Origin of the sequence: Photobacterium alginatilyticum (genome assembly GCF_009910675.1) — a bacterium.
Taxonomy (GTDB): Bacteria; Pseudomonadota; Gammaproteobacteria; order Enterobacterales; family Vibrionaceae; genus Photobacterium; species Photobacterium alginatilyticum.
On the sequence record NZ_RSEJ01000002.1, the window covers coordinates 1 to 57,671 of the forward strand.

A 57,671-nucleotide genomic window follows, 5' to 3' on the forward strand; every position below is an offset into this window, starting at 1 on the left:
CATATCATCTGAATACTTGTACGCTGGAGGGGATCAATAACAAGATAAAACTCATCAAGCGTATGGGATACGGATATCGAGATACGGAATACTTCTTCCTAAAGATAAAAGCAGCTTTCCCCGGAAAGCCGCGATGAACCTTTTTTTTACCTTTTCTCTGTTGCAATCAAAAATGAAAATTAAACCGTATTTTCACAATTAACCTAATTGACATCAAAGTTTCCTATAGTTATTGATAATTATGTGCTCAGATCACGCTTGAAAGTTGAACTAAATCACAGATTTCTGTAGGATCCGCGTCTTTCGTACGCTCTTTATATAACCGAACCGGAACAAAACTAAAGAAAATGTTTGAATTCCCACAATTTTCGCGTCAATCCGTCAAAAATGACGTACTTTCAGGGCTCACCGTTGCCCTGGCCCTAGTACCTGAAGCCGTAGCCTTTGCCTTTGTAGCAGGTGTCGACCCAATGGTTGGCCTATATGCTGCCTTCATCGTTGGCTTGGTCACAGCTGTATTGGGTGGTCGCCCGGGTATGATTTCTGGTGCGACAGGTGCGATGGCTGTTGTAATGGTAAGCCTGGTTGCTGAGCACGGTATCCAATACCTTTTCGCTGCTGTCATGCTAGCTGGTGTACTGCAGATCCTTGCTGGTGTATTCAAACTGGGTAAGTTTATCCGAATGGTTCCCCATCCGGTTATGATCGGTTTTGTAAACGGTTTGGCGATTGTTATCTTCCTGGCTCAGCTGGGCCAGTTTAAGGTTCCTGATGCCGCAGGCGTAATGCAGTGGATGCAAGGCTCACAGCTCTTCATCATGCTTGGCCTCGTAGCCCTGACCATGTTTATTATCCACTTCCTGCCTAAAGTCACGACTGCCGTGCCTTCTTCGCTGGTTGCCATCATTACCGTAACCGCGTTGGTACATGGCCTGGATCTTGACTCACGTACTGTTGTCGATTTTGTTCGCAGCATGAGTGGTGATGCGAATGCTACCCTTGCTGGTAGCCTGCCGACGTTTGCCGTGCCTGATGTTGGCTTCAACATGGAAACGCTGCAGATCATTTTGCCGTATTCACTGATACTGGCAGCTGTTGGCCTGATTGAGTCACTCCTGACACTGACGGTTATTGATGAAATGACAGGCACTCGTGGCCAGGGTAACCGCGAGTGTGTGGGCCAGGGCGTTGCGAACATCACCTGTTCTGTATTCGGTGCAATGGGTGGCTGTGCCATGATCGGTCAGTCGATGATCAACATTAACTCTGGTGGCCGTGGTCGTCTGTCCGGTATCACCGGTGCTGTTGGTCTGCTGCTGTTCATCCTGTTCGGTTCCGCGCTAATTGAAATGATCCCGCTGGCTGCGCTAGTTGGTGTCATGTTCATGGTCGTCATCGGTACCTTCGAATGGGCGAGCTTTAAAATGGCGCGTAAAGTACCAAAACACGACTTCTTCGCTATCATCCTAGTAACCTGTGTTACCGTTGCTGCGGATCTGGCGCTCGCCGTTATCGTTGGTGTCATTTACTCGGCACTTGTTTTTGCCTGGGATCATGCCAAGCACATCTACGCATCGAGCCACATCAACGAAAAAGGCTCCAAAGTGTATGCGGTTAACGGCCCGCTATTCTTCGGTTCAGCCTCCCACTTCCTTGAGCTGTTCGATGCCAAAAACGACCCTAGCGACGTTATTATCGATTTTGCCGGCTCTCGTGTATCGGATCACTCAGCCATCGAAGCGATCGATACGGTTGCCGAACGCTACGCAAGCTTGGGCAAAACACTGCATATTCGCCACTTGAGCCCAGAATGTCGTTCTCTGCTCAAGAAAGCTGGCAACCTGGTTGAGGTCAACATGCTGGAAGATCCAACCTACAAGGTTGCAACCGATACCCTTGGGTAATCAACCTTCTCAGAATAAAACGCCCGCAACTGCGGGCGTTTTTATACTGGTTAGGTATTAACCACCAGACTCGGCAACAGGCTAAATCTTTTCAAGCAGATTCTCTGTCGCCTCTTCGATTAAATCCAGTACATGCTCGAAGCCATTCAGGCCGCCATAATAGGGATCAGGAATTTCACTGGTATCAGCCGATGAATAGCTAAGAAATAACGTCAATTTATTCTGGTATTCCGACGGACAAATCGCCTGCAAATCTCTCAAGTTAGCCTTATCTGCAGCCAGAATAAGGTTAAATTGCTCAAAATCACTGGCTTTCACCTGGCGGGCACGAATTCCCGTAAAGCTATAGCCCCTCGCCTCGGCGGCAGCCTGCGCACGCGGATCAGGCTTCTCTCCCTGGTGATAGCCTATTGTTCCTGCCGAGTCGACTTCCAACTCAACCCCTTTTTCTGCCGCTTTAGCACGAAGAACCGCCTCCGCAGACGGAGAACGACAAATATTTCCCATGCAGACCACAAGTACCTTGTAGGTATTATTAGACATATCAATTTCCAATGATAATATCCTCCCTGGCAATAACAGAATGATTGCTTAGCTACTAATTGCATTCACTTAACATTTAAACACTATACATTTCATCTTATCCAAGAGGGAACATCATCGTGGTAAAAAAAGTCGCTGTTTTATATGGTGGTTCTTCAAGTGAGCGTAACGTCTCACTCATGTCCGGCCAGGCCGTATCCCAAGCCTTAAAGCGAAAAGGCTATGACGTGGTCGATATCGACGTCGATCAAAGCTTCGATATCACATCACTACCTAGTATGGAGATAGAAAAAGCCTTTTTGGCTTTACACGGCGGAGACGGCGAAGACGGTACGTTGCAGGCTGCCCTGCAGCTCCTCAACATTCCTTATACCGGAAGTGATCACCGTGCATCAGCTGTGGGCATCGACAAGGCCATGACGAAAAAGGTATGGCAAGCCTCCGGTATCACAACACCCCGCTTCTTCGGGCTGCAACAATCAAGCTACCGGCCAGACTCTCTGACTGACTATCTGCAGGATTATACCTTCCCACTCGTTGTCAAACCTGCCACTCAAGGATGCAGTATTGGCATCAACAAAGCCCATAACATCGAAGAGCTACACAGGTTTATCGACGAAGCCTTTATGTATGAGAGCAATATACTGATTGAACAATACATTTCCGGGCGTGAGTTCACGGTAGGGATCCTTGACCAACAAGTCCTTCCTAGCGTCGAAATCACCCATTCGCACTCCTTTTTCAGCCATGAAGCAAAATTCAAGGCCTCGGACACCCAATACCACTGCCCGGCAGAGGTAACACCCGAGCAAGAAGAGCAAATGCGTAGCCTTGCTTTATCAGCGTTTAAGGCAATCAACGCCTCAGGTTGGGGACGTGTTGACATCATTGCTGATGAAAATGGCTGCTTCTATGCGATTGAGGTAAATACTGCACCGGGGATGACAACACGAAGTGTATTTCCTCTGGCAACCGAACAAGTCGGTATCGACTTCGACGACACCGTTGAAGCCATTCTTCGCTGCGCTTAGTGTCTGACATGAGCAGGGCTACCCCTGCTCAGTTTCATTTTTTGTGGCCTGATAAGCAGTAAGCCGTATGAAATGTACAATATCCTGGGTGAAGCTATCAACCGTATCGCGGATCTGGTCATATTCCAGCTCGACACTGTCATTTTCAAGCACACCCTTGGCTAAAATCACCCCAACACGCTCTGCCAGGATCTCCTCGCTCTGGCTATCCACCAACTGAGATTCCACCAGAATCCTGACATTGCGGTCCCGAGTCCCCAGCAAGGCTTTCGCACCGCCGATCAAAGCACCATACGGAAGTACCTCGGTGGTCTGGAGATCTTCCATATCAGTACTTGCACGACTTATCATGATTTTCAATGTTGCGGCATGAGCCTCGGGCTCTTCGACCAGAGACACACCTCCAGCAAGCTCTTGTTTAAGCACCCTGGTCAGCCGAGCTGATACTCTTTCAAGTACCGGTTCCGGGATCTGATGAACAGCCTTGGCATTTTGATGCACGCCAACGGCAGCTATATGTAACTTGCTGTACTGAGAAATTTCCAGTGCGGGCGATACCCATTGAAGCCCTGTTGCATCCTGGGTATAAGTTACCTCGACAAGTTTATCGCTATTTTGGATCAGCCTCATTTCCCTTTCTCCCTCCATCGGTAATCGACTAGAACAACCGGAAAGAGCCAAAATTACAATAAACATCATCAAAGCCGTTTTATTCATCGCTGCTTCTACATCACTTGCCAATATACAGAACACAATACCATTTAATATTGATAATTCATATTCGGCCTTAGCTCTTTTTTGCTACAACTCGAAACTTTTCTCGCTTTGCCATTGCCTTAGGTTCCGACCTGACGCAAAATTTCAGCCTACTCATTGCAGCACTGCCGGCGACGCAACGACCCGCGTTACAGCCTATTGCCAGAAACAGGGAGAATGGCATTTATGTTCACCATCACTTCACCCAATACCGAAGCCTTGGCGCAAATTCAGCACAAAATTGATGACAAGACCAAGCCACAGGGAGCGCTTGGTCAGCTAGAATCCGTGGCGGCCCAACTCGCCCTGATTCAGCAGGCTGATACGATTACGGTTTCCCAGCCTCACCTATTAGTTTTTGCCGGTGATCACGGTGTTGCCCAGCACGGGCTGAGCATTGCACCAAGTGAAGTGACAACACAGATGGTAATGAACTTTCTTTCCGGCGGCGCTGCCATCAACTGCTTTTGCCGTACCAGCGATATGGCACTGAAAGTCATTGATGCCGGCACAAAGCTGGAGGCTGACGATCACCCCCAGTTATTAAAACAGCGCCTTGGAAACGGTACTGCCGATTTCAGCCTGCAAGCGGCTATGTCCAGGGAAACCGCCCAACAAGGTTTAGAGCTAGGCGCTGGCTTAGTCACCGAGATACACGAGCAAGGCTGTAACCTGGTTGGCTTCGGTGAGATGGGCATTGGTAACACCAGCAGTGCCGCAGCCATCATGGCGGCACTGTTAAAGATACCTGCCGATGAGTGTGTTGGTCGCGGTACAGGTATCACCGACGAACAGCTTGAACGTAAGCAGGCGCTGATCACGCAAGCACTGGACTTGCACCAAGTCAGCGCGGATGATCCTCTCGCCATTCTTGCCTGCCTTGGTGGGTTTGAGATAGCCCAGATAACAGGCGGCATGCTGAAGGCCGCCGAGCTAAAAATAACTGTCCTTGTTGACGGCTTCATCTCGACAGCAGCAGCCATGCTTGCTACCACCATGCATCCAGAGGCAAACCACTACTTCATCTACTGTCACTGCTCCGAAGAGTCCGGCCACCAGCGAATGCTGCAACATCTCGATGCCAAACCACTACTGGATCTGGGCCTTCGCCTCGGCGAGGGAACCGGTGCAGCACTGGCTCTACCGATGATCCGTTCTGCCTGCGAGTTCTACAACAATATGGCCAGCTTCAGCGAAGCGGGAGTGACCGTGTGAGCACCCCGAGCGATAATTCATCCTATGTCGACAATCAGGCTGACGAACATGTTGAGAACACGGGCTTTCGAACAGCGGTAAGGCAGCAGTGGCAAATCTTTCTGATTGCATTGGCGTTTTTCACCCGGATCCCCATTCCGGCAGATACTCCCTACTCTACCAACCGGCTGAATCAGGCGAATCGCTATTTCGGCATCGTAGGGATTATTGTCGGTATCATCAGCGCGGCCACCTACCTAATGGCCGTTACCCTGTTTCCGCCAGCCCTCGCTGTTGCCCTGGCAATGATCTGCAGCTTGCTCGTCACAGGTGCCTTTCATGAAGACGGACTGGCTGATGTATTCGACGGCTTTGGCGGCGGCTGGGAGCCGGTTAAAAAGCTGGAAATAATGAAAGATTCACGGCTTGGTACCTATGGGGCCGCCGCTCTCGTTATGGCACTTGGGATGAAATGGGTCACACTCACCGCAATTGCTGATGTAGCTCCGTATCTGCCAGCATTGCTATTGGTTGTTATGCACTCCCTTAGCCGAGTCTGCGCCGCCAGCCTGATTTTTTCCTACCCGTATGTCAGGGAAGATCAGAATAGCAAGGTAAAACCGCTGGCCAATCAGCAAAGCCAACAAGATTTGTGGGTTTTAATTGCGACAGGATTGATTATATTACTGTTACTGCCATTGAATACTGCGCTCGCTGTCGTGTTGGTTCTGACCTCCACCCGCTTTCTGTGCGGCAAGTGGTTTGAACAGCAGCTAGGCGGTTACACCGGCGACTGCCTGGGTGCAGCGCAGCAGATCACAGAGCTTGCCGGGTACATGACGCTACTCGCTCTACTCTAGAATTAACAATAATAATCACCTAGACATATCGAATTAAGGGAGCCCTATGGTTGACCAAACCAATAAGGACGAAAGATACAAAGCACGCCAGCAGAAAGTCAAAGACGAAGTCGATGCACGTGTTGAGGCCGCCCAGGAAGAAAAAGGGCTTTTCCTGATCATCACCGGCAACGGTAAAGGGAAAACCACCTCGGGCTTTGGCACCATTGCCCGCGCAGTCGGACACGGACAAAAATGTGGCGTCGGTCAGTTTATCAAGGGGACCTGGGATTGCGGTGAGAGAAACTTGCTTGAATCGCACGGGGTAAACTTTGCCGTCATGGCGACCGGATTCACCTGGGAAACCCAAAACAAAGAAGCCGACACGGCTGCAGCACAAGAAACCTGGGCAGAATGTAAAAAAATGCTGGCTGACAGCAGTTATGATGTGGTGTTGCTGGATGAACTGACCTACATGGTTACCTACGGCTATATCGAACTGGATGAAGTGATAGCAGCGATTAGCAACCGCCCGGCAATGCAGTCTGTGGTCGTTACCGGCAGAGGCGCTCACCGCAGCCTGGTTGAACTGGCCGATACCGTATCCGAAGTGCGTAACGTCAAGCATGCCTTCGAAAGCGGCATCAAAGCCCGTAAAGGGATTGACTGGTAACTAACCCTATCGCTAACTAATAGCCGGTGCTGGTGATACTTATCGCCTGCACCGGCTTTTGTTTTACGACTAATGAGATGCGAATGTTTTCACAACTTTCTGCAGCTCAATCACTTCCGGATCCGGAATGTTCTCTTCCGGGTAGGCATTGCGAACCTTATCGGTCAGCGCCTTGGCAAAGACCTGATACAGCACCCGAGTTGAGACCGTTAACGGATACTTGGCATCTTTCGGCAACTCGAACACTTCATTACGGGTTTCACCCGATTTAATCCGGGTATCTTTCCCGATCTTCACATAACGCCAGAAGCGAAGACCAACCGGCTTGCCATCTTTATCGACACCGACCTTGACGAACTTACGGGCATCTTTAGGAATAATCCCCTCTTTCATCACCCCGCTGGTGTAGACCTCACGGCCATTGGCATCAATCGCAATCACTTCCACCCACACCTGACGACGGGCACCACCCGGCATATCATGACCTGAGTTCACATTGGTGATCTTGGCTGTCAGCAAGTTACCCTTCTTTTCAACGTCCAGACTCAATGCTGTTTTCAATATGTCGATACTCATCTTCTTGTGCTCGGCATTTCGCATACCGGTAAAGAAGTAGTTGCCGCCCACCAAGTGATGCGAGCGCAGGTTCGACTTCATCGGACCATCATTGGTCGACTGCCCACCCACTTTGTTATCAAAGTCAGTGACATCCTGAGTCATATGGCAATCTATACAGGTTTTATGCAACTTCGGATCATCCGGAGCATTAAACGGCGAGGCCAGCCACTCACCAAAGTTATCATTGATATTCGCCCCCTGCCCTGTCGTGAACTCGTTATGACAGGTCGCACAGTAGAGCGAGCTTTGGTAGAGCTCTGGGTTGGAGTATGACGCCTTATGCTGCTCCGGCAAGGCATTGATCTGCTTTTCAGACAGCCACTTCAACATGCTGTTTTTGGCATCTTCAAACACATAACTATCACGGTCTTTGATATTGACTGTCATATCCGTGTTACCTCCGGCATTTTCAGCCTTGGTCACCCGGTGGCAGAATACACAGCCTGTTCCGCGTTCGCTGACTGACTTGCCGTGAGCAAACGCCTCTTTAAGCGACTCGCCGCCTTTTTCCCACATATCACCAAAGTCAGTCAGCGGTCCGTTGTCACCGTTGATCACCATCTGCGGCGCATGACAACCACGGCACAAGACACGGAACTCCTCACCTTCCGTTTTCGCGGCAAAATCCTCGTGAAAACGGTAGTACGGGTGGTCCATATTCATCCCATGGTTGGAATCGGCCCACTGATCATAAATCGTGGTGTGACAGTCAGAGCACTCGGCTGAGTTAATCCACTCGTCCGGATGGGTATAGCGCTTGTTGTCATCCAGTCGCAGCCAGGTAGACAAGTACGGCAGGTTTTCCGGTGCACGGACATATTCGTTCAGGGCCGACATCATCTTGGCCGCCTCCAGCGGCGGATTCTCGACACTCACTGGCGGCAGTGACTCTTCACGCGGGTCTCCGCCCATGCCACCTTGGGTTTTCTGGATGATATCAATATAGGCACCTATCGGATCACCGGCGATCATCTTCCGGACATCGACATGACCAGTCAGCGCGTTACTGAATCTGTCCTTCTTGCCGTCTTCCATTAGCTGGCGGTTGGTAAAATTAAAGCCGTCGAGATGGCAGGAGTTACAGCTCATCCAGAAATCCCCGGCCATCGGGAAATCAGGCGAATCTGCCATATTGGCACTATTGAACAAGGTCTTGCCCTGTCGCAACTGTTTGGGTAGCGGATCTGCTGATACCAGATCAGCAAAATGTGCCTGCTTTAGCTTCACCTTGGCGAATGGTCCTGCGGCACCGATATCGAACTTGGCAATATCCAGTGTCATTGCGTTCTGCACATACAGTTCGCGCCCGCTAACCAGCAGACCGCGAGGGTTGTCTCCCGGTACATTGCGATAAATCTGGGTGGCTTTCACGCCTCCCTGGAACTTCTTGCGACGGTGGCGTTTTTTATTCTTCTTGCCCTGACGCGACAGATCAAACACCATCAGATCTTCTGAACCTGCCAGGGTGAAAATAATCTTCTTTCCGTCATCGGTAAACACAGCATCGTACGGATTAGAAACAATACGAATTCGGTTACCACTTTCAATAATATTGATTTGCTTAAATAGCTGCTTACGCTCATCAACAATCTCATGCTCATTGCCCGGCTCCAGATCCAGCAGGGAGATAGTCGGGAATACCGTCGACTGGAACTGAAAATCGTGACCAAACGACCAAAGCACATGCGGCAGCCAGGCCTGTCGGCCATCAGGTGAAATGGCAATATTATCCAGCAGGCGAGGCTTGCCCTGCGGCGTCGTTTTAGCCGGATCGGCGGCAGTATCTGCCAGTTGCACAACATTGAGTAATATTGGCTGCTCAGCCTTCACATCATAGATAGAAACCTGGCCTGAGAGTGAATGCGTCACCAGCATCCGACCATCATCGGTCAATGCTAGTCCACGAGGTGTCGATGCCGTATCGATTGTCAGAGTGATATTGCCCTCGGTATCGATAGCCAGCAGCTTGTCACGCTCAAAACTGGTAACGAAAAAACGCTGATGGCGCGCGTCAAACACCACCCCAAAAGGGCGTGACGGCACAGACGTGACACGTTTGGTTTCAAGCGTCTTGGCATCAAGCAACACCACCTGATCATTCAGGTAGTCTGTCGCCAGCAATAGCTTGCCGTTATCAGTCAGGGCTATCCGGCGAATATCCCGACCAATGGTCGACTCGGCAAGAAGTTTGCCGTCTTCACGAGCCAGAATACTGACACTTCCCGCATCAAAGTTAGCACTGATAATCTGGCTCTTATTCAGATTAAATAACATCGAGCTACTTTTCTCGATTGCTCCTGCCGACTGGCTAAGCAACACTAACATCAGCAAAATTAGTTGCTTCACAGGCTTATATATACTTATTAACTTCATTCGCCTTTACACTCACTACTTCCAGCCAGTAACCAGGATCACTGACTAATTTGATATAAATAGAGACGCCTTTCCCCGATAAACCGTGGCCTCAATTCGGCAATCAGCTGTTGTCGGGGTAATCGAGTTCCCGATATCCGCCAGGCACTTTGCGGAGTACGCTTGGCGGCATTAACCAGTGCCAGCTTGCTGCTGGGGTAATACATGTCATAGATGGCATAACTACCGAGCTGCTCACGTAACAGATTCACACTGTAGTTGGAGCCGACAACCCTGACTTGAGGGTTGAGCTTGATCCAGCCCATTGCCTGCTGTATCGGTGCCTTTGACGGAACATCATAGACGCTTTGATACCCCGTAAGCAGGCAATAGGTAACCGCGCCAATACCGACAACTCCTGCCAACGACACATTACGGCCACTAACTGTTGATACTTTCTGTAGCCTGGATAGCTGTACCGGAAATACAACCAAAAACAAAAACAGCACCGGCGCCCAGTGGCGTAAGTTATCCGGGTTTTGTCCAACTGTGATCCATAGCCAATACAAGCCGGCGATTGCCGCTATCAGGGCCACCTGCTTTTGACAGTCAACCTTGACTGGTTTGGTGATAAACCCAGCCACGGCATGTAATAGCGAGCCAATCACAACTAGCACGCCAAGCCAGCCAAACCCTTTCATCAGCGCCAGAGTCCATTGCCATATGCTGGCGCTGTCCCCCTCTACGGTATTACCCCAGATTGCAAAATGTCCCCGGGTAAAACGAATTCCTTCCTCGAAATAAGCAATACCATCATGGAACCAGATAAATCCCAGGCTAAGAAGCCCTACCACCGTTATCACCATGCCCGCCTGCCCGTACGCACGTAATCTTGAGCCGACATAGCCGCCCCACAACGGAAACATCAGCATGCCGAGTGCCAACGGGAAATAGGATGGCCGAGTGGCAAGCATCAGCCCAATCCAGAGCCCGGTCATGACGTCTTTTTTCTGAAGCGCAGCAATCAGCGCCAACATAAACAGCATCATCGCTGCTGAGTCCGACAGTCCGCTAATCGCTATCGAGGCCAGCAACGGCTGCATATAAGCCAAAGCTGATCCCAGTAGTGCGGCAGGCATAGATCCCGACAACAGGTACACCAACCGGGCAATCAAAAGCGGGATCAGCAATGCCGATAACAGCGAAATCCAAACTGTTGCGATTACTGGTTCAACCCAGATAGCAGCCAATCGAGACAAGCCGATAAAGGCGGGATAGCCCGGAAAATGCGGGCTGAACTCCAGCACCGAAAAGCGCTCAACCCCTCGAGAGAAGTTAAGCGCATCATCACTGGTGAGCTCCAGAGGAAAACGGCCAATCCACGTCCACCACCCAATGCACACCAACGCAATAAGCGTTATAAAGGTGAACTTACCGGCCGCGATTGAGGCTACTACTCGGTTCACTCGGTCAACCAAGGTTTTGGTATTCAGGTAACCGCCCTTCAGGTGCTGCCACATTTATTGCTATTTCAACTGGCCGATTGCCCCGAGGAGCAATTTTCGCTGCTGCTTAAAGACAGCAGGATCGGCAGGTGCCTGACCGACACCAAAAACACCCGGGTTACCAATCGCCTGGAGGACACCCTGGATCGCTGTTGCCGCCTGCTGTCTATTGGCTTCATCTAGCTTTGGCATAATCAAATCGAGAAACAACTTGCTCTTTACCACCAGCACCTTGGCGACCTGGTAATCCCCCAGGTTCTTCTCAGCACCGTCCAGTCGGCGGATAATTTCCTCAATCACAGCACGATCCATCACAGCTTCAACCTTGGCGGCATCTTTTTCGGCCAGCGCCTGCGCCATCGGCGTTTGCAGATCAACCTGATGCTCATTCCGCAGATAGGTAAACTCTTCATGCAAACCGTCAACAGCCACTTTTGCGGCAGCAAAGTCATCAACTGCCAGCGCCTGCATAATCGCCTCGCGCCCATCAATAACGGGCTCCTTCCCTGCCGCGGCATAGGAATACGCATGGCTTGGCGTGTTAACAACCAGCCCCAGCAACAAAATGAGGCAAGTACGCAATACACATGTAAAGTTGGTCAGTTTCATCTTGTTCTCCCTACAGCAACTCGCGTTAAGCCACGCTCTGAACTTCAATCACGGTTTTCTCGTTACGAAAATCGAATATCTCGCGGCGACGGTCCTTGCCATCAATAATGGATTGCGCCGCCATCATTCCCATTTCCATCGCAGTATCGGTGAAGATGTATCTGAAGGTCCCCTGGCGGCCTGTCATGATCAGATTGTCGAACTGCGACAAGTGGGCAATCGCTTTTTCCCGCTTAGCCTGATAGGTCATATCCATCAGCGGATAAGCGTGCTCGGTATAAGAGGTAAAATACTCACCTGTTGCCAGCTTCGGATCGACACCGAGTGACTCAAGATCGAGGAAGACTCGCTGCTGGAGACTGTCGCCCTCCATCGTCCATACCTCATCACCTTTATTACACGGAATTTCGATCATCACTGATGAGCGTCCTTCCGGTGCCATATAGGAAGAACGACGTTTAGGCTCTTGCAGGCGTGTCCCTAAAATTTCAGGATCAGACAGGTACTGCCAGGTGTTATCAGAAATATTCTCTGTTTCCATTGGCATGTTCATAAAGCGCAATGACCTGAACTCCAAGCCACTGTCAAAACCGGTTAGCTGGCACATCAACGGCAACGGCAAGGTCGATATCACCTCGTCGCAGCTTAGCGCGTTAACCTCACCCTGATGCCGGTATTCAACCGCTTCAATACGGTTATTGGCATCAAAGGCTAACCCGCAGACATCGCTATTCAGAACAATTTTCACGCCCTTCTTTTCCAGCTCTTCTGCCAAACGGGTATACAGCTGACCAAAGCCCCATTTGGGATAGCGATACTGGCGAGCATAGGTACGCACCGAAGAGCGACGTCCCGGCAGAAGACGGCGGGCCACATCTTTAAGGTCCATCAGGCTGATCCGCTGTGACGCCCAGTCCCCCGATAGAAATGCCGGATCGATTCCCCACAACTTGCCGGTATAGCCTTCAAAGAAATGCTTGTACAAGGTTGTGCCGAAACGGCTTTCAATCCACTCGGCAAAACTCACTGTCGACTGATCCTGCGGCTTGGCTTTGAATAGCTGCTTGCCAAGATCAACCGCCCCGCCGATCAACAACGGCAGCGGCGCATTTTTGATCAAATCGAGCATAGCCAACGGATACTGGTAAATCCGGCCCCGATAGCGAATAACACTCTTGCGCTGAGCGTAAAGCAGCTCATCCCCCATCAGCTCATCAACGAACGCAAGCAGCTTTGGGTTTTTGGTAATAAAACGGTGGCCGCCAAAATCAAACCGGTATTCACCATGCTGCCCCTTGAAGGTTTGGGTTGCACACATCCCGCCGACATGATCGTCACGATCCAGAATGGTCACTTGATATCCGGCTTCAACCAGTTCCCAGGCAGCCATCAAGCCTGCCGGTCCAGCGCCAAGTACTGCGATATGTTTGTCAGATGTCATGTTCATGCCTGTTTGTATCCACGGTTCCAGAAAAAGACAAAGGTCAGCATATAGCCGCCCCAAACCACCAGCTGCAATAAACCCGGTGACGAGTTATAGCCAAACAGCGCACGCAGGAAGGTACCGAAGACTCCGCGGTCATCGAGAATATGCGAGATATCAAATAGCTGAGCATGGACAATAGGCAATACATGAGCCGCCTGCAGCATATTGACGGCAGATGACAGCAAGCCAGCAGCAATGATGATAATAAGCAAGCTTGTCCAGCGGAAGAACGAACGTAGCGGTACATTGCGGGTGCTTTTTAGCATCATCCAAACCAACACGATCGACAGAACCAGTCCCGATACCGCGCCGATCAGCGCATCCTGGGTACTGAACTCACCAAAGTTTGAGTACATCAGGGCAGAGAAAAATAAAATGGTTTCAAACCCTTCGCGCAGCACGGCAAGGGTCGAGAGAAACACTAAACCAAACAGGTTGCCGCTACTGACCATGTCTGTCAGCTCTCTCTGAACCTGGGCGACCTGATTCTTGGCCTGTTTTTGCATCCAGATTGCCATGTAGGTCAACACCACTGTGGCAAACATCAGGATCCCGGCCATCAGATAGTTGCGGTAAAGTTCGTTGCTAAACTGGTCAACGACCACCTGAAAAACCACCGCCACAGCAAGCGAAAGCAACAAACCGACAAATACGCCCAGATAGATATATTTGTTGTAGTGACGGGCATTGAGCTTGGCGAGATATGACAATGCAATCCCGACCAGCAAGAATGCCTCTAACCCTTCTCGCAGGGTAATTAAAAAACTGGCTAACATGGGTTCCCCAATGTAATTAAATTCAATGTAATACGGCCTTTGTGGCTCTTATCGGCGACGAAACTTGTTCAAATTCAATACGCTCCATCTCATGGCATGACGAAAAACCAAGGGGGCCAGCAACCATGACGAGTAGAAGTGGACATCCTGAATCAGCCGGCCCATTGTGTTTCCCGGATTACCATAGAAAAACAGATAGAAGCCGCTCAGGCAGCAGGCAACAAGCAGCCACTCAATCACCGTGCCGGTCTGGCGCAAAAATGGCTTGTTGCTAGAGGTGATCAAGCGTCGATGGGCAGCCCAAAAAGCACCGACAATAACGGAAAAGAGTGTGGCGCCAACGACCATATGTACCAGCAATGTCCAGCGTTCAAGCTGCCAGTCGACACCAACCGTATCCCACAGCAGCAGCCCGCTAAAAAACATGACATACAGTAATGACTCCGCCCATTTGTGGTGGTAAGCCAAACGCTGCCACCATTGGCTAACCCCACCGGTGACAGGCTTTTGATCTGAACTCAGGGATACTGACATAACAACAACCTATGAATGAACGAGCACTTTCATGCGAATATTGAATTTAATATCAATAAGTTAATAATGACGAAACGACAAAGGCAGCGACTTCACATCGCTGCCTGATAAGTATCAAGATACGTTACCTGTTACTTGACGCTGACCTTATTGGCCATGGTCATAGCGGTACCGAACTTGCCACCGGCAGCGATGATCTGGTGTACGCCATCTTCATCGGTATCGGTAGAGTTGCTACCCTTAATTTGATTTTCACCAGAGTCGCCCATCCACTCGGCAAGCTGCATACCGCCGTTAATTACACCGCGGAACCAGCTTACATAACGGTCAGTCAGCATCGTCAGCTCAAGAGCTGGTTCGTTCTCGCCTTCTTCGTTTTTCAGGTGAGAGATTGCCTCGCGAAGACCACCGGAAATCGCTGCAGCCGTATACGGCGTATGGATTGTCGCTTTGCCCGGAACCGTTGCCCATGTGCCGATGTTTTCATCAAACATGTTCTTCTCGACCGCAAGGTAAATAGAACGTGCTGCTTGCTTGTATTTCACATCGTCTGTTGCAAGATAGGCAGCGACCAGACCACGAATCGCAGCAAACTGCGCATCCAGTGATTTTTCTTTGGTTAGCTTGTTCACGGTATTCAGCGTCACACCATCAAATACCAGACCGTCTTTGCCTGTTAGCTGGTTGATAATGAAATCAGCCTGACCTTTGATCATTGCCAGCGCTTCTTTACCTGCCGCCGACTTCAGATCCACATCACTGGCTTCCGCCGACGCGTAACCGACCGGCAATGCATCTTTGGCACGCTGATAAATTGACAGGGCAACAATCGAGTAAGCTGCATCGTAAGTATCGACTTTGCTGCCTTGCTTACCGTCTTTGTATTCAGTAACGAAGGTACCCTGCTCTTTGTTGTAGTGCAGAGCAGCAATATTCTTGAACAATAGGTTAGAGATGTTGTTAGCCAGTGAGAAAGCATCATCCGCTATCACATCATTGCTTTCATTCGCATCAATATTCGCCGCAGGAGCTGCTGCAAATGGCGCACCATCAAAGACGGACAGGAATGCCGGATTCTGGGCACTGTTTGCTGTGCGCTGATCACTGAAGGCAAAGAATTCTGCCACTGGCCATAGCACCGACCAGGTGTCACGCAGTGTCGATGCGCTGTCTGTTACCTTCAGGCCGTCAATCGACTTAACACTGTTGTTACTGCCTTCGGTAACCGCCACTTTGTGTGCAAACCAGACAGGGCCTTTGGCCGGGTCGTAATCCGGGCCGAATTTAACACCCAGGTTCTTACCGTCAAAACCAAGCTGCTGCTGCATGATCTGCAGCTTATCAATCGACATTTCTGTCAGCATCATACCGTTGAAGCCATCGGCAGCAGAAACACCCAGGCTATGCTTGCCATCGTGATCCATCATCGCAGAATCAGCTTCAACTTCTTCATCAGTCTCGGTAACGTGCATACCACCAAGGAAGTCTTGCGACCACATGACTTCTTTCAGTAGGATGCCGCCTGTTGCTGCCGGGTTAAATGACTTGTCGAAAGTCGATTCATCCCATGCCAGTGTTTTGTAATCGCGGAAATACGCAGGCACGACAGTCTGAACTGTTTTGCTGGTGCCTTTGGCGGTGACAATCTCTACTTCATCACCGTTTACCGTTGTTGTATCAGGCTTTTGTACGAACTCAGGGTTACCTGATACATAAGGAATTGAAATCGGGTACATGTTCTGCGGAATTTCGCCAGCAGGAAAACCAACGGCTTCTGCCATCTCGATAACACGCTTACCCAGATCGGCCAGCTGGCCACCACGCGCACGGTTCACCGGACCATTGACAAGGTGCGGACCCATTGTTGACTGGTAGTTAAGCGCATACATCGCCTCTTCAGAGTACTCGTAGCTTTCAATACCAGCAGCAAAATCAAAAGGGGTTGGATCATTGGCCAGATTTGGATCCAGTACATCCAGATCCAAACCGAGTGATTCAGCTAGCGGTTCTCCCGACAGCTCAAACTCGGTATAGGCTAAAAAGCTACCTGCTGGTTGGTGTGTTTTATCTAAGACTTTCACTTGGGCTGATGCACTTGCTGCTGTTGTAAACACAGCTGCTGCAATAGCAATGCTAAGAACTGACTTCTTCACTACTTTTCCTTTTTATTCTATTTATCTGCAACAAATTGAACTTGCAAATCTATTCCGACAGGACATAAAACGAGAACGATTTGCATTCTATATGTTTCAGAATGTAAATCAAGGAAGTGAGAGTCATTATCATTTTTATTATTGATCAAAATCAACATTTGAAATGCATGTTATAAATCTGCGTGCATATTATTGATTCTCCGAGGTTATAGCTTTTGATGCCGAAAAAGTAAGAAGCTAAAGCTCCCAGCCTCTAACACAGTGTGCAATTAATCCGCATTCTTTCTCCGTATTCTCTTTGTACTGCAAAATACGCCTATATAATGGACGTATCGATAATAACCATAACTAGCTTGCTCATAAGAGAAATTAAATGCCTTCACATCTGCCCAAAGGCTTTAGCGGCCCGTTTTTAAAATTGTTTCACATCCTCGAAGCCATCTTGCTCGTAGCCATCACCCTGGCCACGGTTGTTGCCATGGTGACAGAGTTTGTTCATGTCTATGTGAATAAAGAAATCCTATTGACCGACATCTTGCTGATGTTCATTTATCTGGAAGTACTGGCCATGGTTCAGCAATTTGTGGCCAACGGTAAAATTCCGGTGCGCTATCCAATTTACATAGCGATAATGGCCATTGCGCGATACATCACGCTGGGAATGAAAGAACTGGATGGGATATTTGTCGTTTGGTTGGCACTGGCTGCCTTTATTCTGGCTGCAGCCACTCTGATGATCCGCATCGGCCATCATTACTGGCCGTATGAGCGCGTTACTGATCCGACGAAGACACAATCAGAGGACTAAGTATACAGAAATGCATACTAACAAAGGATAAAATAAAGGGAGCAGCGGCTCCCTTTACTCGTTCGTACACGATCATTGCCTCACGTTTTTCTGCAGCTTCTTTTTATAATAGTTAAGCGCCCGCTCTACTGCCCTTTCATGCATCTTTTCTCTTAGTTTTTCGAAGTCGACTTTTTTTTCCACACGCTCCCCCTACAATGCAACAGAGAACATTCAACCAACATCACTAAGCCTAGTATAAAATACTGAAGTATATGGCTTTTTCTTCATTATTAAGAAAAGAAACAAGAGCAGTATGTCAAAACAGAATACAAATTCAGTTTATAGCAACAAAAAAATGCCAGCGGGATCAACCCGACTGGCATTGTAATTAAATTTTTTACTGTTTCTATACAATCACTTGCGCAATGGTATAGCCAATAGTACATGCTGAGACGACACCAATTAGACCTGGTGCCATAAAGCTATGGTTAAAATACCACTTACCGATTTTCGTCGTACCAGTAACATCAAAGTTACAGGTAGCAATATCTGACGGGTAGTTCGGGATAAAGAAGTAACCATAGGTAGCTGGCATCAGACCAATCAGCAGTGCCGGGTTCAAGCCCATTGCCAAACCAACCGGCAACATCATACGTGCCGTCGCCGCCTGGCTATTCACCACAACCGACACAATGAACAATGCCAGGGCGAAGGTCCATGGGTAATCCTGCACCATTTCCGTAATGCCAGATTTAAACGAAGGCATCGCATACTGGAAATAGGTATCACTCATCCACGCAATACCGAAGATTGCAATCGCCGCAACCATACCGGACTTGAACACCACCCCTTCAGGAACTTTCTGCACGTTGGTACGGGTAACCAGCAAGATCAAACCACCAAATGCCAGCATCATCATCTGGATAATAACAGACATTTTGATTGGCTTGGCATCACCGATCGTACGGATCTCAGGTACCATCGCCACAACAACAATCGACGCCAGAGCAAGAATGAACAGTAGCACAGCATGTTTTGCCGTAGCTGGCAGCTTTTCATCAAGCGATGTCGAGGTTGTGTGCAAAATTTTATCGCGCCATAGCGGATCTCTCAGGCGACGTTGATATTCAAGATCTTCACTTAGCTCTGCACCGCGACGAAGACTATACAATGATAGCAAAATAGTACCAATCAAGGTCGACGGTACTGTCACCATCAAAATGCTTAAAAGATGAATATTATCCTGGATGCCGGAGATCTGCGCCAGGTAATACACAACCGCAGCGGAAATTGGACTAGCCGTGATCGCCAACTGAGACGCCACTGACGACGCAGCCATCGGGCGCTCCGGACGGATACCGTTTTTCAGCGCAACATCACCGATAATAGGCATAATCGAGTACACAGCATGGCCGGTACCCAGCATGAATGTCATGGTATATGTTACCAACGGCCCCAAAATCGTGACGCGCTTGGGATTGCTACGCAAGATTCGCTCGGCAACCTGAAGCATGTACTTCAGACCACCAGCCGCTTCCAGAATGGAGGCGCAGGTTACAACCGCAAGAATAATCAACATCACAGTGATAGGTGGCGATGTCGGCGGCATCCTGAAAATGAAAACTTCAACCAGCAGGCCCAAACCGGAAACAACACCTAAACCGATACCACCAAAGCGGCTACCGGCATACAACACGAGAAGAAGGAATAAGAATTCCAAATACAGCATACCCGTTATCTCCCTATATCGAAAAATGCGGGTCTCACTATGAGACCACCAATACTTTAGGGGTAGATTGCCAGCAGGATTAAGCTTTGCTTTTGATGAAAGTCAAATTAAAACAGCTATTAATCAATGGCTCACTAATGTGTGAAGATCAGCTATAAAATGGCATACCGTAAAGATAAATGTGCTACATGTTTTGCTGCATATATTCACCGAGTATTCAATTGTATGCAACATATAGTAGTACGGTAAATTTGTGCTATAACTATATGACTACGCAATATCTGTTTCGTAAGTACCAATAAGCCCGGCTTGAACCGGGCTTAAACGCATCAGCAAACTGTGCTTATATTCTTACCTACACGTCAGACTTTGCAGGTTTAGGGCATTCCTTGGCATGACACAAATTGGCATCTATATCCTGGTTACCCAGTAAGCGCAGCCACAGTGCCGGCAGATGCTTAGGCCTTACATTCGGGCTCTCCAGCTGAACAGGGAGAGCAGAAGACCACGCCCCGTTACTGCCCAGCGTCGCAAACACAAACTTGAACGGCAAATATTCCACCATCCCCAGTCGCAAATCCGTAGCTGTCAGGCTATTACCTTCCTGCTCATATTTTACAAACTGACGGGTAAAGTCTTCCAGCATAACCAGGTGCTGCGGTTTCTCGTCCAATTTCCAGTGACCGCGATCCTTGGCAATGAAATCGATGGTCTTATCTTCGTCCAGCAAGGAGGTTAACCCTTCCCAATAAGTATCGTCATCTAACACCACAACACGCCACAGTACGGTATTGATAGGCGTCGGTGCAATAAATACAGGCTTGTCCGCCATCGGCGTATTGGCTAACTGGTCTTGTACTCGCCCCTCGACAACATTAAGCGCGATAACCGACCAACACAGATACAAGCTGGATATCGCCAGCCCGATACCGCACAACCTTGCCATCTTCCTTCGCCACAACAGACTGCCGGCCACCATGACGAGCAACGGCGCTGTATAGAGGGGATCGATGATAAAGATGCTGGACACCGCGACACTGACCGGCAGGGGCCACAACAACTGAGTGCCGTACGAGGTAAAGGCGTCCAACAACGGATGAGTAATAAGACACGCCGCAATCAGTAGCCACAGCTGCGTAAAGCCAAACTGCGTAGGCCGCCACTTCTGCCAGCACCACGCCAGTAACAACGAGAACGGTAGCAGAACAAAAATTGAGTGGCTGAAACCCCGGTGCTTCACCATATCCGACACGGGATCACCATAGTTCATCAACACATCCAAATCAGGCAGGGTGCCAAGAGCAGCACCAGCCAAAAGTACTTTGGGCGAACATTTCTTTCCTGCCACCAACCCCGCTACAGCGGCACCTAATGCGGCTTGAGTCACTGAATCCAACTTTTTCTCCTTTTCAGCCAGGTTATTTATATGAATATATATCGTTTTTTATCTGGCCGTTATTCTCAGCTAATTCGGCACACCTTATCAAAAATAGGCCGCAAAGGACAAAGTGCATACAGCAAGTAAAGTAAACAAAAGTAAAACTATGGGTTTGGTCGCAGTTCAGCACCACTGAATTCGCTACTTTAAATCAGGCAACATCAATTCACTCTGACAAAGGGAAGATGTATATGCCAACAAAAGTTTCTGAATACATGACACGCAAAGTCATCACCATCCAGCCAGAGGCCGGCCTTCGCGAAGCCTTTTTTTTGATGCGCGACGAAGCGATCCGCCATTTACCGGTAACGAATGAAGCAGGCGAGCTGATAGGCATTGTCAGTGACCGCGAGCTGCGCCGTCCGGGCTGGGTTGATGAATCACCGGATATCGGTCACGAATACGACCTGACCGACGATCTGCATATCGGTGATGTCATGATCAGAGATATAGTGCACGTTCGTACCTATGACACCCTGACCAAAGCCGTCGGTACCCTGCTCGACTACCACGTGGGGGCTGCGCCTGTACTGGATAAAACAGGCGATTTAGTCGGTATGCTATCAGCCGTTGACCTACTCAAAGCCTTTCAGAATACCCTGGAAACGCAAAAGTCGAACAAGAAAAACAGAAGTCTGGCCTGACGCCTAGAAGCACACAGGCAATAGAAAATAAGGGTCACAAGAAAAAGGCTTGCCATGATGGCAAGCCTTTCAGTATGACACGAGATCCAATATACAGACTGATTAGTTAAACAGCCCTTTCAGTAGCTTATCAGCCACTTTTTTCACCTCGTCATCTTCGGCCTTGTCACCAAGTAACTTCTCAAGCCCGCGCTCGACTTCCTTCTGTGCTTTCTTTTCCAGCTCATTGTTCTGCTTCAGCAGACCGGCCAAATCCATCGAAAACTTAGGCTCGGTCCAGTTACCTTTGACATCAATCGGCACCGTCAGATCAGCCACTTCGTCCACCTGCTTGCCGCCCTGACCTTTACTGGTCGCGACAACCGAGGTGTTCACCTTGAAGTCGATCGCTTCGCTGACAAGATTGGTATGGCCTTTACCTGCAATACGCAGCAGCGGAGAATCCAAATCCAGGTTCGAAGTCGAAGCCTTGCCTGAACCCAACTTGATGGTTGCTACCATTGCCGAAAAGTCGGTCTTTCTTTCTTCTTTAACATACTCAGCTCGCTTACCTTTCAACTTCGCCTTGGCTTCACGGATCATCTCAGGCACATTCACTCCGTAAATCGCTCCGTCGGCAAAATGAATATCGACCGTACCGGCTATATTTTCACGGATACGCTTTTCGGCCAACCCGGTGCCCGCAAGGCTCATCGTAATATCACCCTTACCCGCCAATACATCGTTGTCGGCAACATCAATCATCAGTGGCTGAACCTGAACACCACGGATCTGGTTCGTCACCTTATACGTAGGTAGCTTGCCGTTGGCATTGAGGGTCGCCTGCATTGTAATACTGCCGTCATACAGATCAGCATTAAACTGCTTAAGCTTTAGTACACCTTTGGCAACTTTCATATCTACCAGCACGTTGGCCAACTTAGCATTCGCTGCTTTGAATTTGCCCAGCTTGACGGTACCGGCAACATCCAGCCCCTTCAATGCCGACAGATCCGGCTCTTGGTTCTTGTCTGCAGCCGGAGCCGTCTGCGGCGTGGAACCGGCTGTAGTCGTTCCCGTACCTTCGTCACCAGTTTTCTGCGTCGCTTCTTTCTTGTCTAGACCGAGGAAACTATCAAGGTCAATGTTGTCGCTGTTAATCGCAAAACGAATAACCGGAATGTCAGCCGCCTTGAACGAACCTTCACCATTGACACTGAGCTCATCAACGTCTGCCTTAAACTGCGACAGGGTTGCCATGCCCTTGCTGACGTCATATTTCGCATCAGCATTAAGTTTTACAGCCATCTCAGGGCGAGGCAATGCCGCCCCTTTCAAGCCGGACTCCAGAGCCAACGCCTGCAGCTGAACCAAATCAAAGGCCTCGCTTAACTTCAAGCGAGTCTCGCCCTTGGCATCAAATACCAGATCAGGCACTTCACCTTTTGCAGCAAATGTCACAGCCGACCAGTCACCGGCTTTGAATTTGTCCACAGCCAGACTCAATGACTGAATATCATTGACCGGATCTTTAGCCGTAGCGGTCAGCTGCAGATTCTTCAGCTCAGCATTATTCAGTGCCGGCACGATAAATAGCTCAGTAGCACCGTTGGCGGTAAAGGCCAGCTCGCCATTTTGTCCCGCCACATCAAAGTCGAGCTGAGTCCACTCTCCTGGCGCAAACCGGTTCAGGGTAAGGTTCAACGCACTGATTGAGGTAAAGGTACCGGCCTGCTCATCACGAATCTCAGCACTGGCATTGACCAGTTCGACACCTTCAAGGCTGATGGTCCATGGCTGAGTGGTATCCTGAGATGATGGCGCTGGCTCAGAGGCTGTTCCTGTCTCAGACGCTGTCGCAGGCTGGCTTGGCGTAGTCTCCGCCTGCTGCTCCTGGGTCGCTGGCTGCCCGAGCCCGTCAAGGTTGCTCACACCGTCTTTGCGAGTCTGGATAAAGACACGGCCGTCTTGCAGGCTGACATGCCCTATTTCAAGATGACGGGAAAAAAGCGGGACAACGGATACCGACAGCTCGGCACTGCCCAGCTGAACCAAATTTGGCTCGGCAAAGCCTTGCGGGTTGCGAAACTCGGTCTGGCCCAGGGTAAAACCGATGCTTGGAAAGAAGCGCCAACCGATATCACCGCTGATCACCAGATCACGCCCAGTCGCCTTCTTCACCTGCTCGGTGATCAATGGCTTAAACTGATTAGGGTCAACCAGTGCCAGTAACGCACCGATCCCCACAACGATAACAACTACAATTGCCAGTACGGCATACAAAAGCTTTTTCATCGTGTCCTCGTGTTATCCGTCCACTCTAAATAAGGTTACAAGCCTGTGGGTATTTCCAGAGCCCGTTCCTGATATATCCAAGCAGTCATTTGAAGTAACTTGGCTATACGACAGCAAATAGATGTATTAGTTTTTAATTATCTGTTATTAGAGCAAAAAAATAGGCAGCCGTTAAGGCTGCCTATCAAATATTGTCATTTCCAATCAAGGCAGGCGCTGCCTGCCTCATTGCCAATGCTACGATTTCAGCAATCGAGCAATATGTGCCTTAAGCACGTCGATGGCAATGCGGTTTTTACCACCGCGTGGAACGATAATATCAGCGTACTGTTTAGACGGCTCAATAAACTGCATGAACATAGGGCGTACCGTCTTTTGGTACTGCTCAAGTACCGACTCCATCGTACGATCACGTTCAGCAACATCACGCTGAAGACGACGTAGCAGACAGATATCAAGCGGTGTATCCATAAAGACACTCGCATGCATGATTTCGCGCAGACGCGGATCGGTCAGCAGCAAGATACCTTCCAGAATGATCACCTTCTTGGGTGTCATTGGTGTGGTTTCTTCCATGCGGGTGTGCTCGCTGTAGCTATACTGCGGAACTTCTACCGCATTACCTTCAACCAGCATCTGCAAGTGGTCACAAAGCAAGTCATGATCCAAGGCATTCGGGTGATCGTAATTAGTCTTGACCCGCTCTTCCATGGTCAGGTGACTTTGATCGTTATAGTAACAATCTTCCGTGATAACACCGATCTGATGATCGCCGACTTTTTCTTTTAGCTCTTTATAAACTGTGCTGGCAATCAGACTTTTACCGGACGCAGAAGCGCCTGCGATACCGATAATGACGCATTGGTGTGAGTTTTCAGACATATCAGAAAGCACCTGTAAGACAACGTAGCGAGGTGGAAATACTCATTTAAACAACTATCTGCTTTTACATCGAAAACCAGATAATTGTGCGAATAGGTATAATTAAACCGCCTGATTATATGGATTTGTACGGCCAGATGCCAGCAAAAATGCGACACCTGGCACGATTAACTACAAAGTTTACATAATTGTTGCAATAAAAGGATTACATTGTGCGTATTGTTATCTGCTCGGCGATCGGCTCTCCCTGCCAGAACAAACGGCTAGCCACCTGACCCGCCAGGTCGATATAGGCCGCAGCCTGCTCCGAATCAGGCGACGAGGCAACCGTCGGCTTGCCGCTGTCGATATCTTCCCGGATCTTGATATGCAGCGGCAGCTGCGCCAGCAACGGAACAGAATAGTCTTTCGCCATACGCTCGGCACCACCAGTACCGAAAATCGGTTCATGGTGGCCACAGTTACTGCAAATGTGGTAGCTCATGTTTTCGACAACACCGACCACTGGCACGTTGACCTTCTCAAACATGTTGATCCCTTTGATGGCATCGGCCAACGCCAAATCCTGCGGTGTCGTAATCACCACGGCGCCGGTAACCGGGATCTGCTGGGCCAGCGTAAGTTGAATATCGCCGGTGCCCGGTGGCATATCGACGACCAAATAATCCAGGTCCGGCCACCAGGTTTCGGTAATAATCTGGGTCAGCGCCTTGGAAGCCATAGGTCCGCGCCAAATCGTCGCGCTGTCAGCCGGCACCAGGTAGCCCACCGAGTTGGTGAACAATCCACACGACTCTATCGGCAACATCATCTTGCCGTCGGGTGATTGTGGCTTCTCATCCACGGTTCCCAGCATCATAGGCACCGACGGACCGTAGATATCGGCATCGAGCAAGCCCACTTTTGCACCTTGCTTCTCCAGCCCCAATGCCAGGTTAACCGCGGTTGTCGATTTACCCACCCCACCCTTGGCCGAGCTGACCACAATAATATTCTTTACCCCACGCAGCGGTGTTTTTTCGCCGGTTGCCAGAGGCGCAACCCGGGTCGTTACGGCAAACGTCATACTCTGGGCAACATGATGAAGCTGCTGCTGGGTAATAATCCAATGCTCTAGCAGCTCTATCACCGAGTTGGCGGCAAACGGCAGCGTGATCGACACTACGCCCTGAGCCGAAACCGACACAACATTTGGCGTGTCGGCCCACTCATGATGCAGCCATGGATGCTCGAACTGATTCAGCCAACGGCAGATATCAGCCACACTCTCAAATCGGATCATTGAATCACTACTCATCGTTTTTAGCGCTCCATTATGGTTGTTCCCATCCATCGTACCACCAAAGCCTATTTATCGCCGCTATTTAGCGTGATTATCACTGGATGACGCTAGGCAATACGCTGTCCATCAGGTACTATTTGAGGCTACATTTTTTTACCCATCATGAGCGAAATAAGTAATTATGGCTGCAAATCCAAGAAAAATTCTGGTGACCTGCGCCCTACCGTACGCTAACGGTTCTATCCACTTGGGACACATGCTTGAGCATGTGCAAGCGGATATCTGGGTGCGCTATCAGCGCCTTCGCGGCAACGAAGTTCATTTCATCTGTGCAGACGATGCACACGGCACTCCAATCATGCTTAAGGCCCAGCAGATGGGTATGGAACCTGAGCAGATGATTGCCGAAGTGAGCAAAGAGCACCAGGCCGACTTTGCTGGCTTCGATATTAGCTTTGACAACTACCACAGCACACATTCCGACGAGAACCGTGAGCTGGCGTCGTTCGTTTACACTCAGCTAAAAGAGAAAGGCTTTATTACCAGCCGTACTATCTCTCAGCTATTCGACCCTGAAAAAGAAATGTTCCTGCCAGATCGCTTCGTAAAAGGAACCTGCCCGAAATGTAAGGCGGAAGACCAATACGGCGATAACTGTGACAACTGTGGCGAGACTTACAGCCCAACAGACCTTATTGAACCAAAATCTGCTGTTTCCGGCGCGACACCGGTAATGAAGGATTCCGAGCACTTCTTCTTTGACCTGCCTCAGTTCGAAGGCATGCTGCAAGAGTGGACCAAATCAGGTGCACTGCAAGACGAAACCGCCAACAAAATGCAGGAATGGTTCGAGTCTGGCCTTCAGCAATGGGATATCTCGCGTGATGCGCCGTACTTCGGCTTCGAGATCCCGGGTGAAACAGGCAAGTACTTCTACGTATGGCTGGATGCACCAATCGGCTACATGGGCTCATTTAAGAACCTGTGTGACAAGCGTGACGACCTGAACTTCGATGAATTCTGGAACAAGGACAGCTCAACCGAGCTTTACCACTTCATCGGTAAAGACATTGTCTACTTCCACAGCCTGTTCTGGCCTGCGATGCTTGACGGTGCCGGTCTGCGCAAACCAAACAATGTCTTCGTTCATGGCTACGTTACTGTAAACGGCGCGAAGATGTCGAAGTCTAAGGGTACCTTTATTAAAGCGGGTACTTATCTGGAGCATCTGGATCCAGAATGCCTGCGTTACTACTACGCGGCCAAGCTGAACAACCGTATCGACGATCTGGATCTTAACCTCGAAGATTTCACCCAGCGCGTGAACAGCGATGTCGTGAACAAGATTGTCAACCTGGCATCACGTAATGCCGGTTTCATTGCCAAGCGCTTCGAAGGCAAGCTGTCAGACAGTTTTGCCGAGCCTGAGCTATATGCCGAGTTTGTTGCCGCCTCTGATCGCATCGCTGAGCTTTACGAGAACCGTGAATACAGCCGTGCAATCCGCGAAATCACGGCACTGGCAGACAAGGCCAACCAGTACGTTGACGAAAAAGCCCCTTGGGTCGTTGCCAAGCAGGAAGGCAAAGATCAGGAGCTGCAGGAAATCTGTTCTGTCGGCATTAACCTGTTCCGCGTACTGATGACCTACCTGAAGCCTGTTATGCCTCAGCTTGCTGAGCGCACAGAGGGCTTCCTGAACGAGACCCTGACCTGGGAAGGTATTGCCCAGCCGCTGACTGGCCACGAAGTGACTAAGTTCAAGGCGCTGTTCAACCGCATCGATGCCAAGAAAGTTGAAGCTATGGTTGAATCTTCAAAAGAAGATGCCGCAGCAGAAATGGCAGCTAAAGAGAAAGCAGAAGCGGCGAAGACAGAAACTGAGCTAAGTAAAGAACCAATCGCAGACGAAATCGAGTTCGATGACTTTGCTAAAGTGGATCTTCGCATTGCGAAAATCGTGTCTTGCGAATCTGTGCCTAAAGCCAACAAGCTACTTAAGCTTGAGCTAGACCTAGGTGGCGAGACTCGTCAAGTATTCGCAGGTATCAAGTCGGCCTACAGCCCTGAAGACCTAATTGGCAAGCACACTGTAATGGTGGCTAACCTCAAGCCGCGTAAGATGAAATTCGGCATGTCTGAAGGTATGGTACTGGCAGCGGGCCCTGGTGGTGAAGATCTTTGGATCCTTGAGCCACACGAAGGTGCGCAGCCTGGTATGCGTGTGATGTAATTTTTATGCACAATTAACGCAATAATAAAGGAGCTTCGGCTCCTTTTTTTATTCCGCGCGCAATGGTCGGGAACCACTGGCTAATTGTTTCCAACTCACTGATTATCTGTAGATATTCTAAATTTATTAACCTTATCATTACCTACCAAACTGCAGACAGCTTCATAGGATATTTTCTCGGCAAAAGCAGATGTTAACGACTATTTTTATCATGATGATAAATTTCGCTTTTATTCGGTATAAACGCCACTGAAATTCGCTATTACCGATGAAGCAGCACAAAAACTGTATATATATCAACCGATAGGTTAATATTTGGTTAAATTTAATGTTTTCGGAATACCATTCTGCATCAGAAAGTGTGATCTGAAACATACCTTTGAATTTTGCACAGCATTTTACTTCGCTTTAACACCTAAACTGCTGTTAACCTGCTCCGCGCTCTGGTGAATGATTTACAGAGTGAATAATTATAAGGAGTGTTCATTTCATGCCAACACAAAAAAAGAAAATGTCCCTGACTGGTCGAGTAATTCTCGGCATGCTGCTGGGCATCTTGACAGGATTCGCTATTCGCTCCCTTTTTGCTGAGACTTCATTTGTACACGAATATCTAGTGAATGGCCTGTTTGACGTTGGTGGTGCGATCTTCATTGCTAGCTTAAAAATGCTGGTTGTACCTTTAGTATTTGTTTCTTTGGTTTGTGGTACCAGTACGCTGAACGATATCAGCACGCTAGGTCGCCTCGGGGGCAAAACCTTGTTGTTCTATCTAACAACAACGGCGATTGCCATCACCCTTGCACTGACCATGGGTAACCTGTTCCAGCCGGGAGCCGGTGCCGATCTTTCTGCCGCAACAACATTTGCAGCCAAAGAAGCCCCTTCATTGGGTGATGTCATCATCGGAATGTTCCCGACGAACCCAATCAACTCTATGGCTCAAGGCAATACACTTCAAATTATCGTGTTTGCTATTCTGTTCGGTATTGCCATTAGTGCTGCCGGCAAGCCAGGTGAGCGTATTGCTGCTGTCTTTGCCGATCTTAACGAAGTCATCATGAAGCTGGTCGCGCTGCTAATGCATATTGCGCCTTACGGTGTCTTCTTCCTAATGGCGAAACTGTTCACAGGAATCGGCCTTGATGCCATCTACAACCTGTTTGGCTACTTCGTGGTCCTAACTTGTACCCTGTTGATTCACGGTCTGGTTGTATACAGCACAATGCTGAAGGTATTCACCGGTTTGAGCCCGAAGACATTCTTGAAAAAGATGGAAGATGCAATCATGTTTGCCTTCTCCACGGCTTCGTCAAACGCAACCATTCCGGTAACGATGGAAACAGCGACCAAACGTCTTGGTGCTTCTAACCGTATCGCTTCGTTTACCGTACCACTAGGTGCAACCATCAACATGGATGGCACTGCAATCATGCAGGGTGTTGCGACAGCGTTCATTGCTCAGGCTTTCAACATTGACCTGACAATGGGTGACTACATGGCAGTCATCGTTACAGCAACACTTGCCTCTATCGGTACAGCTGGTGTTCCGGGCGTCGGCCTGATCATGCTGGCAATGGTACTGAGCCAGGTAGGCCTGCCAGTTGAAGGTATCGCGATTATCATGGGTGTCGATCGACTACTTGATATGATCCGTACTGCCGTCAACATCACTGGTGACAGTGCGGTAACCTGTATTGTGGCCAAGTCTGAAGGTGAGCTGGATGTTAATCGATTCAATGACCCGGCAGCAGGCGAGAAAGATGAAGAAGTCCATCTTCACCCGCAAGCCAAAACAGCCAGCTTCGACTAACAGTCAACGCTGACTATAGCGGCAACATAGCAAATCCCATTAAAAGCCCCGCAAGGGGCTTTTTTGCACCATTAGGAAACATACTTGCCCCATCAACGCCCAAGGTTGTGATCTTGATAAACAATCAAACGGTAACTAGCTGATAAATATTAAAAAATAAACCATGCCGACAGATTATTCAACGGCACACTTATTGCGTTATTCCCTCTATGAAGCACCATTGATGCTGGAGGGAAAATGCTTATCATGTCATTGATTATTGGAGTTGTGTTTAGTCTCGGCTATTACACCTACCATGTAAGGCAGAGCAATTCACTGCTGCAAAACCGCTTTAACCAGGTGATCGGCCTACGCCAGCTTATTCATCTGTTACGCTTTCACCGTCGACAGACTCACCAGTTGCTGAGTAGCAGCGGGACTTTCCTTGGAAAGGAGCAACCTTTAAACGAATCACTGGCAATCCAGAGCCTGCTTCGGACTCTAATCAGCCAGGCTGAGCACTCGCAAAAGCCCATGTACCGGATATTAATGAAGCGCATTACATCATTACTGGACGAGTGGCCGCGGTACTCTTTACAGCGAAATCAAGCCGTTCACGGCAAGGCTATCCGTCATGTCCTGTACCTGATTGATGACACCATCACCCAGAGCCTGCTGGCTGCTGACAAAGAACATGTCTTTCAACAATACCAGTCGACCTGGCCTGTCACTCTAAACGCTATCGACAGTTTGAGCCGTTTTCGCCACACTATTCACAGCTATCATCCGAACAGTACGGCGATAAAGCGCGAACTCGGTTTACATACCCAGATCCTGCGCCGACGTCTCGGCCAGATGACAGTTAGAAGCAGCAACCCTGCTCCGCCACTCATCATTGAGGCACTGTTTGAGCAATTCGACAAGATTGACCTGGACAACCCGGACCCGGGTCTGGTCAAAGAGCAGCTTTATCATTTTTCTCTGCAGGTCTCTGAGGCAATCTTCAACCTATTCGATCTGGTTCTCGGTGATATCGGCAAAGAAGTCTCGATCAGGCTTCCCGAACTCCCTGTCGATGCCAGCAATGTAGTCAAGCTACCTAAGCCTGTTCAGGCTGCTGACAGTTCAAAACAAAAAAACCCAGCCTAGGCTGGGTTTTTATTAAACAAAAGCGGCAATTAACCGATATGTGTTTCACCGTTCATGTACTTGCGCAGTACTTCAGGGATCATAATGCGACCATCTGCTTCCTGATTGTTTTCAAGAATCGCAACCATGGTACGGCCAACAGCCAGACCAGAACCGTTCAGTGTATGAACAAGCTCTGGCTTCTTCTCGCCCTTACGACGGAAACGAGCCTGCATACGGCGAGCCTGGAAATCCCACATGTTTGAACAAGAAGAGATTTCACGGTAAGTTTCTTGAGCAGGAACCCATACTTCAAGATCGTATGTTTTCGCTGCACCGAAGCCCATGTCACCAGTACAAAGAACCACTTTACGGTAAGGAAGCTCTAGCAACTGAAGAACTTTCTCAGCATGGCCAGTCAGTTCTTCCAGTGCCGCCATTGAATCTTCAGGTTTGGTGATCTGTACCAGCTCTACTTTGTCGAATTGGTGCATACGGATCAGGCCACGGGTATCACGACCGTAAGAACCCGCCTCTGAGCGGAAACACGGCGTGTGTGCCGTCATCTTAAGCGGTAGCTCAGCTTCGTCTGTAATGGTATCGCGAACCATGTTGGTCACTGGTACTTCCGCAGTCGGGATCAGTGACATACCTACGCCTTCTTCAGTTGCAGGCTTGGTGTGGAACAGGTCTTCACCAAATTTAGGTAGCTGGCCAGTACCGAACAGGCTGTCTTTGTTCACCAGGTATGGTACATACATTTCGGTGTAGCCATGCTCGTCAGTGTGAAGATCCAGCATGAACTGGGCAATCGCACGGTGCAGGCGGGCAAATTTGCCCTTCATCACGATAAAGCGCGAACCCGAGATCTTTACTGCACTTGCAAAGTCAAGACCGCCTGCCAGCTCACCAAGATCAACGTGATCTTTAACTTCGAAATCGTAAGTCTTAGGCTGGCCCCAACGAGACACTTCAACATTCTCGTCTTCGTCTTTACCCGCAGGAACGCTGTCATCCGGCAGGTTAGGCACAGAAAGCGTAATATCCTGAAGCTCAATTTGAAGCTCAGCTAGCGCCTTTTTCGCTTCATCCAGCTCACCGCCAAGGTTGGCAACTTCAGCCAGAATCTTTTCAGCAGCTTCGTGATCGCCTGTAGCTTTAGCTTGACCAATCGACTTCGATCGCGAGTTACGCAAAGCCTGTAGCTCTTCAGTCTTAACTTGAAGGGACTTACGTTGCTCTTCTAGGTTGCGTAATTTTTCTACGTCAAGGGTAAAACCACGACGTGCGAGTTTTGCAGCTGTTTCATCCAGCTCAGTTCGAAGTAATTTAGAATCTAGCATGCTAATCCTGTGCTCTTAATATTCTGAAATGCACGTTATTTAGACAATTCTTGTCAAAATAATCTTAGGTTTACGAAACGCCAGTCAATCTGACGTCAATAGTTCAACGATACCCAAAAAGCCTTATTATTGGTAGCGCTTTAATGCGCTTTTTGCATCTAAAGAAGCAAGATAATCCAACTTTTCGGTAATTTTAGTTTCCAAACCGCGATTTGTTGGGTGATAGTAGCGTGTACCTTCCATTTCCGGCGGGAAGTAACACTCACCGGCCGCATAGGCACCCGGCTCATCATGGGCATAACGGTATTCGGCACCATAGCCCAGATCCTTCATTAGTCGCGTAGGGGCATTACGCAAATGATTGGGGACCTCGTAGTCAGGATGGTTCATCGCATCCGCCTTCGCCTGCTTGAATGCTGTATAGACTGCATTGCTTTTCGGTGCACTGGCAAGGTAGATAATTGCCTGCGCAATGGCACGCTCCCCTTCGTAAGCGCCAACCCGGGTAAAACAGTCCCAGGCCGAAATAGCCACCTGCATCGCCCGCGGATCGGCATTACCAATATCCTCGGAAGCAATTGCCAGCAGGCGACGAGCCACGTAAAGCGGATCGCAACCAGCCTGCAGCATACGGGCAAACCAATACAGGGCACCGTCAGGACTCGAACCGCGGATCGACTTATGTACCGCAGAAATCATGTCATACCAAAGGTCGCCTTTATTGTCGAAACGGGCTATTTTTTCGCCTGCAACTTCTGCAAGCAGCGACAGGGTGATCGGCTTGATGCCTTTTTCGTTCTCTTCTGCCATGTCGATGAGCTGCTCAAGATAGTTCAGTGACATACGCGCATCACCACATACCAGATCAGCCAATCTTTCTTTCACATCATCGACAAATTCAAGGTTGGTATCGCTGATCCCGCGTTCAGTATCCGTCAGGGCCTGCTCGATAACCTCGAGAATATCTGTCGACTCCAGCGACTTGAGCTTGTAGACACGGGCCCGTGACAACAGTGCGTTGTTGAGCTCAAACGACGGATTCTCTGTCGTTGCACCGATAAACGTCACGGTGCCATCTTCAATATGCGGCAAAAACGCATCTTGCTGACTTTTATTGAAACGGTGCACCTCGTCGACAAACAAGATAGTCCGTCGCCCGGCCATTTTGTTATCGCGGGCTTTGTCGATGGCGGCCCGGATATCTTTCACCCCGGAGGTAACGGCCGACACACGCTCAACTTCAGCATTGGCATAATTAGCAGCCACTTCGGCCAATGTCGTCTTGCCTGTCCCCGGCGGCCCCCAGAGGATCATCGAATGAAGGTGACCAGCTTCAAGCGCACGCCTGAGTGGCTTTCCCTCGCCCAGAATATGGCGCTGGCCGATATATTCCTCAACCTTACGCGGCCGCATACGTGCAGCCAGCGGGCGGAAATCTGACGAGAAATCGAGGCTGAAGTTATTCAAAATAACAGCTCCTTAAAACGAAATTAGGCGGCACAAGGGTGCCACCTAAGAAAAGTGCGAACGGCAGTTCCGGCGTTAGTTACGCTGGTCGTCAAGCTCTACACCTTTTGGCGGTGTAAACTTAAACAGGTCACTCGGTTGCGCTTTGCCGCTGAACTTACTGAACGAGAAGTTGCTGCGCTGGCCGTCCTGCTCAACCACCGAGAAACTGCGTACTTCACCACTCTTGGCGACCGTTACCACGAACTTGCCCATCGAAGAGGTACGATCTTTCGGTGTCAGAGTAAAAGTATCGGCGGTCTGGGCAACATTGTATTTCGCCCAGTCAGCCGTGTTGTTGCGAGTTAGCAGTACAAACGGAGTTTGTTCAGTCGCATCGGCAAGCCACATTGCCGTCACCTGCTCGATAAACGGACTGTAATACCAGAGTGTCTTGCCATCCGAGATCAGCAGGTTTTCATCCGGCATCACCGTATTCCAGCGAAACAGGTTCGGACGTTGAATCGCAACATCCCCTTCCCCTTCCACCAGCAAATCACCTTCCGGGCTAATGACTTTTTGCTTAAATTCGGCACTGAAAGCATTCACTTTACCCAGCCTTGTGCTCAGCTCCTGCTGCGGCGTTGCCCATGCAGCGGAAGATAAGAAAACAGGGGCTGCGACAAGCAGACTTACTAATACTTTTTTTATCATTATGACTTAACCTTTTCGGTTCAAAACTGTTCAAATCGTTTGTGAACTGTCTCCAAAACCGCTCGGAAACAGTTATTGACTTCGGTTCTCACTCAGGCCCGCCTTCTCAGATCACTTCCTGATATAGCCTAGTCCTGTGGGGGTGGCGGTGGTGCCAACACCTCACGGTTGCCATTATGCCCCGGGGCACTGACGATACCATGCGCTTCCAGCTGCTCGACAATTCGCGCAGCCCGGTTGTAACCAATCTTAAATTTACGCTGCACGCCCGATACAGAGCCTCGGCGAGATTCGGCAACAAACGCCGCCACCTGATCAAACAACTGGTCGAGATCATCGTCACCGCCACCAGCAGCCTCGCCCGGTAGCAAGCCTTCAGCCCCCTGATCAGCATTCAGAATACCGTCGATATACTGCGGCTTCCCGCGAGCTTTCCAGTCATTAACCACATTGTGGACATCATCATCAGAGGCAAATGCGCCGTGAACTCGGACAGGATGGTTTTTACCTGCAGGCAGGTACAGCATATCACCCATGCCCAGCAAGGACTCCGCCCCGCCCTGGTCCAAAATGGTTCTCGAGTCCGTCTTGGTTGATACCGTAAAGGCCATTCGGCTAGGAATGTTCGCCTTGATCAAGCCTGTTATCACATCAACTGACGGCCGCTGAGTCGCCAGTACCAGGTGGATGCCAGCCGCACGGGCCTTCTGGGCCAGACGGGCAATCAGCTCTTCAACCTTCTTGCCGACGACCATCATCAAATCAGCGAACTCATCGACAATAACCACTATGCTTGGCATTTTTTCAAGCATTGGCGGGTATTCATCCATACTGTCTCCCGGTTTCCACAACGGATCGTGGATCGGGTGGCCAGCCGCCGCCGCTTCTGCCAGCTTGGCGTTGTAACCGGCCAGATTACGTACTCCGACCGCAGCCATCAGTTTGTATCGGCGCTCCATTTCCCCGACACACCAGCGCAGGGCGTTACCGGCATCTTTCATGTCAGTAACAACTTCGGTCAGCAAGTGCGGGATACCTTCGTAAATGGAAAGCTCCAGCATTTTCGGGTCAATCATGATGAAACGACAGTCTTCAGGCTTACACTTATACAGCAAGCTGACGATCATGACGTTCACACCCACCGACTTACCCGAGCCCGTGGTACCGGCTACCAACAAGTGCGGCATCTTGCTCAGGTCGGCGACAATCGCTTCCCCGGCAATATCATAGCCAAGCACAATCGGCAGGGCTGCCTTCATATCCTGGAACCGCTCGCTGCCCACCACTTCCGACATGTAGACAGTTTCGCGATTGACGTTTGGCAGCTCCAGACCGATATAGGGCTTGCCCGGAATAACTTCGACCACACGTACGGCTGAAGCCGACAGTGCCCTGGCCAAGTCTTTCGCCAGGCCGGAAATCCGGCTGACCTTCACACCCGGCGCCAAATCCAGCTCGTAACGGGTGATTACCGGCCCCGGATAGACTCCCACGACCTTGGCTTTAATTTTATAGTCAGCCAATTTTGATTCGACCAGCATGGCCGTTTGTTTCAGTTCCTCTTCACTGGCCGGTTCGACAGTCTGTCGCGCCGGAGCCAGCAAATCAAGGGTCGGCATCGGTGTTGTCGGCACCGGTAAATCCGCTTCTTTCTTCATCAGAAACGGATTATCCAACCCTGCCGCATGAGCCTGTGCCTTCTGGGCATCGCGGATCTTCTGCAAGAATGCTTCCTCGTCACTGACATCGCTATCATCTGCAACACCGCTTTCCTGCTCGGCACGCTCCAGTTCCGACATGCCGTCGTGGACACCAATCTCAATATCATCGGAGACAGGCATCACCTCCGGCGTCACAGCTTCAGGCTGCGAGTCTGCAACGCTCGGGACCGGCTGACTCTCTTCCGATACTACGGATCCCATCTGAACTGAATGTGAACCTGGCTCGGTAGCTGCCGACTCAATAACCGCTGGCTGTGGCTGCAAGACTTCAGGTTCATCAAATTCGGATTCTGTTATCACAGGCTCCGGTGTAACTGGCTGCATTGTGACAGATTGTGTTGCTACAGGCGGTGTTGCAGGCTGCGAGGCGTTTTGGACAACAGGCTCTGGCAAAGGCTCAGCGAAAGTGGTGCTGTCATCAGCAACTACGCTTTGCATAGCGTCCGTGTCAATGGTCGGCAAGGTATCTTGCTCATCCATATAGACCGTGAAATTTTCGTCTTTATCGAGTTCTCGCTCAAGCTCAGCAATCGTGAGCCCCTTGGCCTTTTGCGGCTGCCTGCTCGTTATCGGCTCAGGTTGCCTATTCTCTGAAAATATAGACTCATGCTGTACTGGCGGCTCAATGCTACCCAATTCCGAATGCGCCGCAGTCAGCTCGACAAGTTCTTCTACCTGACCGTCGACCAGCACATCCTCAACGGTAATTGCATCAGAGTGAACGACCGGGCTAGGTTTTAAGCGCTCTGGCATAACAATCTTGGGCGAGGACGGCGCATCGCTCCACGCTTGTTCGGAAAACTGCGGCTCTGTTCGAGACTCTCGGCGTGGTTCTCTGCGCTCAGCAGTACTCTCTGCAGCACTTGGCTTGCTCGATGACGCCAGCAGAACATCATCGGCATCCGGCGCTTCAGCCTGGCTTTCCTGGGCAAGTTGAGCGGCGTACGCAGTCTGTTGCTCATCCGGAATATCGGCGGCAAATGGCGTCAGCACCTCTGATTTATCCGAGCGCACCTTGTTAAGCAACCAGGCCAATGCTCCCAGAGTTGTCTCCCCCAAGGTATCGACAATGGTCAGCCAGGAAATACCGGTAAATAGCGTAAAGCCCACCGCCCAGATAAACATCAGCACCAATGTCGTTCCAAGCAGATTAAGCATCGGCAGGGCCATATTCGAGACGACATCGCCTATTACGCCACCGGAGGAAAAGTACCAGATATCATCGAAGTTAAGATCAGCCAGCCCGCAGCTGGTCAGAAACAACAGCAACAGGCCCAGCAGCCGGGTGCCATAAATCATGAAGTCGATGGTCTCGCGCTCACCACGACGACGGAAAATCACCCATGCCCCCAATACAATCGCCACAGGCAACGGGTAGGCCAGCGAGCCGAGGGTAAACAGAAAAGTATCTGCCACCAGTGCGCCCAGTGCACCGGCTTTGTTTTGCACGGGCCCTTCCCAGGCCGTTTGTGACCACGAAGGATCGGCTGGATCAAAACTTACCAGGGCAACCATGATAAATATCGCGGCCAATATGCCTATGATCAGAAAGCTTTCTAGCAGACGCTGTCCCCCAGAAAGGCGTATTTTTGGCTGCTGTGTGCCTTTAACTTTCCTCAAAAAACACTCCGGTGTAACAATTGTTGTCGCCTGGTTCCCTATCAGCCGATGCGCAAGGCTTTGCACTATTGATTATGGTGATTAACTGGTGCAAAAGGCTGTCGGTCAGGTCAATTTAAATCTAGTGCCCTATCTTATACCACTTGTCGTCTTTTTTTGACTATTACAAGAAAAGTGGGAGCAAAGCACTAAACTCACGAGATTTCTCTGTCGCGCAGAAAAGCAAATGCCATTGTAAACATTTGTCGAAAGGAAAGATTCATCAGAGTGTTAATTCAGCGCGGCAGGTGGCGAATTATTGTGCATACGGTGAGTTTTGTAGGGGATAAAACAAATCAAGCGGCCTAGGCCGCTTAATTTATGACCGTCAGAACGGCAATGTCATGCAGGATTAGCGAGTCTTGATAACCAGGTTGTTGGTCTGCTTCACTTCTTCCATGACGACATAGGTACGGGTGTCATTTACGCCAGGCAAGCGTAGCAGGGTTTCACCCAGCAGCTTACGGTACGCTGACATATCTGATACGCGAGTTTTCAACAGGTAGTCGAAATCACCAGATACCAAGTGACATTCCTGAATGTCTTCCAGCTCTTGAACAGACTTATTGAACTGTTCAAATACATCTGGCGCACCGCGGTTAAGCGTAATTTCAACGAAAACCAGCAGTGATGCATCAAGAAATTGGGGATTTAGCAGAGCCGTATAGCCGCTAATGTACCCTTGACGCTCCAGTCGACGAACACGTTCGAGACACGGAGTTGGAGATAAGCCTACACGTTTTGATAACTCAACATTTGAGATACGACCGTCTTTTTGCAGTTCATTCAATATGTTACGGTCAATTCTATCCAATTCCTTGGATGGTTTCTTTTTGGTATCTACCATTTTTTATTCCACCTTCTTACTTCCTTGCAAAAAAATATACTACAACTTTCTATTATTTAGAATCAAATACTCTGATAGTCAAACTATACTGCCAATAGATCCGCATTTACAACCTTGTCAATAGCCAATCGTACTATGATGCCAAGGGAGAAGCAGGATGATCATTGGTGTACCCAAAGAAATCAAAAACCACGAATATCGCGTCGGGCTGGTTACCAGCAGCGTTCGTGAACTGGTCTCATTAGGCCATCAGGTTCTCATCGAAACCAATGCCGGTAGTGGAATTGGTCTATCTGATTCAGACTATCAAGCTGCTGGCGCTTCAATTATTTCAACTGCTAAAGAAGTTTTTACCAGATCAGAGATGATTGTCAAAGTAAAAGAGCCTCAAGCAGCAGAAAGAGCCATGCTGAATGAAGGACAAATTTTATTCACTTATCTCCATCTTGCCCCAGATTTTCCACAAACAAAAGACCTAATTGACAGCAAAGCTATCTGTATAGCTTATGAAACGGTCACAGATCATCTAGGAAGACTACCATTATTGGCACCAATGTCTGAAGTTGCCGGCAGAATGTCTATCCAGGCAGGAGCACAAACTCTAGAGAATTCTAATGGTGGACGCGGGTTGTTACTCAGCGGAGTTCCCGGCGTAGAACCTGCTAAAGTTGTCGTCCTCGGTGGTGGTGTCGTCGGCTCTAACGCGGCAAGAATGGCCATTGGCATGCGAGCCGATGTCACGATCCTCGACCGTAACCTCGATACCCTTCGTGCCCTCGATGTCGAATTTCAGGGCAAGGCCAAAGTCATCTACTCTACCCACGAAGCGATTGACCGGCTGGTTCCCGATGCAGACGTGATTATCGGCGCCGTACTGATCCCGGGGGCAGCCGCACCGAAACTGATCACCGCCGAGCACGTGAAGCAGATGAAGCCAGGCTCGGCGCTGGTTGATGTGGCCATCGACCAGGGCGGCTGCTTTGAAACATCGCATCCGACGACCCATACCGATCCGACCTATATTGTCGATGATGTCGTTCACTACTGCGTTGCCAATATGCCCGGCGCTGTTGCCCGCACCTCGGCGTTTGCCCTCAATAATGCAACCTTGCCCTACGTGATCAAACTTGCCAGTAGCGGTTACAAGAAAGCATTGCTGGACGATCCGGGATTCCTTGCCGGACTGAACGTGATCCATGGCAAAATCACCTGCAAAGAAGTCGCCGAAGCGTTCGATTTGCACTATACCGACCCAGAGGTTGCAATCAGTATGCATTAAAATATGCGACTCACTTATTAGAACCACTAGAAATAAGTGAGTCGGAACAATACTAAGGTGTTGTGACTTACCCGCGGGAAGCCTGACTAAGTGCTTCCCTGTTCAAACGATCTTCAATTCAAGGCTACTGACTTCCCCGTACACGTTATCTTGGGAGTAACGTCACCGGGGCACTTTCCTTACGTCCTCAATTTACCTACAATCACCCTTCTACATGATAATAATCTCATTTCAGCCTGGAGAAGTAATGAGTAACGTAAGACATTGTAAACTGCTCATCCTTGGTTCTGGTCCTGCTGGCTATACTGCCGCTGTCTATGCCGCACGTGCTAACCTAAATCCTGTAATGGTAACCGGCATGCAGCAAGGCGGTCAGCTGACGACGACAACCGAAGTAGAAAACTGGCCAGGTGATGCAGAAGGCCTGACCGGCCCTGCGCTAATGGATCGAATGAAAGAGCACGCTGAAAAGTTCGATACTGAGATCATTTTTGACCATATCAACGAGACCGATTTTAGCCAGCGCCCATTCCGCCTGAAAGGCGACAGCGGCGAATACACCTGCGACGCTTTGATCATTGCCACCGGAGCTTCAGCCAAGTACCTCGGTCTGGAATCAGAAGAAAACTTCAAGGGCCGTGGCGTTTCCGCCTGCGCGACCTGTGACGGATTTTTCTACCGCAATCAGAAAGTGGCCGTTGTTGGCGGCGGTAATACCGCAGTCGAAGAAGCACTGTACCTGTCAAACATTGCGTCGGAAGTCCACCTTATTCACCGCCGCGACTCATTCCGTTCAGAGAAGATTCTTATCAAACGCCTGATGGACAAGGTAGAGAACGGCAATATCATTCTTCATACTGATCGCACTCTGGACGAAGTATTGGGTGATGATATGGGGGTGACGGCTGTTCGCATTAAGGACACCAAGTCTGATGCCACTGAGACCATCGATGTCATGGGTGCCTTTATTGCCATTGGCCACCAGCCAAACACCGGGATCTTCGAAGGTCAGCTTGATATGGCCAACGGCTACATCAAGGTACAATCTGGCACCGAGGGCAATGCGACCCAAACCAGTGTCGAAGGTGTCTTTGCCGCCGGTGACGTCATGGATCACACCTACCGTCAGGCTATCACCTCGGCAGGTACAGGATGTATGGCAGCCCTTGACGCCGAGCGCTTCCTGGACGCACTAGAAGAACAAAAATAATCAAAATCGGCCGCTACCCCGTAGCGGCTGCTTTTAGCCTTCTACCTTTCTGCTCGCTGCCATTTACGGCACAAGATATCTTATGGACAAACAATTACAACGAGACTTGACCAAGTGGTTAAAGTCACAAAGCAAGCTCGCCAAACGCTGGCTGATGTTCAGTGTCGGGCTTGGATTTCTTTCCGGGGTGCTACTCGTCGGCCAGGCTGCGCTGCTTGCCCACATTCTCCATCAACTTATTATCGAACAGACTGATAAATATGAGCTGGTAAACAGTTTTCTCGGTCTGATCCTGATTGTCGGACTCCGCGCAGGCTGCAGCTGGGGACGTGAAATATACGGTTACCGCTGCGGCGAACAAATCCGGCTTCATATTCGACAGCTTATCCTTAACCGCCTGCACAACCTTGGCCCGGCCTACATCAAGGGCAAACCGGCAGGTACCTGGGCCAGTCTGGTACTGGAACAGGTTGAAGAAATGCAAGATTTCTTCTCGCGCTATATCCCGCAGATGTCTATTGCGGTGCTGGTTCCGCTGGTTATCCTGTTTGCCGTCTTTCCGCTGAACTGGGCTGCCGGTCTGATTTTCCTGATCACCGCCCCGCTGGTGCCGATTTTCATGGCACTGGTTGGTTTAGGTGCGGCTGATGCCAACCGACGCAACTTTAAGGCCCTACAACGCCTTTCAGGGCATTTTTACGACCGCCTGCAGGGATTATCGACACTTCGTTTGTTTAACCGCGCAGAAGCCGAAGCAGAGAACTTACACGCTGCCTCGCATGTACTGCGCAAGCGTACGATGGAAGTATTGCGACTCGCCTTCCTTTCCTCGGCAGTGCTGGAGTTTTTCTCTGCCATCTCGGTGGCCATCGTTGCCGTCTACTTTGGCTTTGCCTTCATCGGCGAGCTGAACTTCGGTAACTACGGTGTCCCGCTATCGCTATTTACCGGTTTGTTTGTGCTGGTACTGGCCCCTGAGTTTTATCAACCGCTGCGCGATTTAGGGACTTTCTACCATGCCAAGGCCCAGGCCATTGGTGCCGCAGAGTCGATTGTCGAGTTTCTCAATGCGGAAGCCGACGAGATGACCCAAGGTGACGAGGAGTTACCGTCACCTGAAACCATCCGGATCAGCGTTCAGGATCTGGAAGTACTGAGTCCGCAGGGCCAGATTCTGGCTGGCCCACTGAGCTTTGACATTCAGGCCCATGAGCAAGTTGCCCTTGTCGGCCCGAGCGGTGCCGGTAAAACCAGCCTGCTCAATGCGCTACTGGGCTTTCTGCCATATCGTGGCAGCCTGAAAATCAACGGTGTAGAACTCAAGCAGCTTGACCATAGCGAATGGCGCCAGACAATCAGCTGGGTGGGGCAAAACCCGCTGCTGGTACACGGTACCGTGCGTGACAATATTACCCTCGGCAACCCACTGGCGACCGATAAGCATGTTACTCAGGTTGCGCAGCAGGCCTATGCCGATGAATTTATCAGCCGCCTTGAGAAAGGCTACAGCCATCAGGTCGGCGACCGCTCCGGTGGCCTGTCTGTTGGTCAGGCACAACGTATCGCTGTCGCACGGGCCATGTTACAAAACGGTGCCTTCTGGTTACTGGACGAGCCGACAGCCAGCCTGGATGCCAACAGTGAACACCTGGTACTGGAAAGCCTGACAATGGCTGTCAAAGGCCAGACTACCCTAATGGTCAGCCACCGCCTTGACCAGTTAGCGGCCATGGATCGTGTACTGGTGCTGGAAAACGGCAAACTGGTTCAGAACGGTCATTTTGATCACATCCGCCAGCACGGCCTGCTCGCCGATATGCTCGCCCACACAGACAAGAGGGATCTCGATGCGTGATTTAATCCCTTACCTGAAACTCTATCGCAAACACTGGTTTGGCCTGACACTCGGCATGCTACTTGGATTGGCAACCCTGTTGTCAGCGCTCAGCCTGCTGACGCTTTCAGGGTGGTTTATCGCCGCCTCTGCCGTAGCCGGACTGACTATTGCCCGGGAAACCTTTAACTACATGCTACCGGGAGCCGGTGTACGGGGATTCTCGATGGCACGTACTGCCGGTCGCTGGGGCGAACGCGTAGTCAGCCACAACGCCACCTTCAAGCTGCTTGCCGATCTGCGTCTGTTCTTCTTTCGCAAACTGACGCCGCTGATCCCCGGCCGCCAGGCAAACCTGCGGGATGCCGATTTGCTCAATCGCCTGGTTGCCGACGTAGATGCTATGGACCATGTGTACCTGCGTCTTGTCAGCCCGCTGGTGATCGGCGTCATTGCCCTGCTGGCGATCACCGGCTTTCTGGCCTGGTTTGATCTTGTTATCGGCCTGACACTGGGCTTCATTCTATTGGCGCTGATGTTCACCCTGCCAGTTATCTTTTATCGGTTAGGTAAAACCAATGGTGAAGCACTGACCTATGCCAAGGCCAACTATCGGGTAAAACTACTCGACTGGATCCAGGGCCATGCCGAACTGCTGCTGTTCAATGCCGAAGAGCGCTACCGTGAACAGGCTATTGCCGAACAAGACGCCTTACTTGCTGCACAGCGCAAGATGGCAAGCCTTACCGGTCTTGCTAATGCGATTCTGATGGCAGCAACAGGCTGGACACTGGTCCTGATCACCTGGATTGCTGCCGACGGTATTGGCGGTGCAGCCCCCGATCCGTTTGTTGCCATGGTTGCCTTTGCCACCATGGCAAGCTTCGAGATCATGATGCCGGTTGCCGGTGCTTTCCAGTACCTGGGGCAGACATTGACCTCTGCCCGCCGCCTGAATGAGATTATTGAAGCGACACCCGACACACCGTTTGATCCGAACGGTCATCAAGCGCAGGTCAACGGTGATATCAGTATTCGCAATATCACCTACACCTACTATGGTAGCGACGAGCCGGTACTGAAAGATGTCTCTCTTGAACTGAAACAGGGCGAAAAACTGGCTCTGCTTGGCCGTACAGGCTGTGGCAAATCGACACTGCTGCAACTGCTGACCCGTAACTGGGATCCGCAGCAAGGCGACATCAGTATTGATGGTATCGCCCTGCCAGCATGGCACGAAGACTCACTGCGCCAGGCGATCACTGTCGTTAGCCAACGAGTGGATGTCTTCAATGGCTCGCTGCGTGAAAACCTTGTTCTTGCCAAGCCGGATGGCTCTGATGATGAATTCAGGGACGCACTGGCAAAAGTCGGTCTTGAGGCCCTGCTTGAAGGCAAAGGGCTGGATACCTGGCTGGGAGAAGGTGGCCGTCAGATTTCGGGGGGCGAACGCCGCCGGATCGGTATTGCCCGCGCGCTACTGCATGATGCGCCCATCCTGCTGATGGACGAACCCACCGAAGGGCTGGATCGTCGTACAGAGCAGCAGATCATCAAATTGCTGCTTGATCATGCCAAAGACAAAACCGTATTGTTCATCACACACCGCCTTGTCGGGCTGGATCAGATGGATCAGATTTGCCTGATGGATGAAGGGAAAATCATCGAGAGCGGGCAGCATGATATGCTCTTGGCCGAAGGCGGCCGCTATGCCGAACTGTGCAACCGGATCTAGAAACTAGAAAAGATTAAGCGAGGGATACAGGTCCCTCGCTTTTTTTATTTTGAGCCTTACGTTACAGAACCTTATCGACCCTGACCCCTTCGTCAAAATAGAGGATCCGCACACTGTCTCCACGCTGGAATATCATTTGCTGGTCGACATCCTGAATCACATCGATGAGCCTGCCATCCTCCGTTTTAATCAGAAGTTCAACCAATCGATAATCAACGACCTTCTGGACCGGTTGACGATTATGGGCAATACCAGCCCCGGCGACAACACCCACTGCGGTAGCTACTTCACGCCCGGTGCCACCACCGAACTGATTACCGATCAACCCTCCAACAACACCACCAAGCAGGGTTTCCCACCCGTTGCGCTGGGAGTTAATGACCTCCTGATGAGAAATATAACGTACCGAATCGACATCACCGAACACGATTTTATTAACCGTACGGGCCTCGTTTCGATTATATGGCGCAGCTGTCGCAACAAGAGGAAGCAATAGCAGTAACATTAAGAACTTTCTCATCATATAATTTCCTCAATGGGGGTAACTGTATATCTAGCTACCTATATTATTTATTCTTGTATTAAGCACCAACGACTACAGTACTTATGGCTATCTATCTGCCGGAACTCGATCCGGTCAATACACAGTTTCCGGTGGCGGAAACCGCCCTGGACGACCCCAACGGACTGCTGGCATTTGGCGGCGACCTGAGACCTGAGCGCCTGCTCTCTGCCTATCGCCAGGGTATTTTCCCCTGGTATTCAGAAGGCGAGCCCATCCTCTGGTGGAGCCCGGCCCCGCGTGCCGTCTTCCTTCCCGATAAATTCAGGCCAAGCAAAAGCTTACGCAAGTTTTTCCGAAAATCAGGGTACCAAGTCACCCTGAACAAAGCCTGTCACGATGTGATTCGCCTGTGTGCCGACAGCCGTGGCCCGGAAGAAACCTGGATCACTGCCGATATGATGCAGGCATACCAGCTAATGCATAACCTCGGCTACTGTCATTCAGTAGAAGTATGGCAGGACAGCACCCTCGTAGGCGGTCTCTATGGAATTCAGATTGGTACTGTGTTCTGCGGCGAGTCAATGTTTTCCCTGGCCGATAATGCATCTAAAATTGCCTTGTGGCTCTTCTGTCAGCATTTTCACGCTCACGGCGGCACGCTGATTGACTGTCAGATCATGAATGATCACTTAGCTTCGCTAGGGGCGGTTGAAATTGAACGCTCTCCATTTATGCAATTTTTGCAACAGCAAAGAGATGCCATACTAGAAGAAAGCTGTTACCAACCTCGGGAGCTGCATCAGTAAACTCATGACCAGCTATAATAAATTGTCGCTACGAATCGGTCTGACCCCGACCTCTGACTGTAACTACCTGCCCGATGAGCAGGAACAACTTGGCGTGGTCATGGATCACCAGTGGCTGACACCTCTGGGCTATGGCGTGCTCATCGCTTCAGGCTATCGACGCAGTGGTACTGCGCTATACAGGCCGATGTGCCAATCCTGTCAGGCTTGTACACCATTGCGCGTAAACTGCGAGCAGTTCGCCCCGTCCAAAAGCCAGAAGCGTCAACTAAACCAGATGAAAAAGCTGCGATGGGAATTTAAACCCAACCTTGACCCCGACTGGTTTGCTCTTTACGAACGATATATCCGTCTGCGGCATGCCGGGGGAACTATGTACCCAGCCAACAAAGAGCAGTTCTTTGACTTTTGTACTGCCGCCTGGATGGATACCTTATTTTTGCACGTCTATGAGGACGACAAGTTGATAGCAGTTGCCATCACCGATGTCTTCGATGATGCACTCAGCGCCGTCTACAGTTTCTTTGAGCCGGAATCTTCACTCTCGCTCGGTACACTCTGCGTGCTGTACCAGATCCAATACGGCAGGCAAACCGGCAGAAAGTGGCTCTACCCCGGCTATCAGATAGATCGCTGCAAGGCCATGAACTACAAAGTTCGCTTCAAACCCTACCAGAAGCTGATCGATGGTTGCTGGAAATAAGCCATCGATTATCTATATTAGCGCTCTGATTCGTCTCAGAATCTGATAAAAAAACGAGAAAATACGTTTTAATACGTCACAATAGCTGACAAAGGGTAACGGCAAGGGTAAAATTGCGGCCTAAACTTTACACTCAAACAGTTTCAAGGCATTATCCGGCCCGATCAGAAGCATGGCTGGTAGCCTAAGAGGATTCAATGGCAAAAGAAGACGTAATTGAAATGCAAGGTACTGTACTAGATACACTACCTAACACAATGTTCCGCGTTGAGCTGGAAAACGGTCACGTAGTTACCGCTCACATCTCTGGTAAAATGCGCAAGAACTACATCCGTATTCTTACTGGTGATAAGGTAACTGTGGAACTGACTCCATACGACCTGACTAAAGGCCGCATCGTCTTCCGCGCGCGTTAATCTTAATCCAAGATTAAAGAATGCAAATAAAACCCGGCCTGTGTGTCGGGTTTTATTTTTCTGCCAGATAAAAAATAACCGCCATCTGGCGGTTATTTTGTTCAAGAAACGCTAGCACCTAGTGAGCTGGTTCCATTTCACTGCTGAACTGGAAGTCCAATTCGTCATTGACGATATCAACGCGTACCGAGCCGCCGTTTACCAGGCAACCAAACAACAACTCGTTTGCCATCGGCTTCTTGAGGTTATCCTGAATAACACGGGCCATCGGGCGGGCGCCCATTGCTTTGTCATACCCTTTATTCGCCAGCCACTCACGGGCTTCGGACGACACTTCCATCGATACGCCACGGGCATCCAGCTGGGCCTGCAACTCAACGATGAACTTATCAACCACTTGCGAGATAACATCTTTCTCAAGGTGATTGAACCAGATAATGCCATCAAGACGGTTACGGAACTCAGGGGTAAAGATACGCTTGATTTCCGACATCGCATCCAGGCTGTGATCCTGCTGAATCAGGCCAATTGACTTACGTACTGTCTCTTTCACACCGGCATTGGTAGTCATCACCAAGATCACATTGCGGAAGTCCGCCTTGCGACCATTGTTATCAGTCAGCGTACCGTTATCCATCACCTGCAACAACAGGTTGAACACATCAGGGTGCGCCTTCTCGATCTCATCCAGCAGAACGACAGCATGCGGATTCTTGATCACGGCATCGGTCAGCAAACCACCCTGGTCATACCCTACGTAGCCCGGAGGTGCACCGATCAAGCGGCTTACCGTATGGCGCTCCATGTACTCGGACATATCAAAACGCAGTAGCTCGATACCGAGTGTTCGTGCCAACTGGACCGTTACTTCGGTTTTACCGACCCCTGTCGGGCCAGCAAACAGGAAGGACCCCACAGGTTTGTTATCGGCACCCAGACCTGCACGGCTCAACTTGATCGCCTCTGTCAGCACATCGATGGCAGGATCCTGGCCAAACACCAGCATTTTCAGCTTGTTATCGAGTTTCTGCAAGACATCGCGGTCGCTTGATGATACCGACTTCTCGGGAATTCGCGCCATCTTGGCAATCATTGCCTCGATATCACTGACATTGACGGTTTTCTTACGACGGCTAGCCGGAGCCAAGCGACAACGCGCTCCCGCCTCGTCAATCACATCAATGGCCTTGTCCGGCAGGTGACGTTCATTAATGTATTTCGCCGACAGCTCAACAGCCGCACGAATGGCCTTATTGGTAAAGCGTACTTCATGGTGCGCTTCGTATTTAGGTTTCAGCCCCATCAGGATCTTGGTGGTATCGTCCAGCGACGGCTCGACAATATCAATCTTCTGGAAGCGGCGTGAGAGTGCCCGTTCTTTCTCGAAGATATTGCTGTATTCCTGATAGGTCGTCGACCCCATGCAGCGAATTTTACCACTGCTCAGCAATGGCTTGATGAGGTTAGCGGCATCAACCTGGCCGCCAGAGGCAGCACCAGCACCGATAATAGTGTGGATCTCGTCAATGAAGAGAACCGCGTGGTCTTCTTTTTCCAGCTGCTTCAGAATGCCTTTGAAGCGCTTCTCGAAGTCACCACGATATTTGGTACCGGCAAGCAGGGAACCAATATCCAGCGAGTAAATGACGCAGTCTTTGATAATGTCCGGCACCTGGCCTTCAACAATGCGCCATGCCAGCCCTTCGGCGATGGCTGTCTTACCGACACCGGCTTCACCTACCAGCAGCGGATTGTTTTTACGGCGGCGGCACAAAACCTGTACGGTACGCTCAAGCTCGTGATCTCGGCCTATCAGCGGGTCGATTCCGCCTGCACGGGCCAGTTGGTTCAGGTTGGTTGCAAAGTTTTCTAGCTTATCCTCGGAATTCTGTTCGGCACGCGGTTCGTCCCCGCCCACATCAGAACCGTTCAGGTCATCGTTATCGCTGTCTTTGACTGTTCCATGAGAAATAAAGTTAACCACGTCAAGGCGGCTAATATCACTCTTCTTCAGTAGGTAGGCAGCGTGGGACTCCTGCTCGCTGAAAATGGCGACCAGCACATTGGCACCGGTAACTTCACTGCGGCCGGAAGATTGGACGTGGAACACGGCACGCTGCAGCACGCGCTGGAAACTCAGCGTAGGCTGCGTCTCGCGGCTTTCATCATCAGCCGGGATCAGCGGTGTCGTCTGTTCAATAAACGAATCGAGCTCTTTACGTAATGTATCCAGATCAGCTCGGCAAGCCAGCAACGCCTCTTGCGCTGCCGCATTATCTAACAATGCCAAGAGCAGATGCTCAACAGTCATAAACTCATGGCGTTTTTCCCTTGCTCTTGCGAATGCACCGTTCAGACTTGCTTCAAGTTCTTTGTTTAGCATAAGGCACCTCCCCTAAATACCACTCAAAATGGTGTGCCGGAAAAAGTTCAAGCTTTTTCCTTCGTACACAGTAGCGGATGTTCATGCTCCCTCGCATACATCATCACTTGTGCCACCTTCGTCTCGGCGACTTCAGCGGTAAAGGTTCCACATACTGCTTTCCCTTCGTAATGCACAGTAAGCATCAACTGTGTGGCTTTCTCCAGATCCATGGAGAAGAACTTCTGTAACACTTCTATCACAAAATCCATCGGAGTGTAATCATCATTGTTTAAAATAACTTTATACATCGATGGTGGCTTAACCTGAGTATCCTCCTCGTCTAGTACGTCAGACTCAGGAATAATCCATTCATATAACTTGCTCATAATCTCATCTTAGTCATTTGTTCAAGGGCTTGCTACATCATCTGCATAGAAACAAGGATTTTATGAAAATGTTATAGTATGCACTTGACTGTCTAGCTCTTTTTACTAAAGTGTAACCTGTAGTAGATAATAACTGCATCAAAATAGCATTAGTATGCAAGTCGTGGTAAAAAGGAACGGCATACTAATGCAAAATGGATCTTGAATGCAAAGAGGGATGTAAAGCATGGCAACAGGTACAGTTAAATGGTTCAATAACGCAAAAGGCTTCGGTTTCATTTGCCCTGAAAGTGGCGAAGGCGATATTTTTGCACACTATTCAACTATCCAAATGGATGGATACCGCACTCTCAAGGCTGGCCAGCAGGTCAACTACACTGTCGAGACGGGTCCTAAGGGTTTCCATGCCAGAGAGATAGTCCCTGTCGAAGGTGAAGTGGCAAAATAATCCGCGATCAACTTTGTACATCAATTTCTAAGGTGAGCCGAGGCTCGCCTTTTTTATTGTCGCCCCAAACCTGCTACTCCGCCGCTCATTATTCATGCTGCGCCATCTTATCCGGGCCTGTTTTCCTCATGCCTAAAGTGAATAGTTACTGAATAAAGCAACCTCACCACTATTAACATTTCTATTAACAATCACACGCTCTTTGCAGCCTTATCTTCTATCATAAGCTAAAAAATCGCTGACGAACATCTTGCGCCGATAACCCTATATCAGAAATGAGGGACTCGACAGCTGTTTCAGGGAGTTACAGACAAAGCGGCTAACCGTCACAAAATAGCCAGACGGCTCCAATAAAAAAGGCTCAGCCGAAGCTGAGCCTTTGTCTATCCGGATGGATATATTTGATTACTTCATCTGCTCGATCATGTCATCGGCAAACTCAGAACACTTACGTAGTGTTGCACCTTCCATCTGGCGCTCAAAGTCGTAAGTCACAGTCTTGTTACTGATTGCCGCTTCCATCGAGCTGATAATCAGATCTGCCGCTTCAGTCCAGCCTAGGTGGCGAAGCATCATTTCAGCAGACAGGATCAGTGAGCCTGGGTTAACTTTATCCTGACCGGCATACTTAGGCGCAGTACCGTGAGTTGCTTCGAACAGCGCCACACCGTCACCGATGTTTGCACCCGGAGCAATACCGATACCACCAACCTGCGCTGCCAGAGCATCAGAAACGTAGTCACCGTTTAGGTTCATCGTTGCAATCACATCATACTCCGCAGGACGAAGCAGGATTTGCTGCAGGAAGGCATCGGCGATGCTGTCCTTGATAACGATCTCTTTACCGGTATTTGGATTCTTCAGGGTCATCCAAGGGCCACCGTCTAGTAGCTCTGCACCGAATTCCGCTGCCACTTCGTAACCCCAGTCTTTGAAGGCACCTTCGGTGAACTTCATGATGTTACCTTTGTGAACCAGCGTCAGAGAATCACGATCATTATCGATAGTGTACTGCAGTGCTGCACGGACAAGACGCTTAGTACCTTCTTCAGAGACAGGTTTGATACCTACACCACACTGCTGTGGGAAACGGATCTTAGTCGCACCCATTTCGTCTTGCAGGAACTTGATAACTTTGTCTGCTTCCTCGGTACCCGCCTGGAATTCAACACCGGCATAGATATCTTCCGAGTTTTCACGGTAGATAACCATATCCGTTAGATCTGGGCGTTTAAGAGGACTTGGTACGCCGTCAAAATAACGAACAGGACGTGCACAGATGTACAGGTCTAGTTCTTGGCGTAGAGCAACGTTAAGTGAACGAATACCACCACCTACAGGAGTGGTTAGCGGGCCTTTGATGGCCACTTTATATTCGCGAATGAAATCTAAAGTTTCTTGCGGTAACCATGCGTCTTCGCCGTATACCTGAGTTGATTTCTCACCTGTGTAGATTTCCATCCACTCAATTTTACGGTCACCTGCATAGGCTTTTTCTACCGCCGCATCGACAACTTTGATCATAGCAGGGCTTACATCAACACCGATACCATCGCCTTCGATGTATGGAATTACCGGGTTGTTAGGAACGACCAGTTTACCTTCTGCGTCAAGAGTAATCTTCTGACCTTCAACTGGTACAACTACTTTACTATCCATTTAAATCTCCTAGCGTCCATTTGTTATCTTTTTGTAAGATGCGGGCAAATCATACTTGAAATTTTATCGATACGCCACTCGGGTTGTTTTTAGCGTATAATAGGCGGGTCAATTTAGTCACCCCCAGCACAGCACGCTATTTATGAAGCCAAACACCTCGTCACGTCAACCGACACGTTCTAATAATGAGCGTAGAGCATCAAGAAAATATAATAAACCCAAACGCCCTCGCGGCCCGCAAAAGATCATATTATTTAACAAACCTTATAACGTTTTGACCCAGTTTAGTGGCGAACCGGGAGATAAAACACTGTCTGATTACGTCCCGGTGAAGGACGTTTACCCGGCAGGAAGGCTTGATAAAGACAGCGAGGGTTTATTGGTACTGACCAATGACGGCATACTCCAGGCCCGCCTCACGCAGCCACAATCCAAACAGCCGAAAATATACTGGGTACAGGTTGAAGGGGCCCCGAGCGAGGAGCAGCTCGACCAACTCCGTAAAGGCGTCACTCTGAAAGATGGCCCGACCCTGCCAGCAGGGATCGAACGCATTGAGCACCCCGACATCTGGGACCGCAACCCGCCAATCCGTGAGCGGAAAAATATTCCGACCACCTGGTTGGCTATCACCTTAAAAGAGGGGCGAAATCGCCAGGTGCGCCGTATGACGGCACATATCGGTTTTCCGACCCTGCGACTCATCCGCCACAAAATGGCCAGCTGGACTGTCGAAGGCCTCGCCCCGGGCGAGTGGCGAGAGGTCAAGCTTTCGCAAACCACCTAACCACTGCTTTGCCGGCAGTCGAAGCCACAACTGCCGGCCTAAAACACTTTCTCAGGCTTCCCCACAAAAAACGACACCGAAAAAGCTACACATTCCCACCGGGTTCATCTATGATACGCACCACAAAGCAAACGTTTGCGTCAGCATCTCAACTCAGAGGACAAACTGCTGACAGCAGCACAATTTTGCAATGACATTGTCGTTTATAACGTTCTTTTTGAATCCATTTCCGGATATCTGGTCGGTAATTTGAAAAGACGATAAAATTATTAAAGTGTGATTCTGCTCTCGCTCTGTTTCGTGAAAAAGGTTTCTGTTAGAATTGCGCCCTTAACACTATTAACGACTGAAGAGAAATATGTCAGATAACAGCCAGAAAAAAGTCATTGTCGGTATGTCCGGCGGCGTTGATTCCTCTGTATCAGCTTACTTGCTACTTCAACAGGGCTACCAAGTTGAAGGCCTGTTCATGAAGAACTGGGAAGAAGATGATAACGAAGAATACTGCTCCGCCGCAGAAGATCTCGCTGATGCACAAGCTGTATGTGACAAACTGGGTATCCACCTGCATACCATCAACTTTGCAGCTGAATACTGGGACAACGTGTTTGAATACTTCCTTGCGGAGTACAAAGCAGGCCGTACCCCGAACCCGGATATTCTTTGCAACAAAGAAATCAAATTCAAAGCGTTTCTGGAATTTGCCGATGAGGTTCTGGAAGCGGACTACATTGCTATGGGTCATTACACCCGCCGCAGCTTTCCTTCTGTCGAGGGCGAGAAGCCTCAGATGCTGCGCGGCGTAGATAACAATAAAGATCAGAGTTATTTCCTGTATACCCTTAGCCATGAGCAGATCGCGCGCAGCTTGTTCCCGGTTGGCGAACTGGAGAAACCAGAAGTACGACGTATTGCTGAAGAACAGGGACTGGTAACGGCGAAGAAGAAAGATTCGACAGGTATTTGTTTTATCGGTGAGCGTAAATTTACCGAATTTCTTGGCAAATACCTGCCAGCACAGCCAGGCAATATCGAAACAGCTGAAGACGGCAAAGTGATCGGCGAACACCAGGGCCTGATGTACCACACCCTGGGCCAGCGTAAAGGCCTGCATATTGGTGGCCAGAAAGGTGGCGGCGGCAACGAAGAAGCGTGGTACGTTGTTGATAAAGATGTCAAACGTAACGTACTTATCGTCGGTCAGGGTAAAGATCACCCTCGTCTGAAATCAAACGGGCTGATTGCGGCACAGCTTCACTGGGTTGATCGTCAACCAATCCGTGAGCCGCTCACATGTACGGTAAAAACTCGTTACCGTCAGCAAGATATTCCTTGTACCATCATCCCTATCGATGATGAGAACATCAAAGTAATATTTGATGAACCTCAAATTGCCGTTACGCCGGGCCAGTCAGCTGTATTCTACAGCGGCGATGTCTGCCTGGGCGGCGGTATTATTGAGCAGCGAATCTAAGGGAGTTGCGCACGTGGCACAAACTTTATATGACCGTACCATCGCGTTTGCCGGTATTTGCCAGGCAGTGAAACTTGTTCAGCAGGTTGCCCGTGACGGCACTTGTGATCGCGATGCACTGGAAGCCTGTTTAAACAGTATTGTGGTAACAGATCCTTCCAACACAATTGAAATCTACGGCTGCGAGGCCAATCTGCGTATGGGTCTTGAGACGCTGTCTGCAGAGATTGACAGCACGCCGTCTGGAAACGAGATCACCCGTTATCTAGTCAGTGTCATGGCGCTGGAGCGTAAGCTATCGAGCCGCCGTGACAGCATGGCGCAGCTGGGCGACCGTATTGATACCGCCAAACGTCAGATTGATCATTTCGAGCTGCTCGATGATCAAATGGTGAGCAACCTAGCCAACATTTACCTGGACATCATCAGCCCACTCGGGCCACGGATTCAGGTAACTGGTACCCCGGCTCACCTGCAGCAACAGAGCGTCCAGCATAAGGTCCGTGCCTTGCTGCTTGCAGCAGTACGCGGAGCCGTGCTCTGGCGCCAGGTAGGCGGTAAACGCCGCCACCTGATTTTTGGCCGCAAACAGATGGTCGAACAGGCAAAAATCTTACTTGCCCGCAGCTAAATAGACACCAGGTATTTACCGGGCTTTCGGTAAATACCCTGAATAATAACGGCTTAGTTCACTGTAGTGTTCAGCAAGCAACACCACAGTGGCTAGCGGTTACAGCAACACATTGTTTAACCCCTCTAATTAATCAGGAGAGAGCAACATGGAACTGTCAGCATTGACTGCTGTTTCCCCGGTAGACGGCCGCTACGGAAGTAAAACTAGTGCACTGCGCAGCATTTTCAGTGAATATGGTCTGCTAAAATATCGCACAATCGTTGAAATCCGTTGGTTACAAAAACTGGCTGCTACTGACGCTATCGTGGAAGTTCCTGCATTCAGCGACGAAGCAAACGCGTTCCTAGACCGCATTGCTGCTGAGTTTAGTGAAGAAGATGCGCAACGTATCAAAACTATCGAGCGCACAACTAACCACGATGTAAAAGCTGTTGAATACTTCCTGAAAGAAAAAGTAGCTGAAGTACCAGAACTGCACGCTGTGAACGAATTCATTCACTTCGCATGTACGTCTGAAGATATCAACAACACGTCTCACGCCCTGATGCTGCATGAAGCACGTGAGACAGTTATTCTTCCTGAAATTCGCAACGTTATTGATGCGATCAAAGGTCTTGCCAACGAATACCGTGAAGTGCCTTTGCTTTCTCGCACCCACGGCCAGCCAGCTTCCCCGTCAACCATGGGTAAAGAGATGGCGAACGTGGCATACCGTATGGAACGCCAGTACAAGCAAATCGAAAGCATTGAAATTCTTGCGAAAATCAACGGTGCTGTAGGCAACTACAACGCTCACCTTTCCGCTTATCCTGACGTTGACTGGCACCAGTTCAGCGAAGAATTCATCACAGAGTCTCTTGGCGTAACCTGGAACCCGTACACAACACAAATCGAGCCGCACGACTACATCGCCGAGCTGTTTGATGCGATTGCACGCTTCAACACTATCCTTCTTGACTTCGACCGTGATGTCTGGGGCTACATTGCTCTGGGTCACTTCAAGCAGAAGACAATTGCCGGTGAAATCGGCTCGTCTACTATGCCGCACAAAGTCAACCCAATCGACTTCGAAAACTCCGAAGGTAACCTGGGTCTGGCGAACGCTATCTTCGCTCACCTGGCGCAGAAACTACCAGTTTCTCGCTGGCAGCGTGACCTGACTGACTCGACAGTACTTCGTAACCTGGGTGTTGGTTGTGGCTACGCGATTATTGCTTATACTTCGACCCTGAAAGGTATTAGCAAGCTAGAAGTCAACCAAGCGGCACTTGAAGCTGAACTAGACAAAAACTGGGAAGTATTGGCTGAGCCGGTACAAACAGTGATGCGTCGCTACGGCATCGAAAAGCCGTACGAGAAGCTGAAAGAGCTGACTCGCGGTAAGCGTGTAGACGGCGAAGGCATGCGTAACTTCATTGACGGTCTGGAGCTTCCAGAGCTCGAGAAAGCGCGCCTGAAAGAGATGACGCCTGCTAACTACATCGGTGATGCAGTCAAGCTAACAGATAAGCTTTAATCACTATCTGAGACCAATTCAAGGGCCAGCGATATGCTGGCCTTTTTTGTGTGCGATGCTTCCATCCGCCCCCCCTTTTTTAAAACACTTTATTTCTTTTAATATCAATAATATACCTTAAAGATGCATTTTTAATACAACTTTACACTTGACCAAAATCACCCTGCGACTTAACATGCATTCAAAATACATGTTAAGCATTTTATAGGTAAGTTGTATGTCTATTCACGTTAAAAACAATATCCACTGGGTTGGTCAACGCGACTGGGAAATTCGTGATTTTCACGGCACGGAATACAAAACCCTTAAGGGTACCAGCTATAACAGTTACCTGATCCGTGAAGGTAAAAACGTGCTAATTGACACCGTCGACCATAAATTCAGCTACGATTTCGTACAAAAGCTGGAGCAGGAAATCAACCTGAACGATATCGATCTGATTGTTATTAACCATGCAGAAGAGGATCACGCCGGTGCACTCTCTCTGCTAATGTCGAAGATCCCCAATACACCTATTTACTGTACAGAAAATGCCGTTGATTCTATTACCGGTCATCATCATCATCCCGAGTGGAACTTCAACACCGTAAAAACGGGTGACAGCATTGATATCGGCAACGGCAAGTCACTGGTGTTTATCGAAACACCGATGCTGCACTGGCCGGACAGCATGATGACTTACATGACTGAAGACGCAGTACTCTTCAGTAACGACGCCTTCGGTCAGCACTACTGCGACGAGCGCCTGTTCAACGACGAAGTAGAGTACAACGAACTGATGGAGCAGTGCCTGCGCTACTACTCCAACATCCTGACACCATTCAGCCCATTGGTAACAGCAAAAATCCATGAAGTCCTTGGCTTCAACCTACCGGTCGATATGGTAGCAACCTCTCACGGTGTGATCTGGCGTGACAACCCAACGCAGATCATCGAAAAGTACCTGGAATGGGCTGATGAGTACAAAGAGGACAAAATCACTATCTTCTACGACTCTATGTCAAACAACACCCGTATGA

General features: G+C 49.8%; 47 protein-coding genes (1 of these 47 running past the window's edge). 24 read left to right on the forward strand and 23 right to left on the reverse strand.

What is annotated here, in order from left to right; translation table 11 throughout:
* Both EIZ48_RS02290 and EIZ48_RS02295 read left to right on the forward strand, forming a co-directional pair.
* On the forward strand, positions 1-137 hold a 137-nt coding region (locus EIZ48_RS02290), incomplete at its 5' end, for a transposase (RefSeq protein ID WP_160648522.1).
* A 210-nt stretch (positions 138-347) separates the two neighbouring features.
* Positions 348-1,904 carry a SulP family inorganic anion transporter gene (locus EIZ48_RS02295; RefSeq protein ID WP_160648523.1) on the forward strand — a complete coding sequence of 519 codons (1,557 nt, stop codon included), beginning with the start codon at positions 348-350 and terminating at the stop codon, positions 1,902-1,904.
* Between the two features lie 81 nt (positions 1,905-1,985).
* Here the strand turns inward: EIZ48_RS02295 and EIZ48_RS02300 are convergent, their stop codons facing one another.
* A complete protein-coding gene (locus EIZ48_RS02300; protein ID WP_160648524.1) occupies positions 1,986-2,447 on the reverse strand; it encodes a low molecular weight protein-tyrosine-phosphatase in 462 nt (153 codons plus the stop codon).
* 119 nt (positions 2,448-2,566) lie between these two features.
* Here EIZ48_RS02300 and EIZ48_RS02305 point away from each other — a divergent pair, with 119 nt between their 5' ends.
* Positions 2,567-3,478 (forward strand): D-alanine--D-alanine ligase, encoded by a 912-nt coding sequence (locus EIZ48_RS02305; protein ID WP_160648525.1) that lies wholly within the window; start codon positions 2,567-2,569, stop codon positions 3,476-3,478.
* A gap of 18 nt (positions 3,479-3,496) precedes the next feature.
* On the opposite strand, the gene EIZ48_RS02310 is transcribed toward EIZ48_RS02305, so the two are convergent.
* On the reverse strand, positions 3,497-4,108 hold the full coding sequence (locus EIZ48_RS02310; protein WP_240152843.1) for a DUF3313 domain-containing protein: 612 nt from the start codon (positions 4,106-4,108) through the stop codon (positions 3,497-3,499).
* A 312-nt stretch (positions 4,109-4,420) separates the two neighbouring features.
* Here EIZ48_RS02310 and cobT point away from each other — a divergent pair, with 312 nt between their 5' ends.
* From cobT to cobO, 3 genes are read left to right on the forward strand one after another with little or no spacing between them, the layout of a single operon-like run.
* Positions 4,421-5,449, forward strand: coding sequence for a nicotinate-nucleotide--dimethylbenzimidazole phosphoribosyltransferase (gene cobT / locus EIZ48_RS02315; RefSeq protein ID WP_160648527.1), 1,029 nt, complete (start codon positions 4,421-4,423; stop codon positions 5,447-5,449).
* Positions 5,446-6,288 (forward strand): adenosylcobinamide-GDP ribazoletransferase, encoded by an 843-nt coding sequence (locus EIZ48_RS02320; RefSeq protein ID WP_160648528.1) that lies wholly within the window; start codon positions 5,446-5,448, stop codon positions 6,286-6,288. Before cobT ends, EIZ48_RS02320 begins: the two co-directional genes overlap by 4 nt.
* Before the next feature lie 46 nt (positions 6,289-6,334).
* On the forward strand, positions 6,335-6,940 hold the full coding sequence (cobO, locus tag EIZ48_RS02325) for a cob(I)yrinic acid a,c-diamide adenosyltransferase (protein ID WP_160648529.1): 606 nt from the start codon (positions 6,335-6,337) through the stop codon (positions 6,938-6,940).
* Positions 6,941-7,009: 69 nt separating this feature from the next.
* On the opposite strand, the gene EIZ48_RS02330 is transcribed toward cobO, so the two are convergent.
* The 7 genes from EIZ48_RS02330 to EIZ48_RS02360 all read right to left on the reverse strand — a co-directional run bounded on the left by EIZ48_RS02330 (position 7,010) and on the right by EIZ48_RS02360 (position 16,973).
* A complete protein-coding gene (locus EIZ48_RS02330; protein WP_338046890.1) occupies positions 7,010-9,904 on the reverse strand; it encodes a cytochrome D1 domain-containing protein in 2,895 nt (964 codons plus the stop codon).
* A 65-nt stretch (positions 9,905-9,969) separates the two neighbouring features.
* Positions 9,970-11,430 (reverse strand): hypothetical protein, encoded by a 1,461-nt coding sequence (locus tag EIZ48_RS02335; RefSeq protein ID WP_240152844.1) that lies wholly within the window; start codon positions 11,428-11,430, stop codon positions 9,970-9,972.
* A gap of 6 nt (positions 11,431-11,436) precedes the next feature.
* Positions 11,437-12,024 carry a hypothetical protein gene (locus EIZ48_RS02340; protein WP_160648531.1) on the reverse strand — a complete coding sequence of 196 codons (588 nt, stop codon included), beginning with the start codon at positions 12,022-12,024 and terminating at the stop codon, positions 11,437-11,439.
* Positions 12,025-12,049: 25 nt separating this feature from the next.
* A complete protein-coding gene (locus tag EIZ48_RS02345; RefSeq protein ID WP_240152845.1) occupies positions 12,050-13,465 on the reverse strand; it encodes an FAD-dependent oxidoreductase in 1,416 nt (471 codons plus the stop codon).
* A gap of 2 nt (positions 13,466-13,467) precedes the next feature.
* A complete protein-coding gene (locus EIZ48_RS02350) occupies positions 13,468-14,286 on the reverse strand; it encodes an FTR1 family iron permease (RefSeq protein WP_160648533.1) in 819 nt (272 codons plus the stop codon).
* A 48-nt stretch (positions 14,287-14,334) separates the two neighbouring features.
* Positions 14,335-14,820: a hypothetical protein gene (locus EIZ48_RS02355; RefSeq protein WP_160648534.1), complete on the reverse strand. Its 486-nt coding sequence runs from the start codon at positions 14,818-14,820 to the stop codon at positions 14,335-14,337.
* Between the two features lie 131 nt (positions 14,821-14,951).
* Complete coding sequence (locus tag EIZ48_RS02360) at positions 14,952-16,973, reverse strand: hypothetical protein (protein ID WP_160648535.1); 2,022 nt, start codon at positions 16,971-16,973, stop codon at positions 14,952-14,954.
* A 373-nt stretch (positions 16,974-17,346) separates the two neighbouring features.
* Between EIZ48_RS02360 and EIZ48_RS02365 the strand changes: the two genes are divergently transcribed.
* Entirely contained in the window at positions 17,347-17,781 is a 435-nt protein-coding gene (locus tag EIZ48_RS02365; protein ID WP_160648536.1) for a phosphate-starvation-inducible protein PsiE, read from the forward strand.
* A 388-nt stretch (positions 17,782-18,169) separates the two neighbouring features.
* Here EIZ48_RS02365 and EIZ48_RS02370 read toward each other — a convergent pair whose 3' ends face one another.
* Together EIZ48_RS02370 and EIZ48_RS02375 are read right to left on the reverse strand one after the other, a co-directional pair.
* Positions 18,170-19,492 carry an anaerobic C4-dicarboxylate transporter gene (locus tag EIZ48_RS02370; RefSeq protein ID WP_160648537.1) on the reverse strand — a complete coding sequence of 441 codons (1,323 nt, stop codon included), beginning with the start codon at positions 19,490-19,492 and terminating at the stop codon, positions 18,170-18,172.
* Between the two features lie 355 nt (positions 19,493-19,847).
* Entirely contained in the window at positions 19,848-20,888 is a 1,041-nt protein-coding gene (locus EIZ48_RS02375) for a metal-dependent hydrolase (RefSeq protein ID WP_160648538.1), read from the reverse strand.
* Positions 20,889-21,121: 233 nt separating this feature from the next.
* Between EIZ48_RS02375 and EIZ48_RS02380 the strand changes: the two genes are divergently transcribed.
* Positions 21,122-21,574, forward strand: a complete 453-nt coding sequence (locus tag EIZ48_RS02380; protein ID WP_160648539.1) for a CBS domain-containing protein — start codon at positions 21,122-21,124, stop codon at positions 21,572-21,574.
* 102 nt (positions 21,575-21,676) lie between these two features.
* Here the strand turns inward: EIZ48_RS02380 and EIZ48_RS02385 are convergent, their stop codons facing one another.
* The 3 genes from EIZ48_RS02385 to apbC form a co-directional block, all read right to left on the reverse strand.
* Positions 21,677-23,848, reverse strand: a complete 2,172-nt coding sequence (locus EIZ48_RS02385; protein ID WP_160648540.1) for an AsmA family protein — start codon at positions 23,846-23,848, stop codon at positions 21,677-21,679.
* 237 nt (positions 23,849-24,085) lie between these two features.
* On the reverse strand, positions 24,086-24,730 hold the full coding sequence (gene udk, locus EIZ48_RS02390) for a uridine kinase (RefSeq protein ID WP_160648541.1): 645 nt from the start codon (positions 24,728-24,730) through the stop codon (positions 24,086-24,088).
* A 205-nt stretch (positions 24,731-24,935) separates the two neighbouring features.
* Positions 24,936-26,027, reverse strand: a complete 1,092-nt coding sequence (gene apbC, locus EIZ48_RS02395; protein WP_240152846.1) for an iron-sulfur cluster carrier protein ApbC — start codon at positions 26,025-26,027, stop codon at positions 24,936-24,938.
* 166 nt (positions 26,028-26,193) lie between these two features.
* On the opposite strand from apbC, the gene metG reads away from it, so the two are divergent.
* The 3 genes from metG to EIZ48_RS02410 all read left to right on the forward strand — a co-directional run bounded on the left by metG (position 26,194) and on the right by EIZ48_RS02410 (position 31,186).
* Positions 26,194-28,245 carry a methionine--tRNA ligase gene (gene metG / locus EIZ48_RS02400; RefSeq protein WP_160648542.1) on the forward strand — a complete coding sequence of 684 codons (2,052 nt, stop codon included), beginning with the start codon at positions 26,194-26,196 and terminating at the stop codon, positions 28,243-28,245.
* 490 nt (positions 28,246-28,735) lie between these two features.
* Positions 28,736-30,058 carry a dicarboxylate/amino acid:cation symporter gene (locus EIZ48_RS02405; protein WP_160648543.1) on the forward strand — a complete coding sequence of 441 codons (1,323 nt, stop codon included), beginning with the start codon at positions 28,736-28,738 and terminating at the stop codon, positions 30,056-30,058.
* Positions 30,059-30,304: 246 nt separating this feature from the next.
* A complete protein-coding gene (locus EIZ48_RS02410; protein WP_240152847.1) occupies positions 30,305-31,186 on the forward strand; it encodes a hypothetical protein in 882 nt (293 codons plus the stop codon).
* A gap of 29 nt (positions 31,187-31,215) precedes the next feature.
* On the opposite strand, the gene serS is transcribed toward EIZ48_RS02410, so the two are convergent.
* The 5 genes from serS to lrp all read right to left on the reverse strand — a co-directional run bounded on the left by serS (position 31,216) and on the right by lrp (position 38,895).
* Positions 31,216-32,508, reverse strand: a complete 1,293-nt coding sequence (gene serS, locus EIZ48_RS02415; protein WP_160648545.1) for a serine--tRNA ligase — start codon at positions 32,506-32,508, stop codon at positions 31,216-31,218.
* Positions 32,509-32,634: 126 nt separating this feature from the next.
* Positions 32,635-33,975 (reverse strand): replication-associated recombination protein A, encoded by a 1,341-nt coding sequence (locus EIZ48_RS02420; RefSeq protein WP_160648546.1) that lies wholly within the window; start codon positions 33,973-33,975, stop codon positions 32,635-32,637.
* A 75-nt stretch (positions 33,976-34,050) separates the two neighbouring features.
* Complete coding sequence (gene lolA, locus EIZ48_RS02425) at positions 34,051-34,665, reverse strand: outer membrane lipoprotein periplasmic chaperone LolA (RefSeq protein WP_489685918.1); 615 nt, start codon at positions 34,663-34,665, stop codon at positions 34,051-34,053.
* A 131-nt stretch (positions 34,666-34,796) separates the two neighbouring features.
* Positions 34,797-38,009: a DNA translocase FtsK 4TM domain-containing protein gene (locus EIZ48_RS02430; protein WP_160648548.1), complete on the reverse strand. Its 3,213-nt coding sequence runs from the start codon at positions 38,007-38,009 to the stop codon at positions 34,797-34,799.
* Between the two features lie 391 nt (positions 38,010-38,400).
* Positions 38,401-38,895, reverse strand: coding sequence for a leucine-responsive transcriptional regulator Lrp (lrp, locus tag EIZ48_RS02435; protein WP_007467256.1), 495 nt, complete (start codon positions 38,893-38,895; stop codon positions 38,401-38,403).
* A gap of 157 nt (positions 38,896-39,052) precedes the next feature.
* Here lrp and ald point away from each other — a divergent pair, with 157 nt between their 5' ends.
* The 4 genes from ald (at position 39,053) to cydC (ending at position 44,953) form a co-directional block, all read left to right on the forward strand.
* The gene (gene ald / locus EIZ48_RS02440) at positions 39,053-40,174 is read left to right on the forward strand and encodes an alanine dehydrogenase (RefSeq protein WP_075764716.1); all 1,122 of its coding nucleotides are present in this window, start codon (positions 39,053-39,055) and stop codon (positions 40,172-40,174) included.
* Between the two features lie 247 nt (positions 40,175-40,421).
* A complete protein-coding gene (gene trxB, locus EIZ48_RS02445; RefSeq protein WP_160648549.1) occupies positions 40,422-41,384 on the forward strand; it encodes a thioredoxin-disulfide reductase in 963 nt (320 codons plus the stop codon).
* 82 nt (positions 41,385-41,466) lie between these two features.
* Positions 41,467-43,239 (forward strand): heme ABC transporter permease/ATP-binding protein CydD, encoded by a 1,773-nt coding sequence (gene cydD / locus EIZ48_RS02450; RefSeq protein WP_160648550.1) that lies wholly within the window; start codon positions 41,467-41,469, stop codon positions 43,237-43,239.
* Positions 43,232-44,953: a heme ABC transporter ATP-binding protein/permease CydC gene (gene cydC / locus EIZ48_RS02455; protein WP_160648551.1), complete on the forward strand. Its 1,722-nt coding sequence runs from the start codon at positions 43,232-43,234 to the stop codon at positions 44,951-44,953. Before cydD ends, cydC begins: the two co-directional genes overlap by 8 nt.
* Before the next feature lie 61 nt (positions 44,954-45,014).
* Here the strand turns inward: cydC and EIZ48_RS02460 are convergent, their stop codons facing one another.
* Complete coding sequence (locus EIZ48_RS02460; RefSeq protein ID WP_160648774.1) at positions 45,015-45,473, reverse strand: outer membrane lipoprotein; 459 nt, start codon at positions 45,471-45,473, stop codon at positions 45,015-45,017.
* An 86-nt stretch (positions 45,474-45,559) separates the two neighbouring features.
* Here EIZ48_RS02460 and aat point away from each other — a divergent pair, with 86 nt between their 5' ends.
* The 3 genes from aat (at position 45,560) to infA (ending at position 47,383) form a co-directional block, all read left to right on the forward strand.
* Positions 45,560-46,264 (forward strand): leucyl/phenylalanyl-tRNA--protein transferase, encoded by a 705-nt coding sequence (gene aat / locus EIZ48_RS02465; protein ID WP_160648552.1) that lies wholly within the window; start codon positions 45,560-45,562, stop codon positions 46,262-46,264.
* 4 nt (positions 46,265-46,268) lie between these two features.
* Complete coding sequence (locus EIZ48_RS02470) at positions 46,269-46,967, forward strand: arginyltransferase (RefSeq protein WP_160648553.1); 699 nt, start codon at positions 46,269-46,271, stop codon at positions 46,965-46,967.
* A 197-nt stretch (positions 46,968-47,164) separates the two neighbouring features.
* A complete protein-coding gene (gene infA / locus EIZ48_RS02475; RefSeq protein WP_005298441.1) occupies positions 47,165-47,383 on the forward strand; it encodes a translation initiation factor IF-1 in 219 nt (72 codons plus the stop codon).
* Between the two features lie 118 nt (positions 47,384-47,501).
* Here the strand turns inward: infA and clpA are convergent, their stop codons facing one another.
* Both clpA and clpS read right to left on the reverse strand, forming a co-directional pair.
* The gene (clpA, locus tag EIZ48_RS02480; protein WP_075764728.1) at positions 47,502-49,766 is read right to left on the reverse strand and encodes an ATP-dependent Clp protease ATP-binding subunit ClpA; all 2,265 of its coding nucleotides are present in this window, start codon (positions 49,764-49,766) and stop codon (positions 47,502-47,504) included.
* A 47-nt stretch (positions 49,767-49,813) separates the two neighbouring features.
* A complete protein-coding gene (gene clpS / locus EIZ48_RS02485; protein WP_075764730.1) occupies positions 49,814-50,134 on the reverse strand; it encodes an ATP-dependent Clp protease adapter ClpS in 321 nt (106 codons plus the stop codon).
* A gap of 226 nt (positions 50,135-50,360) precedes the next feature.
* On the opposite strand from clpS, the gene cspD reads away from it, so the two are divergent.
* The gene (cspD, locus tag EIZ48_RS02490) at positions 50,361-50,582 is read left to right on the forward strand and encodes a cold shock domain-containing protein CspD (protein WP_160648554.1); all 222 of its coding nucleotides are present in this window, start codon (positions 50,361-50,363) and stop codon (positions 50,580-50,582) included.
* Positions 50,583-50,987: 405 nt separating this feature from the next.
* Here cspD and icd read toward each other — a convergent pair whose 3' ends face one another.
* The gene (icd, locus tag EIZ48_RS02495) at positions 50,988-52,241 is read right to left on the reverse strand and encodes an NADP-dependent isocitrate dehydrogenase (RefSeq protein WP_160648555.1); all 1,254 of its coding nucleotides are present in this window, start codon (positions 52,239-52,241) and stop codon (positions 50,988-50,990) included.
* A gap of 142 nt (positions 52,242-52,383) precedes the next feature.
* Between icd and EIZ48_RS02500 the strand changes: the two genes are divergently transcribed.
* The 5 genes from EIZ48_RS02500 to norV form a co-directional block, all read left to right on the forward strand.
* Positions 52,384-53,028, forward strand: coding sequence for a pseudouridine synthase (locus tag EIZ48_RS02500; RefSeq protein ID WP_160648556.1), 645 nt, complete (start codon positions 52,384-52,386; stop codon positions 53,026-53,028).
* Positions 53,029-53,386: 358 nt separating this feature from the next.
* The gene (mnmA, locus tag EIZ48_RS02505; RefSeq protein ID WP_160648557.1) at positions 53,387-54,502 is read left to right on the forward strand and encodes a tRNA 2-thiouridine(34) synthase MnmA; all 1,116 of its coding nucleotides are present in this window, start codon (positions 53,387-53,389) and stop codon (positions 54,500-54,502) included.
* 13 nt (positions 54,503-54,515) lie between these two features.
* A complete protein-coding gene (gene hflD / locus EIZ48_RS02510) occupies positions 54,516-55,133 on the forward strand; it encodes a high frequency lysogenization protein HflD (protein WP_160648558.1) in 618 nt (205 codons plus the stop codon).
* 148 nt (positions 55,134-55,281) lie between these two features.
* Positions 55,282-56,652 (forward strand): adenylosuccinate lyase, encoded by a 1,371-nt coding sequence (gene purB / locus EIZ48_RS02515; RefSeq protein WP_160648559.1) that lies wholly within the window; start codon positions 55,282-55,284, stop codon positions 56,650-56,652.
* A 217-nt stretch (positions 56,653-56,869) separates the two neighbouring features.
* Positions 56,870-57,671, forward strand: the 5' portion of a protein-coding gene (norV, locus tag EIZ48_RS02520) for an anaerobic nitric oxide reductase flavorubredoxin (protein ID WP_160648560.1). 689 nt of this gene lie beyond the right edge of the window; only the first 802 of its 1,491 coding nucleotides appear in the window; its start codon is at positions 56,870-56,872; its stop codon lies beyond the right edge, outside the window.

Bases quoted from the DNA above. Each gene is read 5' to 3' on its own strand.
- EIZ48_RS02295 (WP_160648523.1), top strand. From the start codon at position 348: ATGTTTGAATTCCCACAATTTTCGCGTCAATCCGTCAAAAATGACGTA.
- EIZ48_RS02300 (WP_160648524.1), bottom strand. From the start codon at position 2,447: ATGTCTAATAATACCTACAAGGTACTTGTGGTCTGCATGGGAAATATT.
- EIZ48_RS02310 (WP_240152843.1), bottom strand. From the start codon at position 4,108: ATGAGGCTGATCCAAAATAGCGATAAACTTGTCGAGGTAACTTATACC.
- cobT (WP_160648527.1), top strand. From the start codon at position 4,421: ATGTTCACCATCACTTCACCCAATACCGAAGCCTTGGCGCAAATTCAG.
- cobO (WP_160648529.1), top strand. From the start codon at position 6,335: ATGGTTGACCAAACCAATAAGGACGAAAGATACAAAGCACGCCAGCAG.
- EIZ48_RS02335 (WP_240152844.1), bottom strand. From the start codon at position 11,430: ATGTGGCAGCACCTGAAGGGCGGTTACCTGAATACCAAAACCTTGGTT.
- EIZ48_RS02340 (WP_160648531.1), bottom strand. From the start codon at position 12,024: ATGAAACTGACCAACTTTACATGTGTATTGCGTACTTGCCTCATTTTG.
- EIZ48_RS02345 (WP_240152845.1), bottom strand. From the start codon at position 13,465: ATGACATCTGACAAACATATCGCAGTACTTGGCGCTGGACCGGCAGGC.
- EIZ48_RS02350 (WP_160648533.1), bottom strand. From the start codon at position 14,286: ATGTTAGCCAGTTTTTTAATTACCCTGCGAGAAGGGTTAGAGGCATTC.
- EIZ48_RS02355 (WP_160648534.1), bottom strand. From the start codon at position 14,820: ATGTCAGTATCCCTGAGTTCAGATCAAAAGCCTGTCACCGGTGGGGTT.
- EIZ48_RS02365 (WP_160648536.1), top strand. From the start codon at position 17,347: ATGCCTTCACATCTGCCCAAAGGCTTTAGCGGCCCGTTTTTAAAATTG.
- EIZ48_RS02370 (WP_160648537.1), bottom strand. From the start codon at position 19,492: ATGCTGTATTTGGAATTCTTATTCCTTCTTCTCGTGTTGTATGCCGGT.
- EIZ48_RS02380 (WP_160648539.1), top strand. From the start codon at position 21,122: ATGCCAACAAAAGTTTCTGAATACATGACACGCAAAGTCATCACCATC.
- EIZ48_RS02385 (WP_160648540.1), bottom strand. From the start codon at position 23,848: ATGAAAAAGCTTTTGTATGCCGTACTGGCAATTGTAGTTGTTATCGTT.
- udk (WP_160648541.1), bottom strand. From the start codon at position 24,730: ATGTCTGAAAACTCACACCAATGCGTCATTATCGGTATCGCAGGCGCT.
- apbC (WP_240152846.1), bottom strand. From the start codon at position 26,027: ATGAGTAGTGATTCAATGATCCGATTTGAGAGTGTGGCTGATATCTGC.
- metG (WP_160648542.1), top strand. From the start codon at position 26,194: ATGGCTGCAAATCCAAGAAAAATTCTGGTGACCTGCGCCCTACCGTAC.
- EIZ48_RS02405 (WP_160648543.1), top strand. From the start codon at position 28,736: ATGCCAACACAAAAAAAGAAAATGTCCCTGACTGGTCGAGTAATTCTC.
- EIZ48_RS02410 (WP_240152847.1), top strand. From the start codon at position 30,305: ATGTCATTGATTATTGGAGTTGTGTTTAGTCTCGGCTATTACACCTAC.
- serS (WP_160648545.1), bottom strand. From the start codon at position 32,508: ATGCTAGATTCTAAATTACTTCGAACTGAGCTGGATGAAACAGCTGCA.
- lrp (WP_007467256.1), bottom strand. From the start codon at position 38,895: ATGGTAGATACCAAAAAGAAACCATCCAAGGAATTGGATAGAATTGAC.
- ald (WP_075764716.1), top strand. From the start codon at position 39,053: ATGATCATTGGTGTACCCAAAGAAATCAAAAACCACGAATATCGCGTC.
- trxB (WP_160648549.1), top strand. From the start codon at position 40,422: ATGAGTAACGTAAGACATTGTAAACTGCTCATCCTTGGTTCTGGTCCT.
- cydD (WP_160648550.1), top strand. From the start codon at position 41,467: ATGGACAAACAATTACAACGAGACTTGACCAAGTGGTTAAAGTCACAA.
- cydC (WP_160648551.1), top strand. From the start codon at position 43,232: ATGCGTGATTTAATCCCTTACCTGAAACTCTATCGCAAACACTGGTTT.
- EIZ48_RS02460 (WP_160648774.1), bottom strand. From the start codon at position 45,473: ATGAGAAAGTTCTTAATGTTACTGCTATTGCTTCCTCTTGTTGCGACA.
- aat (WP_160648552.1), top strand. From the start codon at position 45,560: ATGGCTATCTATCTGCCGGAACTCGATCCGGTCAATACACAGTTTCCG.
- EIZ48_RS02470 (WP_160648553.1), top strand. From the start codon at position 46,269: ATGACCAGCTATAATAAATTGTCGCTACGAATCGGTCTGACCCCGACC.
- infA (WP_005298441.1), top strand. From the start codon at position 47,165: ATGGCAAAAGAAGACGTAATTGAAATGCAAGGTACTGTACTAGATACA.
- clpA (WP_075764728.1), bottom strand. From the start codon at position 49,766: ATGCTAAACAAAGAACTTGAAGCAAGTCTGAACGGTGCATTCGCAAGA.
- clpS (WP_075764730.1), bottom strand. From the start codon at position 50,134: ATGAGCAAGTTATATGAATGGATTATTCCTGAGTCTGACGTACTAGAC.
- cspD (WP_160648554.1), top strand. From the start codon at position 50,361: ATGGCAACAGGTACAGTTAAATGGTTCAATAACGCAAAAGGCTTCGGT.
- icd (WP_160648555.1), bottom strand. From the start codon at position 52,241: ATGGATAGTAAAGTAGTTGTACCAGTTGAAGGTCAGAAGATTACTCTT.
- EIZ48_RS02500 (WP_160648556.1), top strand. From the start codon at position 52,384: ATGAAGCCAAACACCTCGTCACGTCAACCGACACGTTCTAATAATGAG.
- mnmA (WP_160648557.1), top strand. From the start codon at position 53,387: ATGTCAGATAACAGCCAGAAAAAAGTCATTGTCGGTATGTCCGGCGGC.
- purB (WP_160648559.1), top strand. From the start codon at position 55,282: ATGGAACTGTCAGCATTGACTGCTGTTTCCCCGGTAGACGGCCGCTAC.